This window comes from Aquimarina aquimarini (genome assembly GCF_900299535.1).
GTDB lineage: Bacteria > Bacteroidota > Bacteroidia > Flavobacteriales > Flavobacteriaceae > Aquimarina > Aquimarina aquimarini.
On record NZ_OMKE01000023.1, the window covers coordinates 173,014 to 230,684 of the forward strand.

Here is a 57,671-nt window from a genome sequence, read left to right on the forward strand (position 1 = left end):
TAATTTTTATGAAGCTTGTATACATTGTCAATAGAATAGATGGACCAGGAGGGTTAGAAAGAGTACTCTCTATAAAAGCAAGTATGCTTGCTGATCACTATGATTATGATATACATATCATAACACTCAATCAAGATGAAACAACTCTTTTTTATAATTTTAGCCCAAAACTGACATATCATAATATTACCGTTACAGGTAATTCGTTAAAATATATGTACACCTATGTTTCAGAAATGAAACGTATGATCAAAAAAATAAGTCCAGATATTATCATTGTTTGTGATGATGGACTTAAGGGCTTCTTGGTTCCTCTAGCACTGGGAAAACCTTGCCCGATGGTGTATGAAAGACATGTGTCAAAAAATGTAGAAATAAAACAAGGAAAACCTTCATTGTTTGATAAAATAATTACCAGAATTAAGTTTGGGATAATGAATTTTGGAGGAAAGTTTTATGATCATTTTGTTGTACTTACACAAGGAAACCTGAATGAATGGAATCTTAAAAATCTTAAAGTCATTCCAAACCCTTTGTCATTTTATCCAAATGATACTGATATTAGTACATTGGTAAATAAAAAAGTACTGGCAGTTGGTAAGCAAAGCTTTCAAAAAGGATATGATCGATTATTACATAGCTGGAAAGAAGTTGCAGAAAAATTCCCGGAGTGGTCTCTTGATATTTACGGAACAATAGATAAAAAAGAAGGGCTAGATGATCTGGCTATTAAATTAAATATAAAATCATCTGTAAATCTCTATCCTCCAGAAAAGAACATTGCAGAAAAATATAAAGAAGCGTCAATTTATGTAATGTCTTCTCGCTATGAAGGTTTTGGAATGGTACTCACAGAAGCCATGGCATATGGTGTGCCTTGTGTTTCTTTTGATTGTCATTATGGTCCCTCTGATATTATAGCAGATCACAAAAATGGCCTTTTGGTAGAGAATAATGATATTCAAGGGTTGGCGGATGCAATAGCATTATTAATAGAAAATAATGAAACCAGAAAAGTAATGGGCAAAAATGCCAGAGATGATGTAAAAAGATATCTACCAGAAAAAATAGTTGCAGAATGGGATGAGGTGTTTAAAAAAATGATAGTTAGTTAATAATTAGAAATGAAAATAGTTTTTATTATCGATCAGGTTTACCTTCATGGAGGGATAGAAAGAGTACTTTCTATCAAAGCGAACTACCTTGCAAAACAAGTTGGTAATGAAATCTCTATTATAACTACAGAGCAAAAAAATAATATACCATGTTATGATTTTAATCCCCATATTTCTTTTGAAGATATTGGAGTGAATTATAATAGAACAAAGTCATATTTTCATCCTGTTAATCTGCTGAAATTACCTAGGCATATACAGAAAATAAAATCGATTTTAAAAAGAAAACAACCCGATGTAGTTGTAGTCTGTAGTCATAGTACAGATACTTATTTTATGCCTTTTATTATAAAAAGTATTCCGAAGGTAAAAGAATTTCATTTTTCAAAGTTTATAGAAAAAGCACCTCGCTTGAATTCTAGTAATATTCTAAAACAATATTTTTTTAAATTCACAGACTATGTAGAAAGTAAGTATGATAGATTGGTTGTATTAAATGCTATTGAAGCAGAATATTATAGAACAGATAATGTAGAAGTGATTCCTAACCCATTAACTTTTTATCCAGATAAGGTTTCTGAGTTATCTAACAAGGTTATAATCTCTGCAGGAAGAATTGCAACTGTAAAAGGGTATGATTTACTTATCGATATTTGGGAACTTGTATATCAAAAAAATAAAGATTGGGAACTACACATTTATGGAAAAGGGGATGAGGAGTATACAAAAACTCTACAGGATAAAATTAATGAAAAGGGATTAGAGGATAGTTTAATTTTAAAAGGAGCAACAGATAATATACAAGGTAAAATGTTAGAATCTTCTATGTATGTAATGTCTTCTCATAATGAATGTTTCCCATTGGTATTATTAGAAGCACAAGCATGTGGACTTCCAATAATTTCGTTTGATTGCCCGCATGGTCCTAAAAGTATTATAGATTCAAATAACGGATATCTGGTTGAATTGTATAATAAAGAGGAGTTTGCAAATATTTTAAATAAATACATGCAAAGCCCAAAAGTATTAAAACCTATGGGGGTAGCAGCCAGAACTAATGCTTCTAAGTATAGTATCGAAAAGGTAATGAAAATGTGGCAGGATATGTTTAGTAGTTTAACCTGTAAAGAAGATAAAAAATGAGACAATTATACGCTACATTATATAAATTGTTTTTAGTACCACATATCATAATGTATTTGCGAAGTAGTAATAAGGCAGATATAGACAAAGATATAGTAAGGTGGGCAAAAGCAAAGAAACTTCAAAAAGGTAATATAGCATTGTTACTGGATTTTTTGGTAGACTCTCCAGATTTCAGGACTATTTTTTATTTCAGAAATAGAGGAGTCTTTTCACAATTACTTAATCTCTACTGTAGAAAAGAAAAATATTTTAGAATTGATATGAGTACTAAACTTGGAGGTGGGATTCTTACTGGCCACCCTTATAGTACTATTCTAAATGCAAATACTATTGGAGAGAATTTTTATGTCAATCACTTAGTAACTGTAGGAGAAATAGAAGGAAAAAGACCGACGATAGGAGATAATGTTTCTATCAATACTGGAGCAATTGTAATAGGAGATATAAGCATTGGTAATAACAGTGTAATAGGAGCAGGAACAGTCGTTGTAAAAGATGTACCTGATAATTGTGTGGTAGTTGGAAACCCAGGGAGAATTATAAAAAAAGATGGAAAGAAAATAGACAAAAAATGAATCTAATATTTGATATACAACAAGCTATTGAAGATCATTATGATTACAAGGCATTTTGTATTGATAATTCTTATTATACCTACAAAGATTTAGCACAGCAGATATCAAACATTAGAAATGAGATTAAAACCTGGATACATCAAGAAGATACATTTGTTGGATTAGTTGTTAATGATGATATTGAAACATATGCCTCGATATTTGCATTATGGCTTGAAGGAAAAGCATATGTACCTATACATCCTGATTTTCCAATACACCGTAATATTAAAATAATAGAACAAGCTGGTATTAAGACCATTTTAGATTCTTCAGAGAATACTACTTTTGATATTTGTACTAATATTCAAACAAAGTACTGTAAAACTTTAGAAATAGATCTAGTACCATCTTCCAAGAAAATAGATAATACGTATGCTTATATGTTTTTTACTTCTGGAACAACAGGAGTGCCCAAAGGAGTACCAATAACCTTTGATAACCTATCGGGCTTTATAGATGCATTTTGGGCATTAAAATACAATATTACCAGTACAGATAGATGCTTGCAAATGTTTGAATTAACATTTGATCTATCAGTAGTATCTTATCTTGTTCCAATACTCAAAGGAGCATGTGTATATACTATTCCCAAAGACCAAATAAAGTATAGTTATATTTTTGAATTGATGGAAGATTATGAACTTACTTTTGCACTGATGGTGCCATCAATCCTTCAGTATCTAAGACCTTATTTTGATGAGATACATTGTCCAGCATTAAAATACAGCCTTTTTTGTGGAGAAGCACTACCATTAGATGTAGTAGAAGAATGGAGTAATTGCATTCCAAATGCCACTATAGCCAATGTATATGGGCCTACTGAATGCACCATATTTTGTACAGATTATACCTATAACAGAGTAGGAGGTAATATAGCGCATAATGGGATTTTGAGTATTGGCAAAAGTATGAAGCATACCTTTACAATTATTGTAGATAGAAATAATAACGAAGTAAAAGAAGGTGAAAAAGGAGAACTCTGTTTAAGTGGGGTGCAGCTTACTCCTGGATATTGGAGAAATGAAGAAAAAAATAAAGAAGTTTTCTTTGATAAAGAATATGATGGAGAAAAGATTAGGTTTTATAAAACAGGTGATTTGTGTTTGGTAGGCAATGATAAAAATGTAGTCTATCTGGGCAGAGTAGATTTTCAAGCGAAAATTCAAGGGTTTCGTGTAGAATTATCAGAGATTGAATTTCATGTTAAAACCTATTTAGATAAAAAAAATGTTGTAGTTATAGCATTTATAAATAAAGTCAATAATACAGAGATCGGACTTGCAATAGCATCAGAAGAATTTGATACTACGTTGCTTCTTGGTCAATTAAAAACTGTACTGCCCCACTATATGATCCCTACACAAATAAAATTTGTAGATAGTTTTCCGCTGAATACCAATGGGAAAATAGATAGGAAAAAAATAAAAAAATCTTTTGGTGAATATCATAATTAGTTGAAATTATTATGGAAGTGAATACAATTAAAAATACTATAAAAGATATATTACAATCCACACTAGGTCATGATCGCTTTACTATGGCAGATGAGCTTACAGCAAAAGATGTAGATGGGTGGGATTCATTATCACATATGATGATTATAACTAAAATAGAAGAAGTATTCGAGATTAAGTTTAAACTTAGAGATTTAAATAAACTTAAAAATATGGGATCTCTTGTTTCAGTAATACAAACAAAAATTTAATATATAAAAAGTGGTTTTTAATTCATTAAGTTTTATTGCATTTATTATTCCAGTATTTTTTATATACTGGGGGGTATGCAGTGGGTCTAATAAGTTGCAAAACATTTTTCTGCTAATAATAAGCCTGTTGTTTTATGCCTTTGCCGACTGGAGGTTTTTGGCATTACTAGGGGTAACTACTTTTGTAAACTATTATTTAGGAATAAAAATATATAAAGTACCTCAAGAACGCAAAAAAACAATCTTTTTGTATATAGGGATTCTTTTCAATTTAGGGATGTTAGTATATTTTAAATACTTTAATTTCTTTTATGAAAGCTTTTTTGATTTGTTAAGTCTTTTTGGAGTTGCTTCATCTCACAGTATATTGGTTATACTATTACCCTTAGGGATAAGCTTTTTTACATTTCAGGTTTTAGGGTATTTGGTGGATGTATATAATGAAGAAATAGAACCCAATACAGACTTACTAGAATTCTCTGTATTTGTTGCCTTTTTTCCAAAAATATTATCAGGACCTATAGAAAGAGCAGCCAGTTTTATTCCGCAAATTCAGAAAAAAAGAAAATTCTCTTATAAGGTTTGTGTAGATGGGTTACGACAGATATTATGGGGGCTTTTTGCCAAAGTAGTTATTGCTGAGAATTGTGCAGAATTCACAAACCGTATTTTTGATCAATATACAGATCAATCTGGAAGTTTATTGCTCATAGGAGCCTTCTTTTATGCAATTCAATTATATGCTGATTTTTCTGGATATTCAAATATGGCAATCGGAGTTTCAAAACTATTTGGAATACAACTAATGCGTAATTTTTCTACTCCATTTTTTGCAACTAATATTAGTGATTTTTGGAGAAGATGGCATATATCATTAACAACATGGATGTTGGATTATGTATTTACTCCACTTTCGTTTGTATTACGCAAGTATCAAAAAACAGGTGTGTTGTTGGCTATAGTAATTACTTTTATTTTAGTAGGGTTTTGGCATGGAGCAAATTGGACATTTATTGTATATGGACTTTTGCATGGGCTATATTTTATTCCGTTGGTATATTCTCAAAAAATGAATGTCAAACAAAAAGTAGCACAAGGAAAACGTTTACCCTCTATCAAAGAAACCATACAAATGCTAGCTTTGTTTATTTTGATTATGCTTACAGATATTTTCTTTAGAGCAAAAGATGTTACAACAGCATTAGATCATTTGAAGACTATTTTTTCTGCTAGTATATTTGATTTTCCTGCAGAAATATATGGAAATATTACAATCATTACTTTAACACTTATAGGTGTGTTTATGATAGTGGAATGGATTAATCGTGAACGAAAACACGATTTTGATATTGCAAACTGTAAAGGATATATACGATGGGGTTCTTATATATCAATATTTATATTGATCTTCTTTTTCGGGAGAAGTTCTGAAACTTTTATATACTTTCAATTTTAGGGTGTGATGAAGTTATTACTATTAAAATTAGCTCTTTTTTCTATACTATGCTTGACAATAGTAACTTTTGTATTGGTTAGGTATGGAGGGAATATTGACTTTTTTTATGAAAAATTCACTACCCCAAAAGCTAAATCAATGATTATAGGAGACTCTCGAAGTTTTCAAGGAATACAACCACGTGTACTAAATGAATATTTTGATGGGATAAATGATGATCTACCGATTTTGAATTATAGTTTTACTATTGCTCAAGCATTAATAGGGCCATTATATAACAATAGTATTTTTAAAAAAATTGATACTACCTCGAGGCAAGGAATCTTTATTATATCGATAACCCCAGAAATGTTAACCTCAAAAAAAGGATTTGATAATCAAAAAGGGGAATTTAGAGAGCAAGGGCAACCACCTCATAATATGAATATTGTAGATGTGAGTCCAAATTATGAATATATTGTAAAGAATCTTTCTTTTTTCCATTTTAGAGGAGCATTCTCCAAAAACTTTACATTACATAAAGATGGGTGGTTAGAAGAAACAAATTTGCCTGAAAATGAAGATGTACTGGAACAGTATAAAATAAAGCAAATTAACCTTTTTAAAGAAGGTAGAGAAGATTATCCATTATCTAAAGTTAGAATTAAAAGTTTACATCATCTTATTCGTAAATTGGAGAAATATGGGACAGTGTTTTTAGTAAGAATGCCAATTAGTAAAGAATTTTTGAAATATGAAGAACAATACTACCCGAGCTTTTCACATACGATAGATTCTATTACAAAAATTGATCATATTCCTTATTTTGATTTTAATGAGAGAGAAGCCCAATATAAAACATATGATGGGCATCATATTAATAAGTATGATGGAGTACGATTTACTGAGGATTTATGCGACTCAATTTCAAATTATCTAAAGAACAAATAAGATCAATATTTTAAACAATCAAAAAATAATAAATCAAAAACGATAGTAAGATAAGAAATGATAAAAAACATTAAAAATAATGAATACTAAGTATAGAAAACTATGAATACACTGGTATCTTTAGATTGGTATTATCCACTATATCTTAATACGTGCTTTTTTCTTATACTCTTCACTTTTTTGCATGCTCGTATCTTGGATATTAGTGATCATAAGAACTTAAGTTATGTTAATGTTGTAGGGTACATATTGTTATTCTTATTAATTATACACATAGGTCAAAGACCTGCCAGTGACCGTTTTGGAGATACAATTAATTACTATAGAGCATATACAGCATATAGACATGGAGCCCCGATTTTGAGTGTAAATGATTATGGCTGGCATGTATTTATGAAAACTATGGCTGGCTTTTCGTCTATTCATACATTTTTTACGATTTGTGCTTTTATCTATATTTTCCCGATGTACAAAATCTCAAAAGAATTTTTTGGGCACTATTGGTACTATGCCTTTATCATGTTTGTTATATCTTTTTCTTTTTGGACGTATGGGGTAAATGGTATGAGAAACGGAGCAGCTTGTTCTTTATTTCTTTGGGGGGTAAGTTGTCATAGAAATAAAGTACTCATGGGAGTATTTTTTCTATTGTCGACCTTTTTTCATAAAACCACATTTTTACCAATTATAGCATTTGTACTTACTTATTTTTATAATAATCCCAAGGTATATTTCAAAGTATGGTTACTATGTATTCCTTTATCATTGGCAATGGGGAGTGTTTGGGTTTCCCTTTTTGCAAATTTGGGTTTTGGAGATGACGATAGATTAGCAGGATATTTAACATCTCAAGCAGCAGAAGGAACATTTTCTAAAACAGGTTTTAGATGGGATTTTTTATTCCATAGTGCATTTGCAGTATTTGCAGGATGGTATTTTGTTTTTAAGGAAAAATACCACGATGAAATGTATAACAAATTACTGAATACCTATCTCACTTGTAATGGGTTTTGGATTTTAGTAATTAATGCCAATTACTCAAATAGGTTTGCATATTTATCATGGTTTATGATGGCCATTGTGATTATTTACCCTTTTTTGAAACAGAAATTTTTTAAAAATCATCATTTGGTAGTGGGAAAAGTAATGTTTGTTTATTTCGCATTTACCTATTTTATGTATTACTTTTTTTAAGGAAAACTCTTAAAGCTAAAAAAAATGAAAACGATTACAGTCTTTACACCCACTTATAATAGAGCATATTGTCTCGATCAGTGTTATCAAAGTTTGATAAGGCAAACCAATCAGGATTTTATATGGCTTATTATAGACGATGGTTCTACAGATGAGACCAAAGAGCTTGTGAATTCTTGGATACAGGAAAATAAAATTGCTCTCAAGTATCATTATCAGGAGAATCAAGGAATGCATGGAGGGCATAATGCTGCTTATCGTCTTATTGATACAACATTAAATGTATGTATCGATAGTGATGATTTTATGCCAGATAATGCGATAGAAAAAATTCTTGAACATTGGGAAGTAATCAAAGATAAACCAGAATATGTAGGTATTGTGGGGTTAGATGCAGATATCAAAGGGAATATTATAGGAACGTCTATCCCAGAAAATATTAAAGAAACAACGCTTTATGATATATACAATGTACATAAGATAAAAGGAGATAAAAAATTAGTATATAGAACCGAGATAGTAAAAAAATACCCAGCATACCCTATTTTTGAAGGAGAACGGTTTGTACCCCTTGGTTATTTATATCTGTTAATAGATCAGGATTATAAATTATTCCCTGTAAACGATGTGTTTTGTATTGTAGAATATCTTGAGGATGGATCAAGTATGAATATGTTAAAACAATATAGAAGACACCCTAATGGATTTGCATTTTCTAGAAAAAATAGAATGCGTTTGGCAAAAGACTTTAAAGAAAAATTTAAAAATGCCATTCATTATGTTTCGAGTGCCTTATTTACTAAAAACACCTCCTTTTTAAAAGAATCCCCCAAAAAGTTCACAACATTTATGGCAATCCCTTTTGGGGTACTATTAAACTTGTATATAAGATATAAAACAAGAGGGGAGTTCTAATGGCAGTGTTTAGAGTATTACAGGTTTTTACAATTATGAATCGTGGAGGAGCAGAATCCATGATCCTGAATTATTATAGAAATATAAATAGAGAAAAGATTCAGTTTGATTTTTTAGTATTTAGGAAAGAAAAAGCAATTTTTGATGACGAAATAGAAAGTTTAGGAGGAAAAATATATAAAATCAATGCTATCAACCCATTATTTCCTGGCAAAGGATATACAGAATTGCGTAACTTTTTTAAGCAACACAACTATACTGTAGTACATTCTCACTTAAATACATTTAGTTGTTTTCCGTTGAAAATAGCAAAAGAGTTTAACATTCCATGTAGGATAGCACATGCACACATTGCTATGAGTAAGTTGAGCATAACATCTATTATAACTGGTAAAGAAAGTTTTTCTGAAGGTGTAAAAAAGAGTATAAAATTTCAACTTAAAAAAAGAATAACAAGGTATACAACTCATCATTTTTCATGTGGAGAAAAAGCGGGAGAATGGCTCTTTGGTAAGCAAACCCCTTTTCTTACAATGAATAATGCAATTGATAGCGAATTGTTTGTTTATAATCCAGAACAAGCATCAGAGTATAGAAAAAAACTAGCTATAAAAGATGAATTTGTAATTGGGCATGTAGGGCGTTTTGATAGCCAAAAAAATCATATGTTTTTATTACATATATTTGCATCGTTACTTACCCTAAACCCTAATAGTAAGCTAGTTCTTATTGGCGATGGTCCTTTAAGAAGTATAATAGAAAAAGAAGCTATAAACCTTTCTATTGAGGATAAAGTCAAATTTTTGGGAGTTCAAACAGATATCCCTCAATGGTGCCATATGATGGATGCTTTTGTATTTCCTTCACTCTATGAAGGATTACCAGTTACATTAATCGAAGCACAGGCAGCAGGTTTAAAAGTTTTTGCTGCTGATACCATAACAGATGAGGTATGTTTATCTGATCTTATTGAATTTATTTCTCTAGATAAATCAGCAAAATATTGGGCAGAAAAAATAGTACAAATAGATACAACAACAAGAAAAAATATGCAGAGTTTGATTTGTGATGAGGGGTATGATATTAAATCCAATGCAATTAAAATGCAGGAGTTTTACCTTCAACAAAAACACACATAACGAATCATGGGGGGACTAAAAGAAAAAATATATAATAATTTACCATATCCGTTTAAGTTTATTTTATTAAATGTAAAAGGATATTTAAATACTAAGCAACGATATAACAAAGAGTTTGCATCATTACTCAAAGAACATATTAATCTTTGGAATGCTGATATTGACCGTGTAAAAGCATTTCAGAAAGATAAATTACAACTACTACTCTCAGAAGTATACCAATATTCTGATTGGTATAGTACTATTATGAAAGATGTAGGGGTTACAATGCAGGACATAGAAAATGATCCGTTTGAGGTACTTAAAAAAATGCCTGTTTTGCAAAAAACAGAACGAAAAACTAAGGTAGATGCCATAGTTAATAAAAAAAGAGAAACCGCTATGGTAGGACATACTAGTGGTACTTCTGGATCGCCTACTATAGATTATATTGATGTAGAATCGATTAATGTATCATTTGCTATTTGGAAAAGGTTTCATCATGTGATAGGAGTTCCTGCAAAAAGCAGGCAAGTACGATTTTCGGGTAGATTGATTGTAGATACCAACACAAAAAAACCTCCATTTTGGGTATACAATTATTTTGAGAATCAACTATTGATGTCTACTTATCATCTTACAGATGATAATCTAAAATCATATATAAAAAAACTGAATGCTTTCAAACCCCAATTAATAGACGGATATCCCTCTGCTATTTATATCATTAGCCGTTATATTAATAAGCATAATATAAAAATAAACTTTACACCAAAAGCAATTGCAGTAACAGCAGAAACCTTGTATGATTATCAACGAATCGAAATAGAAAAGGCATTTAACTGCCATGTTTATAATCAATATGCATCTAGTGAGGGGAGTCCTTTTATCACAGAATGTACTAATGGTAATTTACATCTTAATCTAGATTCAGGAGTTTTTGAATTTATAAACACCAAAGGAGAACCAGCAAAAGCAGGAGAAATAGCAAAGCTCATTGTAACGAGCTTTATAAACTACAAAACTCCTCTGATTCGGTATAGTATAGAAGATACTGTTTTATTATCAGAAGAAGGAAAAATATGCGATTGTGGCTGTGCAATGCCAATGATAGAAAAGATTATTGGAAGAGAAGACGATATCTTATGGACAGAAGAAAAAGGGTATGTTGGTAGAATGGATACTGCATATAAAGGAATAGAAGGAATTGTAAAAGGACAGATCATACAGAACAGCCCAGATAAAGTTACAATTAATCTGATTACCGATGAAAAGTTTGATGATAGTATGAGCAATCAATTTCTGTACAATTTAAAAGCTAGATTAGGAAATACTGTTGAATATAGTGTCTATATAGTAAATGAAATTCCGTTAGGAGCTAATGGAAAGTTTGATGCTGTAAAAAGAAATTTTGAACTTCAGTTTTAACAAAAAAGAATGAGGTCATTTTAAAAAAATAATAACCAACTACAATATGAAACCAATTCGTATTCTTCAGGTATTAACTATAATGAACAGGGGAGGAGCTGAGACTATGGTGATGAACTATTATAGGAATATTGATAGAAACAAAGTACAGTTTGATTTTTTACTACATAGGCAAGAAAGAGGAGTGTTTGATGATGAGATAGAATCTTTAGGAGGAAAAATACATCGATTACAGAATATAAGTTTCCGTAATTTATCGGGATATCGTAAAGCGTTGGATCATTTTTTTCAACATCATCCAGAATATCAAATAGTACATTCACATCTTAATGCATTAAGTACTTTTGTTTTAAAATCAGCAAAAAAACAAGGTGTCAAAACTCGAATAGCACATAGCCATACCAGCTTGTATAACCTTAATCTCAACCCTTTTTCAAAAAACAGACATAGTTTAAATTTTGCATTTCGATTTTTTGCTCAAAACATGCTAAAAAAGCAAGTGCCCAAGTATGCAAATTATTATTATTCATGTGGAGATAAGGCAGGACAATGGTTATTTGGGAAAAAGAATACACAAAAAATTAAAATTATAAACAACGCAATAGACTCTTCAAAATTTGTGTATGATAGAGAGCAGTCTGAAAGGATAAAGAAAGAACTACAAATAGAAGATACATTTGTTATAGGTCATGTTGGTAACTTTGTTCCAGAGAAAAATCACTCCTTTCTTTTAGAAATATTTAAAGAAATACAACGAGAAAAGAAGGATAGTGTATTAATTCTGGTTGGCGCAGGTGAAAGAGCACAGTATGAGCAAATGACATCAACATTGGGTATAGAAAAAGAAGTTCATTTTCTTGGAGCAAGAAATGATGTCCCCGATCTATTACAGGCAATAGATGTGTTTTTGTTTCCTTCTACCAATGAAGGACTTCCTGTTACGCTTATAGAAGCGCAAGCAGCGGGGTTAAAAATAATTGCTTCTGATGAAATTTCTAAAGAACTCGACATTACAGGAATGATCGATTTTGTTTCTCTAAGCCAATCTCCAAAATATTGGGCAGAACTACTATTGAAATCAGTAAATTATAATAGAACGAATACAATGAATAAAATTATTGAAGGGAATTATGATATTAAAAATAATGCCACAATGCTTCAGGAATTTTATTGTAATCAAGTAAACAAATAAATCAATGTGCGGAATTAATGGTTTAATATCAATACAGCAAGAAGAACAAAGTAAGCTGGATGATTATATTACTAGAATGAATGATATGATTATTCATCGCGGACCAGATGACGATGGGGCTTTTACATATTCTGATAAAGAAGGAGCAATAGCCATGGGAATGCGAAGATTATCAATAATTGATTTGAATTCGGGGAAACAACCTATCTATTCAGAAGATAAGAATATTGTGATTGTTTTCAACGGAGAAATATATAATTATAGAACGTTACGAAACGAGCTTGAAACCTTAGGAGCAACCTTTACAACCCAAAGTGATACTGAAGTTATTCTGAAATTATATGAAAATCAAGGAACATCATCATTTCATAAGTTGGATGGTATGTTTGGTTTTAGTATCTATGATAAAAAGAAAAACAAGGTTTTTATTGCCAGAGATTTTTTTGGAGAAAAACCGTTGTATTATACAGAAAAGGAAGGGAAGTTTATATGGGCATCAGAACTTAAATCTGTCTTAAAAATAATAGATACAGTTCCATCAATTGACAAAAAAGGATTGAATCTGTTTTTTAAACTTACCTATATCCCTGCACCATTTACTATTTATGAAGGGATACATAAATTAGAATCTAATCACTTTATAACATATGATTTGTCAACTCATACACATAGTATTGAATGTATTGAAGAGATAACTCAAGCAAAAAAAGAAAATGTTTCTTTTGAAGATGCAAAATCTTCGGTAAAAGAGTTAGTGAATGAAAGTGTTGTTAGTCGTTCTGTATCAGATGTGCCTATCGGAACATTTTTATCAGGAGGAGTCGACTCGTCTATTGTATCCTTATGTTTGGCAAAAATGAACCATGCAAAAATCAATACATTTTCGATAGGGTTTGCCAAAAAATCATATGATGAAACTGATAAGGCAAGAACAGTATCTAAGCTTATAAATAGTCATCATCACGAATTTATTCTGGATGAAAAAGACCTTGAAAGTAATATTGATAAAATTCTACTCAATTTTGATGAGCCTTTTGCAGATTCTTCTTCCTTACCTACGTATCTGGTGGCAAATAAAACATCTGAACATGTTAAGGTTGCCCTAACAGGAGATGGAGGAGATGAGGTTTTTGGAGGGTATAATAAGTACCATATGGGTAATATTAATAAAAAATATACCAGTATGGTTCCTAGAGGAATTCATAACCTTATCAAAAAGACGAATGACCTTCTTATAAAACCCAAGCATGATAAAAGAGGAATGCGATATAGGGTTGATAAATTACTTAATGCAATAGATTATTCTGATAATTATTATTGGGATATTATCTCTTTGGGATATGCAGGAGATAGTTTGTCATCTTACCTTTTGCCAGAAATGATAGAAGCAAATCCATTTGCATTTTATCAGGATACTACAGGGATTCGCTCGCCAAAAGATCTTACAGAGTACAGAACAATAGATAAACATATGAGTCTAGAAGGGGATATGCTGGTAAAGGTTGATAGGACTAGTATGTTAAGTTCGATAGAATGTAGAGCACCTTTTTTAAACAAAAAGATTTGGAAATATACAAATACATTACCCGATGATTACTTGATGAAAGGGTGGAATAAAAAGTATATTTTGAAAGAAGCTTTTAGAGAAGAATTCCCAAAAGACTTTTTAGATAAGTCTAAATCAGGGTTTGGAGTTCCAGTAGGAGATTGGTTACGTTCTGCTCTACGCCAAGATTTAGAGAATTGTATAAGTGATACATTATTAGATACTCAAAATATATTTCAAAAAGATACTATTAAAAAACTGGTAACAGATCATTTAAACGGAAAAGACAATACATTCAAGGTTTGGACATTTTATTGCTTTCAAAAATGGTATATACACAGTTATGTAGCAAGTGAAAATGAAATATTGTTGAAAAAATAATATTTAATAATAAGATATAAAACAAACCCATAATCACTTATAATCGATGTTTTTTAATTCTATTGATTTTTTTATTTTTTTATTGATAGTATTGTTTTGTTATTGGTGTCTGGTCAATAAAAGCATTAAACTACAAAACATATTGGTGTTGGTGGCTAGTTATGTGTTTTATGGTTGGTGGGATTATCGTTTTTTATCTTTAATCGCTATTAGTACTACCATAGATTATTTTGTTGGGTTAAGACTTTATGCATCTAGAGATAGAGCTATAAGAAAAAGATGGCTTTGGGTAAGTATAGTATGTAATATCGGACTTCTTGGTTTTTTTAAATACTATAATTTCTTTGTTGAATCCTGGGTAGAAATGTTTTTTGCTTTTGGGTATACAATTAAGAGTACGTGGACTTTAAATGTAATTCTACCAGTAGGGATTTCTTTTTATACATTCCAGACATTATCATACGCTATTGATATTTATAAAGAAAAACTAAAGCCAACCAAAGATTTTATCGCATTTGCAACTTTTGTGTCGTTTTTTCCTCAGTTAGTTGCTGGGCCAATAGAAAGGGCTTCCAATCTATTGCCTCAGTTTTTAGAGCAAAGAAAATATACGTATCATAATGTTTCTTCTGGAGTAAAACTTATGATTTGGGGTTTTTTCTTGAAACTAGTGGTTGCAGATAGAGCAGCGATATATGTAGATGCTGTGTATAATAATATAGATAATCATGAAGGGTTGAGTTTTATTGCAGCAACGATTTTATTTGCATTTCAGATATATGGTGATTTTGCAGGGTATTCTTTGATAGCAATTGGTACGGCCAAATTCTTTGGATTTCATTTGATGACCAATTTCAGGAGACCATATTTCTCTGCCTCAGTTAGTGAATTTTGGACCAGATGGCATATTTCGTTATCTACATGGTTTAGAGATTATTTATATATACCACTGGGAGGAAATCGGGTAGTAAAAATTAGATGGCTTTTTAACCTTTTTATTACCTTTTTGATTAGTGGGTTGTGGCATGGTGCTAATTGGACCTTTGTGATCTGGGGAGCTTTAAATGGTATTTATCTTATTATTGAAGTACTGTGGTTTAAGAAAGATCGAAAAGGGATCGCAACTATCTTTTTGACATTTTGTTTGATAAATTTTGCTTGGATATTTTTTAGGGCAAATAGTATTGATGATGCTTTGCATATGATAAAAGTTATTTTTACCTCACCAGGAAGACTATATATTGGTAGTGGAGATGATATAGCTGCTTCAATCTATGCAACGTTAGCGATTGCAATATTACTTTTTGTAGAATTTAAAAAAGAATATTTTGATACTCTTTTTTCGATTTCTAAAAGTAAGTATGAAATGATTAGAATAATAGGATATGCTATTGTAGTTTTTATGATTTTATATCTGGGAGTTTTTGGAAAAAGTCAATTCATTTATTTTCAATTTTGAAACTATGGTTACCAAAGAATATAAATTGACAATTATCAAAATAATAAAGTTTACAATCGTTTTCTTGATTGTAGATTTTGTTTTAGGAATAATTTCTAACCAACTATTTTATAGTCAGGAGACTGGGAAATATGCAAGATCAACTCATGCTGTAGAAAAAACAAATGCAGAAATAATAGTATTTGGTAGTTCTCACGCACATAGACATTATGTTCCTAAAATCTTTGAAAAAGAACTAGGTAAAACATGTTATAATGCTGGTGCAGAAGGGCAACAATTACTGTATCATACAGCACTTCAGGAAATGATATTGAAAAGGGTAAAACCAAAACTTATTGTCCTGAATATAGATGAAAACTTTTTATATACCTCAAAACAAGCGTATGATAGGCTTAGTGACCTACATCCTTACTATGCAGGTCATAGTAAGGAATTAAGTGCAATACTTGGATTAAAATCCAGATTTATTGATTTCAAGTTGTTTTTTAAATCCTATCAAATGAACTCTACTATTGTTCATGCATTACGATATTATGTATCACCACAGTTGGATTATCATGGGTATCGTCCTCTTTATGGAAAAATAAACCCTAATAAAGTAAATTCTCATACCAAAGAAGAAGTAAAAGAATATGTAGAATTGATAGATGATAATTTTGTTGAGGTGGTAGAAAAATTTATTGATAATGCCAGAAATAATGGTTGTGAACTTGTGTTTGTAACCTCTCCGACGTTTAATAAGGTGAACCATGATAAAAATAAATCATTCATCAGGATTAAAGAAATAATAGCAACCAAAAAAGTTCCTTTTATAGATTTCTTTAATTCATCAGATTTTAATGGTAAATCAGAATTATTTCATGATTTTTCACATTTAAACAATGATGGAGCAGAGTTGTTTACAAAACAGCTTACAAAAAAAATAATGGATATGAATTTGATTAATTATAATAAAAAAATGATAGAGTAGAGTACTATCTGTAAGGTATGAAATATTCATTTTAATAATATAAAAACAATAATTTAATGCTTTTTAACTCATTAGAATTTTTTCTGTTTTTGCCTTTAGTTTTTGTATTGTATTGGTTTGTAGTACATAAAAACTTAAAACTTCAGAATTTTCTGGTCCTTATTGCCAGTTATGTATTTTATGGTTGGTGGGATTATAGGTTTTTATCATTGATAGCACTGAGCACGGTAGTAGATTATTATATTGGTTTAACTATAGATAATACACCCAAAAAATCAATTAAAAAACGATGGCTTTGGGCAAGTATGTTGTTTAATTTGGGATTGTTAGGCTTTTTTAAGTATTATAACTTTTTTGTAGATTCTTGGGTTGATGCGTTGAGTACATTAGGTTATAATGTAGAAAATACTTGGACACTTAAAGTAATTCTTCCTGTAGGAATTAGTTTTTATACTTTCCAGACCATGTCATACTCAATAGATATTTATAGAGAAAAATTAAAACCTACTAAAGATTTTATTGCTTTTGCAGCTTTTGTTTCGTTTTTCCCTCAATTGGTTGCTGGCCCTATCGAGAGAGCTTCTAATTTATTACCTCAAATGCTTGCAAAACGTAGGTTTGATAAAACACGAGCAATACAAGGAGTAGAACTCATTGTATGGGGGATGTTTAAAAAAGTAGTTATCGCAGATTCTTTTGCACCTGTAGTCAATGATATATTTACTCATTATTCAGATTATTCTGGCGGAACTTTGATTATAGGAGCCATATTATTTGCATTTCAGATTTATGGAGACTTTAGTGGATATTCTGATATTGCTATAGGAACAGCCAGATTGTTTGGGTTTGATTTGATGACTAATTTTAATTTTCCGTATTTCTCGCGAAGTATAGGGGAGTTTTGGAGAAAGTGGCATATCTCATTATCTACATGGTTTAGAGATTATTTGTATATCCCGTTAGGAGGATCTAAAGTTGGGAGATTTATGGGAGTTAGAAACGTATTTGCTATATTTCTTGTAAGTGGTTTTTGGCATGGAGCTAATTGGACTTTTATTGCATGGGGAGGAATTCATGCACTTTTGTTTATCCCTTCATTCATATTGGGGACCAATAGAAAACATTTGGATAATGGAGTAGAACAACGAAGCATAATTTCTCATATTAGTGATTTTACACGTGTTTTATATACTTTTTTTGTTGTAACCTTAGCTTGGGTATTTTTTAGAGCAGATTCTATCAAAGATGCAATTCTTTATATCAAAGGAATTAACTCTTTAGATATGGATGCATCTAGTTTTATAATGCTTTCTGATATTTTATTAATTATAGTCTTACTAGTATTAGATTTCATGAGATATAAAAACATTAAAATTCATATTACTATATGGATACTTATTGTTATTGCAATCATAGGAGCATTAAATAGAGAAGTACAGGCAGAATTTATTTATTTTCAATTTTAGATATGAAGTATATTAAGAAAATAATTGTATTTGTAATACTATTAGAAGTTATTAATCTAGTCGTTGGAGTTTTTTATAATGGTAAAGATGCTTTTTTATCTATTACAGGCTTTAATGCACCGCCTTTGTATTATGATATGGATTCTCTATATGGGGTAACAAGGCAAAAAAACACAAAACAAATAAATCAATATCCTTGGGGAGGAGTTGTTAATCAAATTAATTCTTATGGTTTTAGAGATGATGAATTTACAAATGAAGGAACTCTTGTTGTAGGAAACTCTTTTGTAGAAGGATATGGAATGAACAATGAAGATAGATTTTCTGAAAAAATTGAAAAAGAATTAAACACAGTAATACATAATGCAGGATCAGGAGGTGTATGGACCCCCATACAAGGAGTGGTTTTGCTAGAACACTTGGTAAGGGCAGAAAAACTTGATTTTGATAAAATCATTTTTGTAATGACTCCCGCAGAGATTATTAATATAGGGAAAAGAAACCCTAAGAATGATTCAGGAAGAAGTTATCCCTATAAAAAAGGAGAAGAAATCAAATTTCATAAAGCCAAAAATAATAATTTTGGAGACAGTTTGTCATTGCCTAACAAGGTGAAAAGGTTTTGTAAAAGCTTGTTAATGTTTAAAGTATATAATATGTTTAAATATTACGGAGCTGCAAAAGTGAAAGCTAAAACATTAGAGTTTGATAAATACAAATTGGATTGGTTATTTAAAAAAATTGAAGAACAAGAACTTAATCAAGTGATTGATGTTGTTGTTATCAATAATTTAAGGAGAACAAAATTAGCAACAATTGAAGAATATAATATAGATTCTGAGGCTATACGTTTTCACGTACTACAATTTCCTGATGAATTAAGTAATTATTTTGTTTCTAATGGACACTTAAACGAAAAAGGAAATACAGTATTGGCAGAACTTTTGCAATCAGTGTTTAAGTAACATATAAAAAAGATCACCAAGGGGTGATCTTTTCTATAAATAGTTATATTATAGCATTAGTTACAGATATTTCCATTTAATGTAACCTCACTAGAGTTAGTCGAAGCATCGATATTGATACACTCATAACGAGGATTCTCAGGGAAATCTATAGTGTTTTGACTGGCTTTTATGGCTGTATTAACGCCTGTTAAAGATACTCCATGAGAATTAGCTGTAGAAATACTATTTGAAGCCAAATCAACTTTGGAAGCATTTGCTAATAAAATAGGCCCTTTAGACATATTGTTATTATAAGTAACCCCTTTTGTTTTGGAGAACACAACAGAAGCAGAAGAGTCAAAGTCATTATTATTGACATTTATTTTATAATTTTCCTGACCTGCTTCTTGGTTAACAGCAACAAAATATAGATGATTCGCTTTTACATCAATATGGTAGTTAGTAGTATTATGAGAATGAATAGTAACATTATTTGCAAATGTAGATTGAATACTAATCCCTCTACTTGATGATAAATCACTAGTAATAAGATTTTCATATACAACGGTTTCTTTCTCAATTTCTTTGAGTTGGATTCCATTAGTATTGTTTGTCAATTTATTTTTATAAATACTTACTTCTCCAAAATATGCAGATATTGCAACACCATAACCAGATATTTTATTTCCAGATATTTCATTGTCAAAAACCGTATCACCTGTACCACCTGCATCTATTGCAGGGAAATTTTTTGATTTCTCTGAAGCGATAAATGTATTATTACGTATTTTGGTATTACTGGCAAGACTCCAAGATATTTTATTTTCTAATGTATTATTTTCAAGAACAATCCTATTACCGATAAAAACATTAAACGCTCCTCGTCTGCTTCCTGTTTCTTTATTACCAGTTACAACAACATCTTGTACAACTTGATAATTAATTAATTCACCAGTAGTAGTATCTCTACTTCTTACAGGCTCAATATTAATTGCAAACCCAACAACTCCACCATCAGAATTGGCAGTCGGTAAGGCTGTATCTATAAAAGTATTATTTTCAATTCTAATATCACGGCCATCAGTTAGTGCTATACTCATCATTCGTACTTTATCAAAAGTACAATTCTTGATTATTACATTTCTAGTAGGGTTATAATCTGGATTAAAAGAAAATCCTGTAGAATTAATATCTACACCCCCTACAGAACCCATAGTGAATTTTACATTGTCGACAACGACATTATTACCAGATCTTATTTTACATAGATGTGTGCCAGATTCTTCATTTTCTGATGCATACTTTCTTAAATCTCTATCACCATACAAAGTACCACCGCTTATAATTACATTAGAAGCTTCATGAACCGCTAATAATGAAGCAGCTATTCTTCCTTCTGTAGGAAATACTCTTAAAACAGTTTTATCTGACATTTTAAGATGAAAATCTGAAGGAACATTTATAGCTTCCAAGTGTGGGTAAAAGTTTTGATTTGAAGTCGTACTAGTAACTGTAGCAACTTCAAAATAAGCATCAAACTTTCCTATTTCAAATGTTGTAGCTCCCAATTCTTTAGTCCAGAATATTAATTTTTCTAGTTCGGTATTATTTTTAAGTGCTACTGATTTTGAAGGAGGAATTGGGTTTGATGAATTTTTGACTTCTTCAATTTGATCCCATCTAGAAGCATAAAACTTGAATGTAGGCTCTTCAAGTTGAACATTTCCTTCTACCTCAAGTTTTGAACTTAATAATTCTCCAGCAATAAGGCCTCCATTAAAAATTAATTTACCGTTTAGAATATCTCCTCCTTCAAATTCAAAATTAACATTTTCAGGTAGTGTTATAGTTTCTCCATTTAGGTCAAGAATACAATTAAGAATTATTGTAGAATTAGGAGCAACATTAGATAAATCAAAATCACAAGGAGTTGTTATTGTGTTTGGTGTAGGATCAGGAGTAGTGTCTGAATCAGGTTTTTCTGCAGTTTCAGGAGTAGAGTCATTAAAGTTTTCTTTGCTACAGGATATAGCAATGCAACTCATAAGAATAAGTAGGTAATAAGATAATTTTTTCATTTGGGGGGGATTGTTTTTTAGGTTATTTATTCCAACAACGTAATATTAGATGTTAAATTGTGTGAAAATTAATTTGAAATGTTAAATTTTTTTCAAACCACTGAAATAATTGATTTTATTGGTGTTAACCCTATTTATTTTGTTGCTTAACCGTAGTAAAAATATACTTTTTTTAAACTTGTTTTTTTATCGAATATTAAAAAAAATGAAAGAAACATTGTTTTTAAGTTTTCAAACTAAAGCATATAGTTATATTTGTATTCGAAAATTTTTTATCGTTACCCCGTTGTTTATTCTGAATTAGTATTTACAAAGTATTATTTAAGAGCTTTATCTTTTGTATTAGTTACTTAAATAATATTTTTAAAAGCTATTAATTTTGTGGTTTTTTGGATCACAGATATTTGAGTTGTACTTTTTGTATAAAAGTACATGGTATCAGCGGTTTCTGGCTTACATACTATAAGAACAAACAAACAAGGGTTTTTTTGGATTATATGTTTAAGTTTGGGAAAAATGCAAAAATTAATTAGGGTTACTACAGTACCTATTTCATTGGGGAAATTATTGCAAGGGCAATTAAAATTTATGTCTCAATATTATGAGATTATTGGGGTGTCAAGCTCTGGTGATGATCAACTGGATATTGTATCCGAAAATGAGGAAGTACCAGTAATTCCTGTTGAAATGACCCGAAAAATTACTCCACTACAAGATCTTAAAGCAGTATACCAATTATATAAGATATTCAAAAAAGAAAAACCAACAATAGTTCATAGTCATACTCCTAAGGCTGGAACATTATCAATGATTGCCGCAAAAATGGCTGGTGTACCACATCGATTGCATACAATTGCAGGATTACCACTACTAGAAGCAAAAGGGAGTAAAAGAATATTGCTAGACACAGTAGAAAAAATAACGTATGGTTGTGCAACCAAAATTTATCCTAATTCTACAGGGCTTCACACGATTGTTACAGATAATAAATATACATCTTCAAAGAAATTAAAAGTTATTGGTAATGGAAGCTCAAATGGTATAGATACCTCTTTTTTTGACCCATCATTATATTCTGAAGAAGAAAATGTTGTATTGTCCAAAAGTTTGGGGATTGATCCAAATGATATTGTAATTGTATTTGTAGGGCGATTAGTAACCGATAAAGGAATAAATGAACTCATACGAGCTTTCAAAAAAATTAATGAGATTCATACCAATGTGAAATTACTTCTGGTAGGGACTTATGAAAAAGATCTAGATCCATTATTACCTGATATTGAAAAAGAAATTAATACCAATACAAATATTATAATGGTGGGATGGCAAGATGATGTACGCCCTTATTTTGCAATATCAGATTTATTAGCATTCCCTAGTTATAGAGAAGGTTTTCCTAATGTAGTGATGCAAGCGGGAGCTATGGGACTAGCAAGTATTGTTACAGATATTAATGGGTGTAATGAAATCGTAACTGATGGTGAAAATGGTAAGATAATTCCTGTAAAAGATACAGAAGCTTTGTTTAATAGTATAAAAATACTGGTAGAAGATCATGAGCTTAGAAAAAATATAGCCGCCAGAGCCAGAGCATCTATAACAAGTAGATATGAACGGACCTATATTTGGAAAGAACTTTTAAAAGAATATGAATCACTAGATCATTAAGAAACTGTAGTGTATTGTTGTGTAACTAAGTGTAGAACTAGAGTGAAACAAAAAGAAAATTATGAATTCTATTCAATTTTCTAACCCCATAAAAAGAAGCAGATGAAAACAAAACTACTTTTATTACAAAAAAGATTTTTAGTTTTTTTTAATGATAAAAATAGGAAAGGAATTTTTCAGATCATGAGAGAAGCATTTGTTTTTTGGGTCGTAAAACAAGAGCTTCCTTATTTTTACTTTGGTAAATTTTTATATAGAAAAAATGTTACTAATTATAAAGACTATTTAAGTAGTAAAGAGATAGATAAAGTAACATTGTCCAAGAATTTACACCATTTCCAATACGCTTCTTTACTTCGCAATAAGCTAGCTTTCTCATATTATATGGAACATAATAATATGCCAGTACCTGCTTTACTAAGTCATAATTTAAAAAACAGATTCTTTTTTCAATCAAAGGAGAATATGGTTATGAATAAAGAAGATCTGTTTATGTATTTTAAAAACGTATTCGAGAATACAGGAAAAACAAAAGTATTTGTGAAAGCTATTATAGAAATGGGAGGAACAGGAGCCTATCTTATTACTCAACAAAACTTGAAAAAAGAAATAGATGCGTATGGAGCTTATATACTTAATAATGATTGTATTCATCAAGATGTGATAGAACAACATGAAGTAATCAACAGTATATATAAACATAGCGTAAATACTATTCGGTTTGATACGTATCTTGATAAGCATAATACTACACATGTTTTATCTGCTTTTATGAGATTTGGTAGAGGAGGCAGTGTAATTGATAATGGAAGTTTAGGTGGTTTTTATGTTTCTATTGATTTGGATAAAGGAACATTAATAGGAAAAAGCCATCAGTTAATGAAATATGGTGGAGAACAATTAAGTGCACATCCAGATACTGGCGTTGTCTTTGAGAACTTTAAAATCCCATATTTCGAGGAGTCCATTGCATTAATAAAGCAGGCAGTGTCCTTTATTCCCGACCGAATAATAGGTTGGGATATTGCTATAAGTAACAATGGTCCCGTAATTATTGAAGGTAATGATAATAATTCTTTTGTTACCCCAGATATTGCTTATGGTGGATATCTTAAACACCCTATGTTTAAAGAAATTATGGAAGAAGCTTAATAGTTAGTAGAAGAAGAGATAATACTTATGAAAATACCTGAAATAATAAGAAATAAAGCATTTTGGTACCTTGATGCATTAAAAGGAGGTGAAAAACGTAATCACTACAATGATATTAAGTTTATTCTTGAAAACCCAATATCAAAGACTGCAATAGATATTAAGAATAAAAATTTAAAAAATATTCTAGAGCATGCTGTAAACTCTGTTGGTTATTATAAAAAAAATAAGTCTTATAACTCTATTACAGATTTTCCTGTGGTAAACAAAAATGTAATTAGAGATAATTTTGAACATTTTCAATCTGTAGACTATAAATCTAAGCCTAAATTTTTGGTGAAAACAAGTGGTTCTACAGGAACACCATTCGAAGTATATCAAGACAAAAGAAAGAGAATGAGAAGTATTGCGGATACGATCTTTTTTTCTGAAAAGGTGGGTTTTAAAGTGGGGTATCGACTTACTTATTTTAGATTATGGAATGCATTTGAGAACAAAGGGAAGCTAACCCAATGGTTTCAAAATCTAGTACCTGTTGATGTATTTGAACTAAGTAAAAAAGAAACAATAAAGAGAGTGCTTCATACACTTTCAAGAAGTAAATCTTCCAATAGCTGGTTAGGATATGCCTCTGCTTATGAAGAAATATGTAAATATCTTGATAAAAAACAATCGTTGCCAGTCTCAAATACATTGAAATCAGCAATTGCTATATCAGAACGGCTTAATGATTACACAAAGCAAGCGATGTATACGCATTTTAATATTAAGGTAATATCTAGATATTCTAATGTAGAAAATGGAATCATAGCGCAACAACTACTAGAAGAAGATACTGTATTTAGAATAAATGAGGCTAGTTATTATGTAGAAGTCTTAGAACTTGATACTAATAAAATTGCTGCAGATGGTACACCTGGGCGAATTGTAATTACAGATTTATTTAATTACTGTATGCCTATGCTTAGATATGATACAGGAGATATTGGTATAAAGAATGCGGTCAATTCTCAAATAGTATTATCAACAATAGAAGGAAGAAAAATAGATGTTATTTATGATACAAAAGGAGAAATTATAACGATTAATCTGGTGTTGCTGGTAAATAAATACCCAATGCTAAAACAGTGTCAACTTATTCAGAAATCCGTAGGAAAATATGAACTTAAATTAAATGAAAAAGAAGGATTTATGCGCGAAAAAGAGTTTGTTAGCGAATTTAAAGTGTATTTGGGCGAAGATGCTCTTATTACCGTAAAATATGTTGATGAAATTCCGTTACTTGCATCTGGAAAAAGAAGAGTAATGGTTAATGAAATGATAAATTCATAATAAGTAATACTACGAGTTATGTATAGAATATTTATCAAAAGAAGCTTGGATTTTTGTATATCCCTGATTGTACTTATTTCTATCTTACCAGTGTTTATGGTATTAGTTCTTTTTTTGGCAGTAGCCAATCAAGGAAAACCTTTTTTTGTACAGAGAAGACCTGGTAAAAATGAAAAAATCTTTAGTATCATAAAGTTTAAAACCATGAATGATAAAAAAGATACCAATGGAGATTTGTTACCAGATAAAGATAGAATTACCAAAATAGGAATGTTTGTTAGGAAAACTTCTCTAGATGAGATTCCTCAACTTATTAATGTACTATTAGGGCAGATGTCATTAATTGGTCCAAGACCATTAATAATAGAGTATTTACCTATATATAATAAAGAGCAAAAAAGGAGACACAATGTAAGGCCTGGAATTACTGGGTGGGCACAGATTAATGGAAGAAACTCAATCACATGGAAAAAGAAGTTTGAATATGATGTATGGTATGTAAAGCATTATAACTTCTTATTAGATGCCAAAATTGTAGGGTTAACTCTTAAAAAAGTAATTCAAAAAAAAGATGTAAACCTTTCTGAAGAAGTGACATCAGAATATTTTAATGGTAAAAATTAGCTTTTAGTATAGTAAATGAATGAAAATTTAGAAATAGTAGCTTTAACCAAAAAAATGCTAAGAGAAGGTATTGAGAAGAATACCTATTGGATAGGAGCATTGGCACCATTACCCAAAAGTAAAGCATTATGGCTGATCTCTAACTCAAGAATTGAAGAAGAGGAATACTGTGGTGTTATCGGGTATGCAGATAAAAAAATGATTTCTTTTGTTTTTATGTTTCCAGATCTTCTTAATACTCCAGAAAAAAATAAAGTGTACTGGATGATTTCCTGGTGGGTAGATAAAAAATTCAAAGATACCATCCTAGGAACCTATATATATAATGAGGCTGTAAATCTAACTGGTAAACAGGTTTTGATTAAATCATATGCTGAAAATGTAACTACTTTTTATAAAAAACAACCTTTTACAGTAATAGCATCCAGATTACGACATACCATTTTTTTTAGCCTTGATGCTTCTATGCTTATAGGTAGGTTTAAGTTTTTAAAGTCATTTAAATTTATTTTGGATCGAGTTGATGCTACAGTAGCTTCGGTGATAAGACTTATAAATAGATCAAAAGTCAGAAATAAAACAAAATCATTAACCTACAACTATATGTATCAATTAGATGATATAACATGGGAGTTTGTAGCGCCATTGTGTAAAAATGATTTGATTTACAAGACAAAAGAATATGTAAATTGGCAGATTAACCCCAGTCAATATATGCAGACACCAATTTCTGCTAAGCATCCATATACCTCATTGCAAACAGGAGTAAGTAATAATATATATATTCATAATGTAGCAATTATAAAGGAAAATCAAATTATAGGTTTTTTATCATATATAATTAATTATAATGAATTTAATGTTAAATATTTTTTGGTTAAAGAAGAGGTGCATTACGATACTTGTATAGATGCTTTAATAGAGAATTTTATTCAAAAAAAGGCAAAGTTTATTTTTACCGATGATACTAAGTTGTCTGATGCAATTACAAAGCGGTATACTACAATTTTTACGCATAGAGTAATGAAAAAAGGATTGGCTCATAACGAGACAAATTTGAATTTTGAAAATTCGAACATGTTAAACAGAGATGGGCATTTTTATTAAATAAAAGAGATGAAATTTGTAAGAAAACTACAAGAATCAATTGAGAACCATATAGATCATAATGCATTATGTATAAACAATATATTTTATACATATAAGGATTTTGCTAATGAAATTTCTAAAATAAGAAAAGCAATATCCAATACTATTGAAGATACAGAGAAACTGATTGGGTTGGTAACCAATGATGATATTCAGACCTATGCCACTATCATTGCATTATGGCTTGAAGGCAAAGCGTATGTACCTGTTAATCCATCTACTCCTGTAGAACGTAATATCAGAATTTTAGAGCTTACAGAAGCTAAATATATTATTGATTCTTCAAAAGAATCTGACTACAAAGATTATGTTGTTATAAAATCTTTAGTACTACAGCATACAGAAATCAATTTGAAACCTAAACAGGTATCAGAAGATCAAATAGCTTATATTTTGTTTACATCTGGTACAACAGGACAACCCAAAGGAGTTCCGATTACTTTCTCTAATGTAGAAGCATTAGTTGATGCAGTTGATGCAGAACCAGAATTTAATTTACTACCTACTGATCGATGCTTGCAGATGTTTGAACTTACATTTGATTTTTCTGTAGTCACTTATTTGTTTCCTTTTTTATCAGCTTCTTGTATTTATACCATTCCAAAAGGCGCTATCAAATATTTTTATATTTTCAAGCTTATCAAGGAGCAGAAACTTACTGTGCTTACTATGGTACCTTCTATTATTAATTATTTACGTCCATACTTTCCAGAGATTAATGCTCCAGACGTAAGATATTGTAGTTTTGGAGGAGGGGCCTTGCATAATGATATAGCAAAAGAATGGAGTAACTGTATACCAAACTGTAAAATTTTTAATTACTATGGTCCAACAGAATTTACGGTATATAGTGGTTTTTACCCATACCATAAAGAAACACACCAGAAATCCCATAATGGAATAATTTCAATAGGAACACCACAAAAAGATGCTTTATATCTTGTTGTAGATGAGGATAATAATGAAGTTCCTATAGGGGTGACAGGAGAGTTATGTCTAGGTGGCCCACAAGTTACACCTGGATATTGGAAAAATAAAGAACGAAACGCCCAAAGCTTTTTTGTCAGAAAAGAAAATACTATAGAGCAACGTTATTATAAAACTGGTGATTTGTGTTTTAAAGATAAAGAAGGAGATTACCAATATGTAGGCAGAGCAGATTTTCAGGTAAAAATTAGAGGATATCGAGTAGAGTTAGCAGAAATTGAATTTCATGCCAAATTCATTTCTGATAAAAAAGTGAATATGGTAGCACTTGATATTATAAATTCTTTAGGAAATGCAGAATTAGGTCTAGCAATAGAATCAGAAGAGTTTGATATCAAAGAAATATTTGAATATATGAAAACAAAAATGCCAGATTATATGATCCCTATGCACGTGAGATTTATCAAAGAATTCCCGCATAGTATGAATGGTAAAATCGACAGAAAAAAATTAAGAACATATTTTGATATAAAAAATAAATAGACAATAGATGAGCAAAGATGAAATTTTATCAAAAGTAAAGGAAGCTTTTGTATCGGTATTAGAACATGATAATTTTCAACTTACCGATGAAACCACTGCCGATGATGTTGATGGTTGGGAGTCTGTTACCCATATGATGATCATTTCTGAAGTAGAAAAAATATTTAATATTAAATTTAAATTGATGGATCTCATGAATATGAATAATGTAGGGGATTTAATCAAAACCATAGAATCTGAATTGTGATTGATATAAGGGAATTATCATAGATTTAGATATTACAAACTATAGATTAGTGTTTAATATGCTAGTTTTTAGTATTTTAGGGAGAAAAAGGAAAAGTTGGATAAAATCATTAGAAGCTACATTTGATTTGTGAAAAATAGGCTTACTATTGATTTGTAAGAAATAAACATGGAAAAAATCCTCATTATTGGAGCTTCTGGTCATGCCAAAGTAATCATAGAAACTATAGAATTGAATGATAATTATGAGATTCATGGTCTTATTGATACGTTCAAACCAAAAGGAAGTAAATTACTGAGATATGAAGTTCTAGGAAAAGAAGAAGACATTCTTAGCTTAATGAAGCAAGGTGTAAGAAAAGGAGTTATTGCAATTGGTGATAATTGGGTACGATACCAAATGTATTTAAAAATAAAAGCAATAGCTCCCGATTTTGAGTTTATTACTGTAATTCATCCATCAGTGGTTATTAGCCCAAGTGTTATGATGGGAGAAGGAACGGTAGTGCTAGCTTCTGTAACAATTAATGCAGAAGCGCAAGTAGGAGATTTTTGTATTTTGAATACAGGGGTTAATCTTGGTCATGATAGTATTATGAAAGAATTTTCTAGTCTTGCTCCTGGAGCTACTATAGGTGGTAATGTATATATAGGAAAAGGAACAGCGATATCATTAGGCGCTAATATAATACAAGGAATCATGATTGGAGAATATAGTGTAGTAGGAGCAGGTTCAGTTATTGTCAATAATATAAATGATTATAAATTGGCCTATGGAGTTCCTGCAAGAGAAATAAGAACAGTAAAAAAAGGAGAACGTTATTTATCTGGTCTTTGGGGAAGAGATAAAAATAAAAATAATGAATAGTACAGGCTATTCCTTCTTATTGTTAAAATAAAAACACATTTAAGTCAAAATACTTTTATAAACATAAAAATAACCCGAATTAAAGCATATGTACAACCCCTATATAAAAAGGATGTTAGATTTTGTACTTTCATTCTTTGGTATCACATTGTTATTACCAGTCATACTAACACTAATTTTAGTGTTGGTAATTGTAAATAAAGGAGAACCTTTTTTCTTTCAATTAAGACCTGGAAAAAATGGTGAACTTTTTAAAATTATTAAGTTCAAAACAATGTCAGACCTGAAATCTGGAGATAAAAATAATGAGCATAATGTATCCCGTATTACCAAAGCAGGAGCATTTATTAGAAAATATTCATTAGATGAAATATTACAGCTTATTAATGTTTTAAAAGGCGATATGAGTTTAATTGGTCCAAGACCTCTTTTGGTTGAATATTTACCCTTGTATAATGAGGAACAACAAAAAAGACATGATGTAAGGCCAGGAATAACAGGATGGGCTCAGGTAAAAGGTAGAAATACAATATCTTGGAGTCAAAAATTTGAATACGATGTTTGGTATGTAAAGAATCTAAATCTTATCTTAGATGTTAAAATTTTATTATTAACAATCAAGAAAGTAATTAAGAAAGAAGGAGTTAATGTAGATAAAAATATAACCATGACTGCTTGGAAAGGAAATAACTAAATAATATAATAAACCGATATACCCCACCTATATAAGTACCTATTAACACACGAAAACAAATCAACTTAAATATAGTAATGAGAAATTTAAAAAAAGAAGAATCCAAAAAAATAAGGATTTATGGAGCGGGGGGGCATTCTCAAGTCATCAGAGAAGTGTTAGAAAATAATGGATATGAGGTTACACATACTTTTGATGATAAACCTTCAGGAAGACATTATGCTTCAAAAAATGTAGCTTCTGGAGCTAGAGAAAATATAGATGAATTCCCGCATCAAGGGCCACCAGTCATTATTGCAGTAGGAGTAAATTCACAAAGAGCAGAGATAGCAAATTTCCTTAAAAGTGATTTTGAAACAGCAATTCACGAATCAACCACTATAGCACCTACAGCAAGAATAGGAGAAGGTACAGTTGTTTTTGCTGGAGCAATTATCCAACCTAATACAGTTATAGGTAAACACGTTATTATAAATACAGCAGCCAGCATAGATCATGATAATATTATAGGAGATTATGCACATATCTCACCAAAAGCAGCACTGTGTGGGCATGTAGAAGTAGGAGAAGGGTCACATGTTGGTGTAGGAGCAGTAGTGATACCAAAGATAAAAATAGGCAAATGGTGCACCATAGGAGCAGGAACAGTAGTGTTAAAAGATGTTCCAGATTATTCAACCGTTGTTGGTAACCCTGGTAAAGTGATAAAAACAAAGAACAATAATGGTGAAGGAGAAAACCCTAATAGATCATTCAACCTTACTTTTATAGGTTCTGGAATATCCTCTTCATTTACAATATTGCATTTTCTTGATTCAATAGATCAGTATCAGACAACAAGAAAAATTCATATTGGTATCATTGATAAATACAAAGAATTTTATTCAGGAATTCCATACGGATCTAGATCAGGGTTTTCTGTACACTTAATAACTTCATTAAAAAACTTTTTGCCAGAACCAGAACGTAGCAAGTTTATAACATGGTTGAATAACAATAAAAATTGGCTATTAGATGAATTAAAAAAAGATGGAGGAATTTTAGCCGTAGATTGGATTGATAAGCATTCAGAGAAAATAAAGAATAATGAATGGGAACACCTTTTTATTCCTCGTCGTTTTTTTGGTTGGTATATCGGTGAGAAAGTAAAAAATAAGCTAGATGAGTTTAAAATAAAAGGATTGATTGAAGTTGATTATATTAATACAGAAGTAGTTGATATAGAAAAAGTAGAAGATAAATATAAACTTCTGCTAAATAATAAGAATTCAATAGTGTCAGAGAAAGTTATTCTTTCCATAGGTTCCTTACCAGTCAATCCTCTTTGGAAAAAAGAAACTCTAATAAAAGAAGATAATTTATTATTTATAAATAATCCTTATAAACCTGAATTAAAAACAGTTTTAAAAACAATAGATAACTTTATTGTACACAATAAATTAGAAAAAAAGTTAAATGTTTTAATTGTTGGAGCAAATGCAAGTGGCCTTGAATTGTTATATAAATTGAATGATATTGAGGAAATTAAAACAAAAATAAATAAATTTACAATTCTTTCTACCCAAGGATTATTACCTGATGCCGTGATTGATGAAGAAGGTAGAAAAAAGTATACCCCATTTAATTTACAAGCATTAGCTACAGAAAGTAATATAACAGCAAAAGATATTGCAGAAGCTGCGTTCAAAGATTTAGATTATGCAGATGAAATAGAGTTGGGACCAGCATCTACTGTTGATATTATATCCAGTGCTTTTGGTGTTTTGTTAGATACACTTACTCAAGAAGAATTGAAAAAATTTGCATGCATATATGGTAATGAAATCGGTAGGAGGCAACGATGTGCTGGTTTTCATTATTCTAAAACAGTAGACACTCTCAAAGTAGATAATCGTTTTAATCATATTGCTGGAAGGTTTCATACTATTCATAAAACTTCTACAGAAGAATATACGCTGGAATATCTGGATACAGAAACAGGAGAAAATAAAATAAATGAACAGCCAATACACATTGTGATCAATTGTATTGGAAGTACAAATCTAGAAAAGAAAGAAACTCCTGAATTATTGAGAAATTTGATGCAAAAAGGGTATTGCAAACCCAATGATTCAAAGATAGGTTTCGAGGTAAATGATTCTTTAGAAGCAAGTAAAAATTTACATATTATGGGGCCATTACTTGCTGGAAATGTATTTGAAGGCAAAGCAGTATGGCATGTAGAACATTGTGGTAGAATAATATGGTTGTCTCAAGTATTATCTCAAAAAATTAAAGAATACTTTTTTAAAAACAAAGAATTGAAAAAACGTCCCATATAGTATAGAATACACAAAAACTAATATAACCTAACCAAACTTTATTACAATTGAAACAAAACTACAAACTCTCAATAAATAATCTTACTAATAATGAGGATGTCTTAGAATACAAAAAACTTCTTCGGTGTAAATGGGATAATAATGTATATTATTCTGTTGAGCATTTACTGCATTTTAAAAAAGATACAGAAAAAATTATGTGTTTTTTATTTAAAAAAGATGAAACAGCTATTGTATTAATGCCTGTTATCTTTAGAGAAATAAAATTCAAAAATAAAAGTTATCCTTATTATGATGTGATAAGTCCTTATGGGTATAGTGGACCATTATTCTGTGACACTGTATCAGAAGAGGATATTACTTGTTTTTGGAAAAGTGTAGACCGATGGTATAAAGAGAATAATGTAATAGCAGAGTTTATTCGTTTTAGTTTAAACGATAACCATAAACATTATTCTGGGTACCTTACTAAATCGCTTTCTAATGTAAGAGGGACTCTTTTAGAAACTTTTGAGGGCCAATGGGCAGCCTTTTTACCCAAAGTAAGAAACAATTACAGGAAAGCTGTAAATCATAATTTAACTTTCAAAATATTTCATAAAGAAGAAATAACAAAAGATATTATTGAAATTTTTAATGATATCTATGTAGATACAATGAATCGTAATAAAGCAGATCGTATTTATTTCTTCTCAGGCGCATATTTTGAAAATCTTATATTATCTAATCTTGATAATTTTTCCATTGCTATAGCCTATTATAAAAACATTCCTGTTTCTATAGAATTAATTATACGATGTAAAACTACTTTATTTGCGTTTTTAGGAGGTACTAATGCAGAGTATTTTAGTTACAGACCAAATGATTTTTTACGTGTAAAAATTATTGAATGGGCAATTCAAAATAAAATAAAATATTATGTATTAGGTGGTGGAATGAAGGATGGAGATGGCCTTTATAAACATAAAAAATCACTATTTCCCAAAGATGAAGATGCTATTTTTTATACAGGTAGAAAAATAATAAATGAAGAAGCGTATGATGAATTGTGTATGTCTAATAATAAAGACTATTCAGAAGAACATAAAAAAAACCTGAAAGATTATTTTTTTCCTTTTTATAGAGTAAAAATATGAAGAAAGTTCGTGTAGATTACTTTTTTGAATTGTATGAAAAAGGAAAAATACCTAAGGTATTCTCTGAAGTAAATGATTTAGATGAAAAAACAATAGTCAATACAGATTATAATAAAGATCAAATAGAGTATTCTAAAACAGTATACTCAGTGTTTTTTGTTATGGATTATCTAAAACCAACATTTGATACAAACCTATATTCCAAAAAAACAATACGTCAGTTTTTTAAAGGATATACAATATCTCTAGATAACTTTGATTCAGCAGATGCTTATGTAAAATATCGTTTTAGAAGCAATGCCAAAGGAATAAGGAGAAGAATCAAACGATTAGAAACGTGTTTTGATATATCTTATAAGACATATTTTGGGGCTATAAAACAAGAAGAATATGATATCTTGATGAATGAACTGAAAGCAATGCTAATTAGAAGGTTTGAGCAACGTAATGATATTAGTCAGAGTCTTTTGCGTTGGGATTATTATAAAAACCTCTATTTTTCTTTAATCAATCAAAAAAAAGCTTCTTTGTTTGTCATTTATAGTAATGATACTCCTATTATGATATCATTGAATCATCATTTTTACGAACGCCTTTTTAGTGCTATATCTTCTTATGATATCGATTATGGTAAATTTAGTTTAGGAAGTGTAGAGATTTATAAAAAATTAGAATGGTGTATTGCAAATAATCACAGATCATATGAGATGGGAATGGGAGATTTGTCATATAAACGAGAGTGGTGTAATCATATTTATAATTTTGAACATCAAATTATCTATCCAAAAAAATCAATTAGAGCATATATTTATATGTTGATGGAATATATAAAAGTTAACTTCAAAGAATTTGTTTTTAAAATAGCGTATGTAAAATATAAAGAGTTTAAAGCAAAACGAAAAAAGAAGCTTAATTTTTCTGTACCTCAATATGAATCTTTGCCTATTGAAGAAGCAATACGTGGTAATGAAAATTATAAAGAAATAGATTATAACACTGAGGAGTTTATTTACCTTCGAAAAAAAGTATTTGATTTTTTATACTCAGGAATAGAGCATGTATCAGATGTAAAAGTGCTAAAAAAATCTAAAAAAGAACTTAAGGAATCATACTTGATAATAGGAAAAACCAAAATGCAACAAGTGATTGAAGTATAGTGTTTTTTAGTTATTTATTTGTGATATACCTATACTTTTTAAATAATCAATGATTAATTGTGCGATGATTTCTCGCCCATGATTATTCCAGTGTCGGTCATAAATTAAAGTTTTAGGGTGATTTGAACTTGAAAAAGAAGAAGCAAAATCTATAAAAGAAATCTTATTTTTTCTAAGATAGGATATAAAAACTGGAGGAGTAATTCTTGAATCCAAAAGTAAAGTAAATCGATTTTTGTCAAAACCATATTTAGCAATTAAATGTTCAAAATTTTCTAAGTATTTTTTTTCTTTTCCCTCTTTTCTTTTTAAAGCAGAAAGAGAATCAACTACAGCTTTTTTTGAATTAGATTTTAAAAAGCTTTTTATAGTATATAAAAGTTCTTGAGGAGGATCTAATATCCCAATGTTTTTACAATAGACAAGTAGTTTGCTTTTCTTCAAGGTTTTATTTGTAGGAGACTCTAATGCAAGTCTTCCTTTAACCACTTTGTACTCGTCACGAGTCAGGTCGTTTGAAAACTTTATTCCCAAAATCACATGATCAATCGCATCAAATTGATTTGAATATGAATGAATCAAATGTAATTGATCAGCAAAATCATACCCAGCGTACCCATATTCATAGACTTCAATTTTAGGAAGAGATTTCTCTATTTTTTTACCAATAGAATTATAATAATTTTGGTGAAAACCTTCAATAAAAGAATCCCCAACGAGAGCGATTTCAACCTTATCTTTGGTAGGAGTGAATTCTCTATATGAGTTATAACCAGAAGCATTAATGTGATACTCAGAAAAATTTTGACGCCTGTTCCCAGTAACCGAAAATCCATTTTGATTAGGTTGCCATTTTTCTACTTTATATTCGTCGAGAAAACGGGTAGGAGTATCTTTTGCCAAATAAAAAATACGAGTTAACCCTTCAAGAGTAAAGAGAATTAATACCGTGTAAATAATACTTTTAATAATAAGCTTTTTCATTTAGAGTATTTTTAGAATTTAAAACTGAAAATAAATAAATGATCTATCGATTTGATCGTCATAAAACAATAGCATTCCAAAAACTATAATCACATACATTGCAAACCGTACAGCCTTAGACTTGAATTTAAAGGGAGAACGTTCATCCCTTCTGATTCTATATTCATATAAAATAAAAAGACCTAGTAATACAAAGTAATCTATCATTCGATATCCCATAGGATGATGATAACTTTCATAAGAAAAATGAGTATAGATTTGTTTGATAAACCCAAAAGCATCTGTAATAGAGGGTGATCTAAAAAAGATACGAGAAAATGTGACAAGAGAAAATGTAAGTAGTATTTGTGCTATCTCAGTTAAATTTGGGTACCATCTATTTTGAGCAACAACAGTATTCATATAAATACGGTTTCTACCCATAAGAAAAACTGGTATATATAATATAGCATGAAAAGCTCCCCATGCAATGAAAGTCCAATTAGCACCATGCCAAAAGCCACTTATTAAAAAAATGATAACAATATTTCTTACAGATGTCAACTTGCTTACTCTACTTCCTCCCAAAGGGATGTACACATAATGTCTAAACCATGTAGATAAAGATATATGCCACCGTTGCCAGTATTCAGCAACATTTCTAGAAAATGTAGGGAACTTAAAATTAGACATCAGCTCTATTCCAAATAATTTTGCGGTTCCTATAGCAATATCAGAGTATCCACTAAAATCACCATATACCTGAAAACTAAAAAGTGACACTCCAAGAATCAAGGTAGAAGCTGAATAATCATTGTAATTCAAAAAAATATCATCTACAATAGGAGCTATAGAGTCTGCAATCACGACTTTTTTAAATAATCCCCAAAGTATAAGTTTTAATCCTTCTGTACATTGAGTATACTTAAAAACTCTTTTGGATGTGATCTGTGATAAAAGATTAGAAGCACGCTCAATAGGGCCAGCAACTAGCTGGGGGAAAAAGCTAACAAATGTCGCAAATGAGATAAAATCTTTTGTGGGAGTCAGCCGTTTATAGTAAATATCTAATGAATAAGACATGGTCTGAAAAGTATAAAAACTAATTCCTACGGGAAGAATAATTTGTAAAGTCCATGTGCTTTTTGGATCATAACCAAACAAATACATAAAATCTACCCAAGAAGAAATAAAGAAATTGTAGTACTTAAAATATCCAAGGAGCCCAATATTAAATAGAACACTTATCCATAACCAGGTTTTTCTTTTTGTAGTAGAGTCACTGGCATGAATAAACTGCCCCACAAAAAAATCAACAATAGTACTAGCTAGAATAAGAAACAAAAACCGCCAATCCCATAAGCCATAGAAAACATAACTAGCAATAAGAACAAAAAAGTTCTGAAGCTGATTTTTTTTTGAAAAAACAAGCCAATAGAGTATAAAAACTAAAGGTAGAAAAATAAAAAAACTCAAAGAATTAAATAACATTGCGATCAATTTGTAATTACAAATTTGGGGAAAGATAAAACAACACCTTTTTTTAATAAACTGGTATTGCTTTTGATATGTAAGATTGTGGATTAAATTCTATAAAACAAAATTTTATTTAATTATTTTTTTTAGTATATAGATAATTAGAAAGAGGTGTAAAATAATAGTATCAGATCAGAAGGGGAGAATCCCCCTGTTATAAATAGGTGTTCTACCCACATATGTAACCAATTATAGCTGTATTATTGTAGTGTGTAGAATAGTTTACATAAAAGTAATATAAAATGCATTTTTTGATTACATCGTTTACTTAGATTTGAATAGAAAAAAAAGTGTTTTATCTTCATAATGAAGAGTTTAATGGTGTGTTGTTATAATATTTTTCTTACGAGAATACAGTATTGTAAGACAGAATGTAGGTAAACAACCGTCATTTGACGTTTTTTTTGCGTATTCTGTCTAAAAAATGAAATTTTAGAATGATAATTAAAGAAACTAAGCTAATTTAGCAATTGGAAAACAAATAATAAAGTAAATTCTAGGAAAGGAAGTTCTACCCCCCTTCTTCCAAAAGTTTTTTAGATTGTCATTTAAAAAAAACATCGACTGATGATTGTGTTTTATAATCGTTGGTAGATAGTATATTATTGTTCATTATTAATGGGAAGATTATGAATATAATTGATTCAAAAAGAATATGGCTTTCTTCACCGCATATGGGTGGATCAGAGCAAAAATTTGTAAAAGAAGCATTCGACACAAATTGGGTTGCACCACTTGGGCCAAATGTAAATGGATTCGAGGATGATCTCGAAAACTATTTACAAAATGATACTTATGCCGCAGCGTTAAGTTCAGGAACAGCTTCTTTACATTTAGGGCTAAAACTTCTAGGAGTTACATCTGGTGATGAGGTGATATGCCAAAGTATGACGTTTGCAGCCTCTGCAAATCCAATCGTATATCTTGATGCCAAACCTGTATTTGTAGATAGTGAAAGTGCAACATGGAATATCTGTCCAGAACAACTTGAAATAGCTATAAAAGATAGAATTGCTAAGGGAAAAAAGCCTAAAGCAATTATAGCTGTTCATTTATATGGAATGCCATATGATGTAGATAAAGTTCATCAAATCGCTTCAAAATACAAAATCCCTGTTTTAGAAGATAGTGCAGAAGCATTAGGAAGCTCTTATCAAGGAGTTAAATGTGGAACTTTTGGGGATATTGCTATTCTATCATTTAATGGTAATAAGATTATTACTACATCAGGAGGAGGAGCACTTGTTACAAAAAGAAAGGAAGATAAAGATAAAGCAATTTTCTGGGCAACTCAAGCCAGAGATAATGCACCACACTATGAACATTCTGAAATAGGATATAATTACAGAATGAGCAATATTACTGCTGGAATAGGAAGAGGCCAGATGGAGATTCTGGATGCTCATGTAAATAACAGACGTAGTAATTTTGAGTATTATAAAAACAACCTAACGGATTCTTCTGAATTAAAATTTCTGGAAGAACCTGCGGGGTATTATTCTAATAGATGGTTAACCTGTATAGAAACCAGCTCTTATGAGTTGAGAGAAGAGATACGGTTGGCTCTAGCAGAAGAGAATATAGAATCAAGACCGTTATGGAAGCCCATGCATCAACAAACTGTATTTGCAGATTGTAATGCTTACCTCAATGGAATTTCTGATGATCTATTTGATCGTGGCCTTTGCTTACCTAGCGGGTCTAATCTTGAAGAAGATGATTTATATAGAATTGTATCAGTAATTAAAAATATATTGAGATGATAAAAAACTACTTAATAAATAATTCACACATATATGCATCCAAGTGGCTAGTATTGTCAATAGATGTGTTAATAACGATTTTTAATTTCTTTTTGGCATATGCAATTAGATTTGGGATTACACTAGATGTTAATACAGCAAATCTAACCTATCAAATAGCTATGATGGCATGTTTAGCTACGATGAGTTTTTTATTTGTTGGTTCGCATAAAGGAGTAGTCAGGCATACAGGAATGAGAGATGCATATAATTTATTTCTGGCAGTAACAGTATTGATTGCGTTTACAGGTTTAGGCAAATTATTTCTTATGCCAGAATTATTTGATATGCCTGTTTCTGTAGTATGTATACATTATTTACTTAATATCGTAACATTAATCACAAGTCGTTTAGTGTTTAAGTATTGTTATTACTATATAAAATCAAAAATAGGAGAAACCTCAAGAGCTCTTATTTATGGAGCAGGAGACTCAGGATTGATTACTCAAGCAGCGATAGCCAATGATTCAAATAGATCTATAAATGTAGTGGGTTTTATAGAAGATAATCAACAAAAGATTGGAAAAACAATCAATGGTGTAAAAGTTTATTCATCGAGTGTGATTGATCAAGATTTTATTGCAAAAAATAATATCAAAGAGATTATAGTATCTATACCGCATATAAGCAAAAAGAGACTATCAGAGATATCCGATAATCTTTTAGGCTTACAGGTGACAGTAAAAATAATACCAGCAGTAAATGATTGGATAGACGGAAAATTAAATGTCTCTCAAATTAAAGAAATCCAGATAGAAGATCTATTAGAAAGAGCTCCTATCTCTATGAAAAATGAAAATATTAAGCAAGAATTACATGGTAAAGTAATTCTTATTACAGGAGCAGCTGGATCTATAGGAAGTGAAATTGTTAGGCAGGCTTCATATTATAATTACAAACGCCTTATTTTGGTAGATCAGGCAGAATCCCCTTTGTATGATTTACAACAAGAACTTCTAAGCAAAGGGATAACTAATTTTACTCCAATTGTAGCTGATATACGAGATCATCATAGAATAGAAAGTATATTTGAAAAGCATCGACCTAATATGGTGTTTCATGCAGCTGCTTACAAGCATGTACCACTCATGGAAAAAAATCCATGCGAGGCTATAAAAATTAATGTTTTAGGAACAAGAAAATTAGCAGATTTGTCATCAGATTTTGGAGTAGATAAGTTTGTATTTGTATCAACAGATAAAGCTGTCAACCCAACAAATGTAATGGGCGCTACCAAAAGAGCAGCAGAGATGTACATAAAATGTATTAATGCAACAAGTAAAACTAAATTCATTACTACCAGGTTTGGAAATGTATTAGGGTCTAATGGGTCTGTTATTCCATTATTCAAAAAGCAAATTCAAAAAGGAGGACCCCTAACAGTTACACATAGAGATGTAACTCGTTTCTTTATGACAATACCAGAAGCCTCTCAATTGGTTATAGAAGCTGGAACCATGGGTAATGGAGGAGAGATATTTATTTTTGATATGGGAGAATCGGTTAAGATTTTTGATCTGGCTAAGAAAATGATACGACTTTCTGGACTTAGATATCCTGAAGATATCGATATACAGATTTCAGGTCTTAGACCAGGTGAAAAATTGTATGAAGAACTTCTTGCTGATACAGAAAATACATTACCAACATATCATAAAAAAATAATGATAAGTAGGTTTGATGATACTGATTGTATGATAATAAAAGATAAGATAGATGATTTATCTATAATGAATCTTCTTAATCAGGATCATCAAGTTGTAGGAAAATTAAAAGAAATAGTACCAGAGTTTATTTCTAAAAACTCTACTTTTGAAAGTATTGATAAAATAAACAAAGAAAATATTAAAAAGAGCTCAGAGGTTCTTGTAAGTATCAAGTAATAAAAAATATAGAATTTGTAAATACACACTCATTCTAAAAAAAATATTTTTTTAGAAAATAAATCAAATCTATCTATAATCTTTATAGGTAGATTTGATTTGTTAAAATCGATACATTTATTTTAAATTATTAAAGAAATCAGTTATAACAGAGATAGAGGGAAATGTTATTGCTGAATTAAATAAAGTTATATTTTTGTAATTAGTTATTAGGGGTTATCAAAAAAATTAAATATGCATTGTAGATTATTGTTTTTAGTACTTATATTAATTTCAACTTTTTCTTGTAAAGCACCCAAAAATGTGATCTATTTTCAAGATTCTACAAATCTAGAAAAGGTCATTTCAGCAAGTTCATTCACTTCTGTTTTTAAAATAGATGATATAGTAGGTATTCAAGTTTCTGCAGAGGAAATGGATGCAGCAAGGCCATTTAATATGCAAGGTTCTGGATCATCTATAAGTAGCTCTTTAGGAGAATCTGGTGGTGGAAATACTAGTACTTCAGGAGGAGGAGAACCTACCTATTTAATTGATGAAAATGGTATTATAGATTTTCCTGTTCTGGGACAATTAAAAATAGCAGGCCTAACCAGAGTTCAGGTAAAAGACATGATTAAAGAGAAATTAAAAATATATATAAATAACCCTATAGTAAGTGTACGATTGAAAAATTTCAAGATTACAGTAATGGGAGAGGTAGCAAAACCTGGCTCTTATACTATACCAAATGAAAGAATTACAATTGTTGAAGCCATTGGTATGGCAGGTGATATGACGATCAAAGGAAGGAGAGAGAATGTAATGGTTATTAGAGAGAATAATGGAACGAATACCTATCATCGCGTAGACCTTACTTCGAAGTCAATTTTTGACTCTCCTGTATATTATTTGGCACAAAATGATGTGCTATATGTTGAGCCAAATGAATCCAGAATAAAAGAATCCAAAACGAATAGTAATGCTCTAAGTATTGTTATAAGTGTTATAGGTGTTGTTTTATCTGTAATTACACTTATTGTAAGATAAAAGAATATGATTTCTAATAACAGTAACAACAACGTGGTAAATAATACAACATTAGATTCTTCAGGGTTTAGTTTTAATCTTAGAGATCAGATAATTAGATATCTAAAGAAGTGGTATTGGTTTGCGCTAAGTGTATTTGTATTTGTTACTTTGGCGTATGTAAAAATAAGATACACAATACCGCAATACAATGTATCTTCTACTATTGTGATTTCTCAAGACCAGAACTTGAGTGAATCAGAATTATCTGCATTCAAAGATCTTGGCTTATTAGACGATAACCAAAGTAGTATTGAAAATGAAATTCAAATAGTGAAATCAAGAACATTGTTGACAAATGTAGTTAACAATCTAAAACTTAATGTTCGATATTTTAGTGAAGGAAGAATTCTCGAAGTAGAAAACTATCCTAAATCTTTGATTGAAATTAGCTTTTTGTCACCAGACTCTATAGTGCATACAAAATCCAAAGTTTTTAATGCTAGGATAAATTCGGGAACTTCGTTTTCTTTTGTAAATGCAGATGGAGAAAAATTGAGTGATCATTTATTTGGTAATACGATTAATACTAGTATTGGTGATATAATCATTACTCCTAGTGTAGATAAAATGGAAGCCAATGTTGGTAAGATTATCAAAATTGTAATAAGTCCAGTAAAATTGATAGCAGAATCCTATAGAACAAGATTATCAATTGTACCAGTCAAAAATTCTTCTATTATAAGGATTTCTTTAAATGACCCAGTAAAAGCTAAGGCAAAAGATATTATAAATAATCTGGTAGAAGAGTATAACAAAGCAACTATAGAAAATAAAAAACAAACCTCTGCAAGAACGGCAGATTTTATAAACAATCGCTTAGATCTTATTTCAGGAGATTTAACCCAAGTAGACGATCAGGCAGCAAGTTATTTGTCTCAAAGAGGATTAACAAGTGGCGATGTAGGAGGACAAGCTCAGCAAATCTCACAGTTAGATTCACAAAATTCTCAAGAAATAGCAAAATTAAATACACAGCTTCATTTTATTGAATCTATGAGGAATTTTGTGTTAAGTCAAGAAGGTAAATTTGATCTTGTACCCCAATCAAATTCAGGATTTAGCGACCCTACTGTTTCAGCAACAGTCTCAAAATATAATCGATTAATTTTACAACGACAGCGCTTATTAAAGGTCTCTAGTGTACAAAATCCAGTAGTTGTTAATATAGATCAACAAATAGGAGGATTAAGACAGGTGTTGATTAATAGTTTAAATAGTGTGAAAAGCTCAATGAAAGTACAGTTGAGAAGTCTAAATACACAGAATCAGTATTTTGGAGGTCAAATATATAGTGCTCCAATACGACAAAAAGATATTAGAGCAATAGAGCGAGAGCAAACAATAAAAGAACAATTATATCTATATTTATTACAAAAAAGAGAAGAAGCAGAGATAAAAAGTCATATTACACCAGCCAATGCAAGAGTTCTTGATAGAGCATCTACTATTGGAGCATACCCTGTATCTCCTAATAAAAGGACAATATATGCGAGTGCTCTTTTTCTTGGATTGATGTTACCATTCATTATCCTTTATACTTCTGATTTGCTAAATGTAAAGGTAAGATCCAGAGATGATCTTGAAAAAGTGCTTTCTATGCCAATCATAGGTGAAATACCAAAAGTGAAGTCTAAAAATAAGTTATTGATTTCAAAGAACGATAGATCAGGAATTGCAGAAGCATTTAGAATATTAAGAACCAATCTTGATTTCCTGATGGCAGGAATTAGTAAAAATAGAGGAAAGGTTATTTTTGTTACTTCAACTATTTCTGGGGAAGGTAAAACATTGATATCTTCTAATCTGTCTAAGACACTTGCTATCTCAGGTAAAAAAGTAGCATATTTAGGAACAGACTTACGAAATCCTAAACTTCATAACTTTTTTGATTTGCCTAATGGAAAAAATGCTAAAGGGCTTACCAATTATATTATGAATAAAGAATTAAAACCTGATGATATTATATATAAAATAGAAGATTCATTAGATATCATTCCTTCAGGTGCGATACCCCCTAATCCAGCAGAGTTACTTATGCAAGAAAGAGTTGGAAAAATGTTTGATTATCTAGAAGAACATTATGATTATATTGTTGTAGATACAGCGCCAGTTACTTTGGTTACAGATACTTTGTTGTTAGCAAAATACGGTGATTTAAGTATTTATATTGTTAGAGAAAACTATTCAGATAAGAGAGTGTTACAAGTTCCTGAGAATTTTTATAGAGAAAAACGTTTACCTAATATAGCTGTTTTACTTAATGCAGTAGATAATCAAGGGTCTTATAATTATGGGTATGGCTACGGTAAAAAATCTAAGAAAAAATAGCATTTTTCTTCATTAAATCTGTAATCTTTTTACCAATTTTAGGTTTAAAACCTTTTTCTAAGATGTATAATTGATGGTAATTGTGAATATCTGTACCAGTAAAATCTATATAGCCAAGAGTAACTAGTTTTTTAGCAAAAGATTTGATTTGATCACTATAGTATCCAGATAGGGATAATAAATTAAGTTGAAATAAGAAACCTAGCTCTTTTAATTCATCATACTTTTTAAGATCATTTTTATAAAAAGAATATCTCTCAGGATGCGCTAGTATAGGGGTATATCCAGCTAGTTTAATCTCAAATACAATTTCGTTTAAATTAATAGGAGGAGCAAAAGTGGACATTTCTACCAGAATATAATCCTTGTATAAAGGGAGAATATCATTGTTTTTTAAGCGCTCATAGAATAAATCATCCATCATATATTCAGCCCCTGTTTGTAATTCTATCTTTGTTATGCCAAGAGGTATAATCACTTGTTTAAGTTTTTTTATTGTATCGAGTATCCCTTGAGATGTATTGGGCCACATATCTTGCATGATATGAGGCGTTGTAATCACTTTTTTGAATCCGAATTTTTCAAATTGCTCAAGAATATAAGCAGATTGATATATTGTTTTTACTCCATCATCAATATCAGGTAAGAGGTGAGAGTGAATATCAATATAACCAGTAGGAACAATGTCTTTAAATGGAATTTCTTTTTTTGATAAGAACCGCAATTTGATTTTGTTTTGGGGTGAATGTAAAATCTAAACACATCAATTGCAATACTACCAAAGGCACTTTGCAATAAAGTATATAGTGTAAAAATAGAGATTTATTATTCATAAACAAGCTGCTTAGAGAATCTATATGCTCTAAACAGCTTATTCAGTAGTGGTTATATAAAGGTTATCTTTTTGTAATATCACCAGATCCAGACACTTTTTTATCTTCTTTTTTTGGATTTCCTTTATAAGTTATATCTCCCGATCCCGATACACGAGCTTTTATAGATAAAGAAGCAGTGGCTTCTATATCTCCTGATCCAGATACCATGGCTGTAACACTTTCTGCATTTAGATCATAGGCAGATAAGTCACCTGATCCAGTAACACATCCTTCAAAATTTTGAGTATCCCCTTTTAAAACCAAATCTCCACTTCCTGTAATTTGAGCTGTTACGTTTTTTGCATTTACAGCAAGTAAGATATCACCAGAACCAGATATTTTTGTTGTAAAATCAGAAGTTTTAATTAGATCGGTACCCGATATGTCACCAGACCCGTACATATAAACTCCATTGATATCTTTAAAAGGTACAGTAATCAATAGTTTACTGCCTAGTGAAGGACTTATATTATATCCTTTTTTTATATAAATTTTTAAAACACTATCTTCAATTTCTGTTAGAATATAGGGGATAAGATTACTTTCTCCTTCTATTTTTATCTTACCTTCTGTGCCATAAATCAATGAGATGTCCAGATTTCCTTTTACTTTGATTTTATCATAGTCATTTGTCGTTCTGTTTTTGGTAACATAATCTCTATTACCTTTAATTCTTTTCCCACTTCCAAACCATTGTGCTTGCAATGACGTTGTAACACTCAATACAAAGCCTAAAACAAATAATATTGATTTTATTTTCATAATAATTGATATTAGTTTTTCTTAATCTTTACCCCACCATAACTAGAAGTTATATTGATAGTTTTACCAGTATTGGATTGCCCACTATAGCCTTGATAATTCTTTTTATTATCCTTTACATACTTCTTTTGTAAATTAATGGTTTCATCTAATTTGATACCACCATAAGAGTTTTCTATCATAAAATCAAAATTACAATCATTTTCATATCCAATAGTAATACTTGTGTAATCAGTATTGATCGTTACATTTTCAAAAGAAGGTTGTAGGGCATTAACTCGAATAGAACCATAGTCAGAGTCAATACTTAATCGTTTGTTAATACTTCCAAATTTAGAACTTAGATAATCAGAGTTTCCTGTGATTTCATCACCATTTTCAACTCTAATCCCACCATAATCACAATTGTAATTTAATTTTTTTACAGACTTGAATTTGGACTGAGTATAATCAGCATTAAGATCAATATAGTTACTATTCCCTATTTCAAAATTAGAATAATCAGCATTAATTTTACCATTTCTTATGTATGAGATTGAGCTATTATTAGTATAATCAATATCGATTTTATTAGTATTACCTAATAATTCTCCTATAATAATTTGACCATAATCGCAATTGATAGTAGCATCTCCTTTGATTTTATCCAGGGTAATACTGCCGTAGTTGTTTTCAAGATTCACCTTATTGGTTACAGGAACTTTGATAATATAATTAATTTTCATACTGAGATTGTTATTAGAACCATTAGTCCATTTATCCCACCAAGAACCCTCATTTTTATTGAAAACTGTTTCGGCAGTCACCTTTTGTGAGGAGTGACTAAACTCAACATTTATTGATTTTAATTTTTTAATTACTTTTTCCTCATCATTACCACTTACTTTGATTATGACCTGTATGTTAATCTGGTTTTTCTCCCAAGAAGTAATATCAAGATTCCCATAGTTATTATCTATTTCTAATAAAGCATTAGCATTGACAGAAAATTCTTTTTTCAATGTCTTTTCTTTAGAATATTTTCCTTTTGGTCCTCCGTTATTAGCAAATACCAGTGTGGGAAATACTATCAAAAAGAAGATATTATAGTATAGAGTTTTCATTTTTTGATAATTTAAATTCGTTAATATCGTTGATTTTTTGCAGTACTTCATCTAATAAATTAGCACGTTTCCTAAAATTATTAATCATGGCACTGATCACTCGTTTATCATTTCCGCTATGAAAAAGGTCTTTTTTAAGAGTTTCATAATCGGTTTCCATTTTTTCTAGTTGTTTCATTGCATCTAGAACCAATTCTTTAGTTTCTTGTGATGAAATCTTATCTATTTCTTCTAGCTGCAATTGAATAGCAGAAGTAAAAAAGCTCTGGGTCTCCTGCATTTTAGGAGAAACATTCGCTAAATCTATTTCTTCTTTTTGGTCAGGTATAAATGATATGGTAGCCAAACCAAATAATACGATGATCGAAGCTGCTATCATAAGTGGTTTGTACCAGTTTATTTTTTTGGGTTGAAGCTGTACAACTTTATTTTGTTGTTGTAGTTTTTCCAAAAAATGTACTTTATGATTACCTGACGGTTCATGTATATCTAATTGACCTTCTAGGCGTTCAAATAATTTTTCTATTTCATCTGTTTTCATACAATTTGTAATTTTTTTCGTAAGCTTTCTTTCGCGCGAGAAATAAGCGTACGACAATTAGAATATGATATATTCATAATTTGACAGATCTCTTCATAATCATACCCTTCTATAAGGTGTAATGATAATACGTTGCTATAACTGTCTTTTAGTTGAGTTAGTGTATGAATTATTGTTTTTGCTTTTATAGAGGTCAAATCCTCTTCAACAACTCCGCTATCATCTGTTAGAGTATATTCAACACTTTCAAAAGCAACATCATTATACGTGTCTTTTTTACGAGATACATTTAAGCTGGCATTGATAACGATTCTTTTTAACCAGCCACCAAACATAGTATCATCATCAAGCATTGCTATTTTGGTAAATGCTGCCAAAAAAGCTTCTTGCATAACATCCTCAGCTTCCATAGGATCTTTTACAATTCTCAATGCAGTATTAAACATAGCTTTATAATAACGATTATATATTTCGAGCTGCGCATTTTGATCTTGCTCTCGACATTTAGCTATTAATTGCTCCGTATTTAGTTCAGTTAGTGACAAAAAAATAATTTACTTTTACATTAAAGATATGTATTGCCATACTTTGTTACAGTTTTTTTAATTTTTTTTTAAAAGTTTATGGCATAACAATTGAAATATGTATACTAAAACTGTAAGTAAACTCTTTTTTTTTCAATACTTTATAGAGGGATTGCTTAGTTTTATTAAAAATTAAAAAAGAATGTAGTTTTGTCTCAATGACAAAATGACTTTGATATATACCTATGACTAAAACCAAATTTACAACGCTTGACAGTTTGTCATTACAAGGAATTGATGAGGATGCAGAATTAATTCCGTTAATGACACCAGAGGATGAAGAAGAAATAAATAAAGAAGAACTCCCTGAAGTATTGCCTATATTACCTTTAAGAAATACGGTGCTATTTCCTGGGGTTGTGATACCGATTACAGCAGGAAGAGATAAATCGATTAAACTTCTTGATGATGCAAATAATGGAAACAAAACAATAGGTGTTGTTTCTCAAAAAGAAGAAAGTATAGAAAATCCTTCTTTACAAGATATTAATCAAATAGGTGTAGTTGCTCGTATTTTGAGGGTTTTAAAAATGCCTGATGGTAATACTACTGTAATTTTACAAGGAAAAAAACGATTTCATCTAGATGAAGTTATAGAAGAAGAACCTTATATAAAAGCAAAAGTAACAGAAGTTCCAGAGGCAAGACCTGCCAAAAAGAATAAGGAGTTTAGTGCTATAATTGATTCTATAAAAGATTTAGCATTAGAAATTATAAAAGAAAGCCCAACAATTCCTTCAGAAGCTTCATTTGCTATAAAGAATATTGAGAGTGATTCCTTTCTTATTAATTTTGTGTCTTCCAATTTGAATCTTCCTGTAGAAGAAAAACAAAAATTGTTAGAAATCAGTGATTTAAAGAAAAGAGCACTAGCTACCTTAAAATACATGAATGTAGAGTTTCAGAAACTGGAACTCAAAAATGTTATTCAGAGTAAGGTTCAGCATGATATGAGCCAACAGCAACGTGAGTATTTCTTGCATCAACAGATGAAGACAATTCAAGAAGAACTAGGAGGCGTTTCTCATGAAGATGAAATAGAAGAAATGCGTTTGCGTAGTAAGGATAAAAAATGGGACGAAAAAGTAAGTCAACATTTTGATAAAGAACTTGCCAAAATGCAACGTATGAACCCCCAAGTTGCAGAATATTCTATACAACGCAATTATTTAGATTTATTTTTAGACTTACCATGGAATGAGTTTAGTACAGATAAATTTGATTTAAAAAGAGCTAAAAAAGTTTTGGATAAAGACCATTATGGTTTGGATGAAGTAAAAAAACGTATTATTGAATACCTTGCTGTATTGAAGTTACGAAATGATATGAAGTCTCCAATACTTTGTTTATATGGCCCTCCTGGAGTTGGTAAAACTTCATTAGGAAAATCTATTGCAGAATCATTGGGTAGAGAATATGTTAGAATATCCTTAGGAGGTCTTAGAGATGAAGCCGAAATACGAGGGCATAGAAAAACATATATAGGTGCAATGCCCGGAAGGATCATTCAAAGCCTTAAAAAGGCAGGAACCAGTAACCCTGTTTTTGTACTAGATGAGATAGATAAATTATCAGTAGGTAATCAAGGAGACCCATCATCTGCATTATTGGAAGTTTTAGACCCAGAGCAAAATTCTGAGTTTCATGATAATTTCTTAGAAATGGGATTTGACTTGTCTAAGGTTATGTTTATTGCTACTTCCAATAGTTTAGGAACGATTCAGCCAGCACTTCGTGATAGAATGGAAATTATTAATGTTACAGGATATACTATCGAAGAAAAGGTAGAAATAGCAAAGCAACATTTATTACCAAAACAATTAGAAGAGCATGGTCTTGATAAGACGCATATCAAGATAGGAAAAGCACAGTTAGAAAAAATTATAGAAGGATATACTAGAGAATCTGGAGTAAGAGGCTTAGAAAAACAAATAGCCAAAATGGTTAGGTATGCTGCCAAGAATATTGCGATGGAAGAAGAGTATAATGTCAAAATTAGCAATGAAGATGTGGTTGAAATTCTGGGAGTACCAAAATTGGAAAGAGATAAGTATGAGAATAATGATGTAGCAGGGGTAGTGACTGGTTTGGCGTGGACTAGTGTAGGAGGTGATATCTTATTTATAGAATCTATTTTATCTAAAGGAAAAGGAAACCTTACCATTACAGGAAACTTAGGGAAAGTGATGAAGGAGTCCGCAACAATTGCTATGGAGTATATCAAGGCAAATGCTGTTGAGTTAGGGATTAATCCTGATATTTTTACTAACTATAATGTGCACATACATGTTCCTGAAGGTGCTACACCAAAAGATGGGCCTAGCGCAGGAGTAACCATGCTTACCTCATTAGTCTCTCTGTTTACACAACGCAAAGTAAAGAAAAGCTTAGCAATGACAGGAGAAATAACTTTGAGAGGTAAAGTATTACCTGTAGGAGGGATTAAAGAAAAGATACTGGCAGCCAAAAGAGCGCATATCAAAGAAATATTACTTTGTGAAGATAATAAGCGTGATATAGAGGAAATAAAATCAGAATATCTAAAAGGGCTTACATTTCATTATGTAAAGGACATGCAAGATGTATTAAAAATTGCAGTAACAAACACCAAAGTCAAAAACGCTAAAAAACTGTAAAGTTAAATACAGATTTAAATAAATTTTTGACAATCAATAAAAAAAGCCTTCATGATTAATTTATGAAGGCTTTAATTATGTAGTAAAATGGTTAGTGGATACTACTTATTATTAAGCGTTTTTGCTTGTTTTGTCCATTGATCCCTTTCAATTCTACCAGGAAAAAATTGAATAAGTGTGGTTACGGTTTCAATATCTTCGCTGTTGAATTTACTAATTTGATCAAAAGTATAGATACCAATACTGTTTAATTTCTCCTCAATAAAAGGACCAATGCCGCTGATAAGTTTTAAATCATCTTTTTGAGAAGCATCTGCTTTTCCAAAACTATCAAAATTCAATGTAGGAGTCTCGGTTGTATCAACTGCCACACCACCATGATCTCTGGTTTTAATAGCTTTGATGTCAGAATTACTACTCTTCTGACTAGAAAAGGTAGAATTAGCCTTTTCGTAATTTACATTTCTAAGAGCTGCATTTTCTTGCTCGCACTCATCCAATGCTTTTTTGTATTTATTTTTAAGAGCCCATTTTGACAATAACCATCCTAGTAAAAAAGCTAGGAATAATAACAATAATAAGCACCACCAGTTTGCTTCATTAAAAAAATCTAACATAGTTGTAATGTTTTTTAGTTTACGATTATTTCTATTCTTCTGTTTTTTGTTCTATTCTCCTCACTGTCATTAGGAGCAATAGGATTGGATTCTCCTTTTGATAAAGCTTTGATTTTATCTTTAGAAATTCCTTGAGAGATAAGATAATCCCTTACATTATTGGCTCTTTGTTGTCCATACCAAAGATTAGACTCTTCATTACCAATATCATCAGTATGTCCAGTAATCAAAACAGACTTTTCAGAATATTTATTTAGGTAATTTTTAAGCTCAAGAGCATAATTAGATAAGGTAGCATCTGGTTTAAAAGTTTTTTCTCCAAAATTAGAATACAATGTTCTGGTTGCAATGCTTTTTTCTACTTCTATAAGTCTAGATTTATCTAGTGTATTAAATTGTAGATCAATCCCACCATTATAATTACCATCATCAGAATACATATAATCTTTTGGTGTAGCCTGTGTGATGATACGATCTCCATTTACTCCTGCATTGATTAGGATATCTTTGATAAAATTAGCTCTAGAGATACCTAAACCTGTACTATCTTTATTTTCAGTAGTGTTCTCATATCCAGAAATGATTAATTCTTGGTCTTGATGCTGTCCTAAGTAATCAGCAATGTTTTTACTGAACCCTTGAAGAATAGTAGGAATAAATACATCACCATTTGCACTATTAATTTTTAGATTTTCTGGATATGTAAAGACCTTTTGATTTGTAGCATCATTTATATACAACCCTATAGCAGATTTGAGTATTGCAGCAATGCTATCGTCATATGCTTTTTTTGCAAGAGCCTCAGCATCTGGATCAGGTGTTTTTTCGACCAAAGTCGTATTTTCATTTCTATCTATTGCACACCAGCTACATGAATAATACCACCATATTGCAAGCCAGGCAAATAATAGAAAAATAAAGAATGAGAGTAAACTTTTCATATGTTGTTGATTAGTATTGGTTTATTAAAGTTATAAAAATGTTTAGAATCAACCTATTGCAGACTTTAAATTCTATGAAATTATTTAAGGAAAAAAGGTGAATAGCAAAAAATTAAGTTGAAATGCGTGCTGGAAACTATTTTTTTTATAAATTAGCCAAGTATTTAAGAAAAAAATGAAAAATATTTTTGTACATCATCATCATTCTTACATTTTCGCTCAGGCGTGGTAAGTATGATATGTGCATAACACAATACTATAAAAACCCGTTTGAGTAATTCAAACGGGTTTTTCATTTCCTATAAAACTTGTTTTGAATTGGTCAGGCATAATAACAAAAATAGATGTCAAAAATCAGAATTGCCATTCAAAAAAGTGGACGCCTCAATGAAGACTCAGTAAGAATACTAAAAGACTGTGGTATTTCTATCGATAATGGTAAAGATCAACTAAAAGCTCAAACTCGTAATTTTCCTATGGAAGTCATGTTTTTGAGAAATGGGGATATTCCTCAATATCTTAGAGATGGGATTGTTGATATTGCAATTATCGGAGAAAATGTGTTAATCGAAAAAGGAAAAGATATTGCTATAGTAGAGCGTCTTAATTTTTCTAAGTGTAAAGTATCTCTAGCAGTCCCTAAAGATGTTAGTTATAATTCTATCAAAGATTTACAAGGAAAACGAATTGCGACTTCTTACCCCAACACAGTAAACGAGTATTTGGATAAGCAAGGTATTACAGCAGATTTACATCAGATATCAGGATCGGTAGAAATTGCTCCTAATATAGGTTTGGCAGATGCAATCTGTGATATCGTATCTAGTGGAAGTACTTTATTTAAGAACAATCTAAAAGAAGTAGAAGTTATGCTTACCTCAGAAGCAGTACTTGCAGTATCCCCAAAAATAACACAAGAAAATACAAAACTTCTAGAAAAATTACAGTTTAGAATCAAAGCGGTATTAAAAGCCAGAAATTCTAAATATGTATTACTTAATGCCCCCAATGATAAAATAGAAGATATAGTAAAAGTATTACCTGGAATGAGAAGCCCTACGGTATTGCCTTTGGCAGAAAAAGGATGGAGTTCTATTCATACAGTTGTAGAGAAGAATAAATTTTGGGACATTCTAGATGAGTTAAAAGAAGAAGGAGCAGAAGGAATTTTGGTGTGTCCAATAGAGAAAATGGTATTATAAAGATAACTAGTATGTGTTTGATAAATATGAGCAAATGAATAAGATATACAATCCTGATAAAAATTCCTGGTCCAAAATATTAAAAAGGCCTACTCAAACAGTAGCAGATATAGAAGAAATAGTTTTGAATGTTTTTAATGAAGTGAAAAAAGAAGGGGATCAAGCTATAAATAGAAGTACTTTGAAATATGATAAAGTAAATCTGGATACTGTTTTGGTCACATCAAAAGAAATAGAAGAAGCCAAAAAGCAAATCAACAATGATTTAAAAGAAGCCATACAATTAGCAAAATCTAATATAGAGGCTTTTCATATAGCTCAAAAAACACCTATTGTGTCTACAGAGACAATAGATGGTGTCAAATGTTGGCAAGAAAAAAGACCCATTCAAAAAGTAGGTTTGTATATCCCAGGAGGAACAGCTCCATTGTTTTCTACAATTTTAATGCTTAGCGTTCCTGCTAATTTAGCAGGGTGTAAAGAAGTGGTGTTATGTTCTCCTCCTAATAAAGAAGGGAAAATACATCCAGCAGTTTTGTATACTGCAGACCTATGTGGGGTAACCAATATTTATAAAGTAGGAGGAATTCAGGCAATTGCAGGAATGACCTTTGGTACAGAAACCATCCCACAGGTATATAAAATATTTGGCCCTGGAAATCAATATGTAACCGTAGCAAAACAATTAGCAACAAAATTTGGAGTTGCTATAGATATGCCAGCAGGACCAAGTGAATTATTGGTAGTAGCAGATGATAGTGCTAATCCAGCCTTTGTAGCATCAGATTTATTAAGTCAGGCAGAACATGGTAAAGACAGTCAGGTGATGTTAGTGTCTACTTCACAAGATATAATAGATATGGTAGAAAAAGAAGTAAGTATACAATTAGAAGCTTTACCTAGAAAAGAAATAGCCAAGGAGGCAATAACCAATTCAAAACTGATTTATATAGAAGATGATCAGCAAGCTATAGAGTTGATAAATGAATATGGGCCTGAACATTTTATTATATGTACAAAGAATGAAGATTTTTATATAAATAGAATAGAAAATGCAGGATCTGTTTTTATTGGTAATTATACGCCAGAGAGTGCAGGTGATTATGCCTCAGGAACAAATCACACATTGCCAACCAACGGATATGCAAAACAATATAGTGGAGTTAATTTAGATAGTTTTATGAAAGCAATAACATTTCAGAAAATATCAAAAAAAGGAATTCAAAAAATAGGCAAAGCTATTGAGGTTATGGCAGAAGCAGAAGGGTTACAGGCACATAAAAATGCTGTTACATTGAGATTAGAAAGTATTGTATCTGATGTTTTAAGTAATATATAATTATCTAAAAAATGAATAAGCTAGATATAAAACAATTAGTTCGTAAAAATATAATGGGATTACAGGCCTATAGTTCGGCTAGAGATGAGTTTACAGGTGTTGGTCAAGACATGATTTTTTTAGATGCCAATGAGAATCCGTACCAAAATGGAGTAAACAGATATCCCGATCCAAATCAGACAAGTTTGAAAACAATAGTCGCCAAACAAAAACAACTATCAGAGAAAAATATACTCATGGGTAATGGTAGTGATGAAGTGTTAGACTTGATATTTAGAGCATTTTGCGAACCTGGGATTGATAGTATTATTACACTACCTCCTACATATGGTATGTATACAGTATTGGCAAATATCAATAATATAGAAGAGCAACGAATAAATTTAAATAGTGATTTTCAGCCAGAGGTAGAAACTATTTTGACCCAAGCAAATCATACTGCCAAACTATTGTTTATATGTTCTCCTAATAATCCATCAGGAAATTTGATCGAGGTAGAACGTATAGAGAAACTTCTTCAGTCTTTTAATGGAATGATTGTTATTGATGAAGCATATATTGATTTTGCAGATAAAAAAAGCTGGATAGATAGTTTAGATAAATACCCTAATCTTATTGTAACACAAACCTTGTCTAAAGCCTATGGATTAGCAGGTATCCGATTAGGGATTTGCTATGCTTCAGAAGAAATAATAGCGGTATTAAGTAAAATTAAGCCTCCTTATAATGTGAATTCATTAACACAGGAAAAAGCAATAGAAAGAATTGTGAAAAAAGACCAGATTCAAAGAGAAATAACCCTAATACAGCAAGAAAGAGAGAAACTTCAGGAAGCATTGTCAACAATAAATTTTGTGGAAAAAATATTTCAAAGCGAAGCTAATTTTCTACTAGTACGAGTAGATGATGCCAACAAAAGATATGATCAGTTGATGAAACAAGGTATTGTGGTTCGCAATAGAAGCACACAGCCATTATGTGAGAGTACACTTCGATTTACAATAGGAACTCCAGATGAAAACAACAAACTAATAGAAGTGATCAAACAGTTATAAAAATTGATTGAAAGTAAAGAATATAACATGATACATAAACAGATGAAAAAACGAGTGTTATTTATTGACCGAGATGGAACCATTATAAAAGAAACAGCAGATGAGCAAATAGATGCATTCGAAAAAATGATATTCTACCCCAAAGCATTTACTTTTTTGGGGAAAATAGCCCAAGAGCTAGAGTATGAATTAGTAATGATAACCAATCAGGATGGTTTAGGAACAGATATATTTCCTGAAGAAACTTTTTGGCCAGTACATAATTTTATTATCACATCTTTTGAAAACGAAGGAGTACATTTTGATAAAGTTTTTTTAGACAGGACTTTTCCGCATGAAAATGCAAATACTAGAAAACCAGGGACAGGTTTATTAACCGATTATTTTTCAGATGAATATGATCTAGAGAATTCTTTTGTGATAGGCGATCGCTTGACAGACATGGAGCTAGCTAAAAACTTGGGTAGCAAAGGGATTTTTATTAATGACAATACAAATCTAGGTACAGGAGAAATTACTATTGAGCAAGAAGAACTCAATAATTCTATAGCATTAGAAAGTAACGATTGGCAACAGATATATGAATTTTTGAAACTAAAAAATCGAATTGCTGAAATTGCTAGAAAAACCAATGAAACCGATATTTATATCAAGTTGAATCTAGATGGAAGTGGAAAAAGTAATATTGATACAGGGATACAGTTTTTTGACCATATGTTGGATCAAATTGCTCGTCATGGTCAAATGGATCTAGATATCAAGGTAAAAGGAGATCTAGAGGTTGATGAGCATCATACTATAGAAGATACCGCAATTGCCCTAGGAGAAGTGTTTAGTAATGCCTTGAGTAATAAATTGGGAATAGAACGCTATGGTTTTTGTTTGCCTATGGATGATTGCTTGGCACAAGTAGCTATTGATTTTGGAGGACGTAACTGGCTAGTATGGGAAGC

48 protein-coding genes (1 of these 48 running past the window's edge) are annotated in these 57,671 nt (G+C 30.6%); 38 read left to right on the forward strand and 10 right to left on the reverse strand.

The features are described from left to right. Positions 1-8 precede the first annotated feature (8 nt). The 17 genes from DG508_RS11955 to DG508_RS12035 all read left to right on the forward strand — a co-directional run bounded on the left by DG508_RS11955 (position 9) and on the right by DG508_RS12035 (position 19,603). On the forward strand, positions 9-1,115 hold the full coding sequence (locus tag DG508_RS11955; protein ID WP_108868359.1) for a glycosyltransferase family 4 protein: 1,107 nt from the start codon (positions 9-11) through the stop codon (positions 1,113-1,115). Between the two features lie 9 nt (positions 1,116-1,124). Continuing rightward, positions 1,125-2,258: a glycosyltransferase family 4 protein gene (locus DG508_RS11960; protein WP_108868360.1), complete on the forward strand. Its 1,134-nt coding sequence runs from the start codon at positions 1,125-1,127 to the stop codon at positions 2,256-2,258. Further along, on the forward strand, positions 2,255-2,836 hold the full coding sequence (locus tag DG508_RS11965) for a serine acetyltransferase (protein WP_108868361.1): 582 nt from the start codon (positions 2,255-2,257) through the stop codon (positions 2,834-2,836). The genes DG508_RS11960 and DG508_RS11965 overlap by 4 nt, the downstream gene beginning before the upstream one ends. After that, positions 2,833-4,332 (forward strand): AMP-binding protein, encoded by a 1,500-nt coding sequence (locus DG508_RS11970; protein WP_108868362.1) that lies wholly within the window; start codon positions 2,833-2,835, stop codon positions 4,330-4,332. Before DG508_RS11965 ends, DG508_RS11970 begins: the two co-directional genes overlap by 4 nt. A gap of 17 nt (positions 4,333-4,349) precedes the next feature. Next, on the forward strand, positions 4,350-4,583 hold the full coding sequence (locus DG508_RS11975; RefSeq protein WP_234418225.1) for an acyl carrier protein: 234 nt from the start codon (positions 4,350-4,352) through the stop codon (positions 4,581-4,583). A gap of 94 nt (positions 4,584-4,677) precedes the next feature. Beyond that, positions 4,678-6,039 carry an MBOAT family O-acyltransferase gene (locus tag DG508_RS11980; RefSeq protein ID WP_159090804.1) on the forward strand — a complete coding sequence of 454 codons (1,362 nt, stop codon included), beginning with the start codon at positions 4,678-4,680 and terminating at the stop codon, positions 6,037-6,039. A gap of 6 nt (positions 6,040-6,045) precedes the next feature. Beyond that, positions 6,046-6,969, forward strand: coding sequence for a hypothetical protein (locus DG508_RS11985; RefSeq protein ID WP_108868365.1), 924 nt, complete (start codon positions 6,046-6,048; stop codon positions 6,967-6,969). Positions 6,970-7,071: 102 nt separating this feature from the next. Further along, on the forward strand, positions 7,072-8,163 hold the full coding sequence (locus tag DG508_RS11990) for an EpsG family protein (RefSeq protein ID WP_108868366.1): 1,092 nt from the start codon (positions 7,072-7,074) through the stop codon (positions 8,161-8,163). 24 nt (positions 8,164-8,187) lie between these two features. Then, complete coding sequence (locus tag DG508_RS11995) at positions 8,188-9,078, forward strand: glycosyltransferase family 2 protein (protein WP_108868367.1); 891 nt, start codon at positions 8,188-8,190, stop codon at positions 9,076-9,078. Further along, on the forward strand, positions 9,078-10,217 hold the full coding sequence (locus tag DG508_RS12000; protein WP_108868368.1) for a glycosyltransferase family 1 protein: 1,140 nt from the start codon (positions 9,078-9,080) through the stop codon (positions 10,215-10,217). The genes DG508_RS11995 and DG508_RS12000 overlap by 1 nt, the downstream gene beginning before the upstream one ends. Positions 10,218-10,223: 6 nt before the next feature. Next, the gene (locus DG508_RS12005) at positions 10,224-11,624 is read left to right on the forward strand and encodes a phenylacetate--CoA ligase family protein (protein WP_108868369.1); all 1,401 of its coding nucleotides are present in this window, start codon (positions 10,224-10,226) and stop codon (positions 11,622-11,624) included. A 46-nt stretch (positions 11,625-11,670) separates the two neighbouring features. Then, the gene (locus DG508_RS12010; RefSeq protein WP_108868370.1) at positions 11,671-12,816 is read left to right on the forward strand and encodes a glycosyltransferase family 1 protein; all 1,146 of its coding nucleotides are present in this window, start codon (positions 11,671-11,673) and stop codon (positions 12,814-12,816) included. 4 nt (positions 12,817-12,820) lie between these two features. Then, on the forward strand, positions 12,821-14,743 hold the full coding sequence (gene asnB, locus DG508_RS12015) for an asparagine synthase (glutamine-hydrolyzing) (RefSeq protein ID WP_108868371.1): 1,923 nt from the start codon (positions 12,821-12,823) through the stop codon (positions 14,741-14,743). Positions 14,744-14,789: 46 nt separating this feature from the next. After that, positions 14,790-16,202 carry an MBOAT family O-acyltransferase gene (locus tag DG508_RS12020; protein WP_108868372.1) on the forward strand — a complete coding sequence of 471 codons (1,413 nt, stop codon included), beginning with the start codon at positions 14,790-14,792 and terminating at the stop codon, positions 16,200-16,202. After that, positions 16,168-17,172: an SGNH/GDSL hydrolase family protein gene (locus tag DG508_RS12025; RefSeq protein WP_108868373.1), complete on the forward strand. Its 1,005-nt coding sequence runs from the start codon at positions 16,168-16,170 to the stop codon at positions 17,170-17,172. The genes DG508_RS12020 and DG508_RS12025 overlap by 35 nt, the downstream gene beginning before the upstream one ends. Before the next feature lie 56 nt (positions 17,173-17,228). Beyond that, entirely contained in the window at positions 17,229-18,638 is a 1,410-nt protein-coding gene (locus tag DG508_RS12030; RefSeq protein WP_108868374.1) for an MBOAT family O-acyltransferase, read from the forward strand. A gap of 2 nt (positions 18,639-18,640) precedes the next feature. Further along, entirely contained in the window at positions 18,641-19,603 is a 963-nt protein-coding gene (locus DG508_RS12035) for a hypothetical protein (RefSeq protein WP_108868375.1), read from the forward strand. Between the two features lie 56 nt (positions 19,604-19,659). On the opposite strand, the gene DG508_RS12040 is transcribed toward DG508_RS12035, so the two are convergent. Beyond that, complete coding sequence (locus DG508_RS12040) at positions 19,660-21,663, reverse strand: right-handed parallel beta-helix repeat-containing protein (protein ID WP_108868376.1); 2,004 nt, start codon at positions 21,661-21,663, stop codon at positions 19,660-19,662. Positions 21,664-22,179: 516 nt separating this feature from the next. Here DG508_RS12040 and DG508_RS12045 point away from each other — a divergent pair. From DG508_RS12045 to DG508_RS12100, 12 genes are all read left to right on the forward strand, one after another. Continuing rightward, entirely contained in the window at positions 22,180-23,331 is a 1,152-nt protein-coding gene (locus DG508_RS12045; RefSeq protein ID WP_108868587.1) for a glycosyltransferase family 4 protein, read from the forward strand. Positions 23,332-23,433: 102 nt separating this feature from the next. After that, entirely contained in the window at positions 23,434-24,483 is a 1,050-nt protein-coding gene (locus DG508_RS12050) for a sugar-transfer associated ATP-grasp domain-containing protein (RefSeq protein ID WP_108868377.1), read from the forward strand. A gap of 27 nt (positions 24,484-24,510) precedes the next feature. Next, on the forward strand, positions 24,511-25,815 hold the full coding sequence (locus DG508_RS12055) for a phenylacetate--CoA ligase family protein (protein ID WP_108868378.1): 1,305 nt from the start codon (positions 24,511-24,513) through the stop codon (positions 25,813-25,815). Positions 25,816-25,833: 18 nt separating this feature from the next. Next, complete coding sequence (locus DG508_RS12060; RefSeq protein ID WP_108868379.1) at positions 25,834-26,439, forward strand: sugar transferase; 606 nt, start codon at positions 25,834-25,836, stop codon at positions 26,437-26,439. Positions 26,440-26,454: 15 nt separating this feature from the next. Continuing rightward, on the forward strand, positions 26,455-27,546 hold the full coding sequence (locus tag DG508_RS12065) for a hypothetical protein (RefSeq protein WP_108868380.1): 1,092 nt from the start codon (positions 26,455-26,457) through the stop codon (positions 27,544-27,546). A gap of 9 nt (positions 27,547-27,555) precedes the next feature. Beyond that, positions 27,556-29,058, forward strand: coding sequence for an AMP-binding protein (locus tag DG508_RS12070; RefSeq protein ID WP_108868381.1), 1,503 nt, complete (start codon positions 27,556-27,558; stop codon positions 29,056-29,058). Between the two features lie 7 nt (positions 29,059-29,065). Then, positions 29,066-29,305: an acyl carrier protein gene (locus tag DG508_RS12075; protein WP_108868382.1), complete on the forward strand. Its 240-nt coding sequence runs from the start codon at positions 29,066-29,068 to the stop codon at positions 29,303-29,305. 168 nt (positions 29,306-29,473) lie between these two features. Next, entirely contained in the window at positions 29,474-30,172 is a 699-nt protein-coding gene (locus DG508_RS12080) for an acetyltransferase (RefSeq protein ID WP_108868383.1), read from the forward strand. 88 nt (positions 30,173-30,260) lie between these two features. After that, positions 30,261-30,866 (forward strand): sugar transferase, encoded by a 606-nt coding sequence (locus tag DG508_RS12085; RefSeq protein ID WP_108868384.1) that lies wholly within the window; start codon positions 30,261-30,263, stop codon positions 30,864-30,866. Positions 30,867-30,943: 77 nt separating this feature from the next. Further along, positions 30,944-33,187 carry a NeuD/PglB/VioB family sugar acetyltransferase gene (locus DG508_RS21025; RefSeq protein WP_159090806.1) on the forward strand — a complete coding sequence of 748 codons (2,244 nt, stop codon included), beginning with the start codon at positions 30,944-30,946 and terminating at the stop codon, positions 33,185-33,187. 47 nt (positions 33,188-33,234) lie between these two features. Beyond that, the gene (locus tag DG508_RS12095) at positions 33,235-34,323 is read left to right on the forward strand and encodes a GNAT family N-acetyltransferase (RefSeq protein WP_108868385.1); all 1,089 of its coding nucleotides are present in this window, start codon (positions 33,235-33,237) and stop codon (positions 34,321-34,323) included. Then, complete coding sequence (locus DG508_RS12100) at positions 34,320-35,480, forward strand: GNAT family N-acetyltransferase (protein WP_108868386.1); 1,161 nt, start codon at positions 34,320-34,322, stop codon at positions 35,478-35,480. The genes DG508_RS12095 and DG508_RS12100 overlap by 4 nt, the downstream gene beginning before the upstream one ends. Positions 35,481-35,486: 6 nt before the next feature. Here the strand turns inward: DG508_RS12100 and DG508_RS12105 are convergent, their stop codons facing one another. Beyond that, entirely contained in the window at positions 35,487-36,464 is a 978-nt protein-coding gene (locus tag DG508_RS12105; RefSeq protein WP_108868387.1) for a hypothetical protein, read from the reverse strand. A gap of 18 nt (positions 36,465-36,482) precedes the next feature. Beyond that, positions 36,483-37,934, reverse strand: a complete 1,452-nt coding sequence (locus DG508_RS12110) for an MBOAT family O-acyltransferase (RefSeq protein ID WP_108868388.1) — start codon at positions 37,932-37,934, stop codon at positions 36,483-36,485. Positions 37,935-38,608: 674 nt separating this feature from the next. On the opposite strand from DG508_RS12110, the gene DG508_RS12115 reads away from it, so the two are divergent. From DG508_RS12115 to DG508_RS12130, 4 genes are all read left to right on the forward strand, one after another. Continuing rightward, positions 38,609-39,742 carry a DegT/DnrJ/EryC1/StrS family aminotransferase gene (locus DG508_RS12115; RefSeq protein WP_108868389.1) on the forward strand — a complete coding sequence of 378 codons (1,134 nt, stop codon included), beginning with the start codon at positions 38,609-38,611 and terminating at the stop codon, positions 39,740-39,742. Further along, the gene (locus DG508_RS12120) at positions 39,739-41,664 is read left to right on the forward strand and encodes a polysaccharide biosynthesis protein (protein ID WP_108868390.1); all 1,926 of its coding nucleotides are present in this window, start codon (positions 39,739-39,741) and stop codon (positions 41,662-41,664) included. Before DG508_RS12115 ends, DG508_RS12120 begins: the two co-directional genes overlap by 4 nt. A 234-nt stretch (positions 41,665-41,898) precedes the next feature. Then, entirely contained in the window at positions 41,899-42,693 is a 795-nt protein-coding gene (locus DG508_RS12125; protein ID WP_108868391.1) for a polysaccharide biosynthesis/export family protein, read from the forward strand. Positions 42,694-42,699: 6 nt separating this feature from the next. Next, positions 42,700-45,063: a GumC family protein gene (locus DG508_RS12130; RefSeq protein ID WP_108868392.1), complete on the forward strand. Its 2,364-nt coding sequence runs from the start codon at positions 42,700-42,702 to the stop codon at positions 45,061-45,063. Here the strand turns inward: DG508_RS12130 and DG508_RS12135 are convergent. The 5 genes from DG508_RS12135 to DG508_RS12155 form a co-directional block, all read right to left on the reverse strand. Beyond that, positions 45,050-45,787, reverse strand: coding sequence for a tyrosine-protein phosphatase (locus DG508_RS12135; protein ID WP_108868393.1), 738 nt, complete (start codon positions 45,785-45,787; stop codon positions 45,050-45,052). The genes DG508_RS12130 and DG508_RS12135 overlap by 14 nt on opposite strands. A 172-nt stretch (positions 45,788-45,959) precedes the next feature. Further along, entirely contained in the window at positions 45,960-46,700 is a 741-nt protein-coding gene (locus tag DG508_RS12140) for a head GIN domain-containing protein (RefSeq protein ID WP_108868394.1), read from the reverse strand. An 11-nt stretch (positions 46,701-46,711) separates the two neighbouring features. Next, positions 46,712-47,803: a DUF4097 family beta strand repeat-containing protein gene (locus DG508_RS12145; protein WP_108868395.1), complete on the reverse strand. Its 1,092-nt coding sequence runs from the start codon at positions 47,801-47,803 to the stop codon at positions 46,712-46,714. After that, entirely contained in the window at positions 47,784-48,344 is a 561-nt protein-coding gene (locus DG508_RS12150) for a hypothetical protein (RefSeq protein ID WP_108868396.1), read from the reverse strand. Before DG508_RS12150 ends, DG508_RS12145 begins: the two co-directional genes overlap by 20 nt. After that, the gene (locus tag DG508_RS12155) at positions 48,341-48,889 is read right to left on the reverse strand and encodes an RNA polymerase sigma factor (protein ID WP_108868397.1); all 549 of its coding nucleotides are present in this window, start codon (positions 48,887-48,889) and stop codon (positions 48,341-48,343) included. Before DG508_RS12155 ends, DG508_RS12150 begins: the two co-directional genes overlap by 4 nt. A gap of 224 nt (positions 48,890-49,113) precedes the next feature. Between DG508_RS12155 and lon the strand changes: the two genes are divergently transcribed. Then, positions 49,114-51,564, forward strand: coding sequence for an endopeptidase La (gene lon, locus DG508_RS12160; protein WP_108868398.1), 2,451 nt, complete (start codon positions 49,114-49,116; stop codon positions 51,562-51,564). A gap of 101 nt (positions 51,565-51,665) precedes the next feature. Here lon and DG508_RS12165 read toward each other — a convergent pair whose 3' ends face one another. Together DG508_RS12165 and DG508_RS12170 are read right to left on the reverse strand one after the other, a co-directional pair. Continuing rightward, complete coding sequence (locus DG508_RS12165) at positions 51,666-52,181, reverse strand: hypothetical protein (RefSeq protein WP_108868399.1); 516 nt, start codon at positions 52,179-52,181, stop codon at positions 51,666-51,668. A 14-nt stretch (positions 52,182-52,195) separates the two neighbouring features. Continuing rightward, positions 52,196-53,122: an OmpA family protein gene (locus tag DG508_RS12170; RefSeq protein ID WP_108868400.1), complete on the reverse strand. Its 927-nt coding sequence runs from the start codon at positions 53,120-53,122 to the stop codon at positions 52,196-52,198. Between the two features lie 344 nt (positions 53,123-53,466). On the opposite strand from DG508_RS12170, the gene hisG reads away from it, so the two are divergent. The 4 genes in view from hisG to hisB are tightly spaced (at most 42 nt apart) and all read left to right on the forward strand, a layout consistent with a single transcriptional unit that may run on beyond the window. Continuing rightward, positions 53,467-54,324, forward strand: a complete 858-nt coding sequence (hisG, locus tag DG508_RS12175) for an ATP phosphoribosyltransferase (RefSeq protein ID WP_108868401.1) — start codon at positions 53,467-53,469, stop codon at positions 54,322-54,324. Between the two features lie 34 nt (positions 54,325-54,358). Next, on the forward strand, positions 54,359-55,663 hold the full coding sequence (gene hisD / locus DG508_RS12180; protein WP_108868402.1) for a histidinol dehydrogenase: 1,305 nt from the start codon (positions 54,359-54,361) through the stop codon (positions 55,661-55,663). Positions 55,664-55,674: 11 nt separating this feature from the next. Next, a complete protein-coding gene (gene hisC / locus DG508_RS12185; protein WP_108868403.1) occupies positions 55,675-56,718 on the forward strand; it encodes a histidinol-phosphate transaminase in 1,044 nt (347 codons plus the stop codon). Positions 56,719-56,760: 42 nt separating this feature from the next. Then, positions 56,761-57,671, forward strand: partial view of a bifunctional histidinol-phosphatase/imidazoleglycerol-phosphate dehydratase HisB gene (hisB, locus tag DG508_RS12190; RefSeq protein WP_108868588.1) — the 5' portion only. The gene runs 226 nt beyond the window's last position; 911 of the gene's 1,137 nt are visible here — the first part of the coding sequence; it begins with the start codon at positions 56,761-56,763; its stop codon lies beyond the right edge, outside the window.

Coding starts and splice junctions, on each gene's coding strand:
- DG508_RS11955 (WP_108868359.1), top strand. CDS start 9: ATGAAGCTTGTATACATTGTCAATAGAATAGATGGACCAGGAGGGTTA.
- DG508_RS11960 (WP_108868360.1), top strand. CDS start 1,125: ATGAAAATAGTTTTTATTATCGATCAGGTTTACCTTCATGGAGGGATA.
- DG508_RS11965 (WP_108868361.1), top strand. CDS start 2,255: ATGAGACAATTATACGCTACATTATATAAATTGTTTTTAGTACCACAT.
- DG508_RS11970 (WP_108868362.1), top strand. CDS start 2,833: ATGAATCTAATATTTGATATACAACAAGCTATTGAAGATCATTATGAT.
- DG508_RS11985 (WP_108868365.1), top strand. CDS start 6,046: ATGAAGTTATTACTATTAAAATTAGCTCTTTTTTCTATACTATGCTTG.
- DG508_RS11990 (WP_108868366.1), top strand. CDS start 7,072: ATGAATACACTGGTATCTTTAGATTGGTATTATCCACTATATCTTAAT.
- DG508_RS11995 (WP_108868367.1), top strand. CDS start 8,188: ATGAAAACGATTACAGTCTTTACACCCACTTATAATAGAGCATATTGT.
- DG508_RS12000 (WP_108868368.1), top strand. CDS start 9,078: ATGGCAGTGTTTAGAGTATTACAGGTTTTTACAATTATGAATCGTGGA.
- DG508_RS12005 (WP_108868369.1), top strand. CDS start 10,224: ATGGGGGGACTAAAAGAAAAAATATATAATAATTTACCATATCCGTTT.
- DG508_RS12010 (WP_108868370.1), top strand. CDS start 11,671: ATGAAACCAATTCGTATTCTTCAGGTATTAACTATAATGAACAGGGGA.
- asnB (WP_108868371.1), top strand. CDS start 12,821: ATGTGCGGAATTAATGGTTTAATATCAATACAGCAAGAAGAACAAAGT.
- DG508_RS12020 (WP_108868372.1), top strand. CDS start 14,790: ATGTTTTTTAATTCTATTGATTTTTTTATTTTTTTATTGATAGTATTG.
- DG508_RS12030 (WP_108868374.1), top strand. CDS start 17,229: ATGCTTTTTAACTCATTAGAATTTTTTCTGTTTTTGCCTTTAGTTTTT.
- DG508_RS12035 (WP_108868375.1), top strand. CDS start 18,641: ATGAAGTATATTAAGAAAATAATTGTATTTGTAATACTATTAGAAGTT.
- DG508_RS12040 (WP_108868376.1), bottom strand. CDS start 21,663: ATGAAAAAATTATCTTATTACCTACTTATTCTTATGAGTTGCATTGCT.
- DG508_RS12045 (WP_108868587.1), top strand. CDS start 22,180: ATGCAAAAATTAATTAGGGTTACTACAGTACCTATTTCATTGGGGAAA.
- DG508_RS12050 (WP_108868377.1), top strand. CDS start 23,434: ATGAAAACAAAACTACTTTTATTACAAAAAAGATTTTTAGTTTTTTTT.
- DG508_RS12055 (WP_108868378.1), top strand. CDS start 24,511: ATGAAAATACCTGAAATAATAAGAAATAAAGCATTTTGGTACCTTGAT.
- DG508_RS12060 (WP_108868379.1), top strand. CDS start 25,834: ATGTATAGAATATTTATCAAAAGAAGCTTGGATTTTTGTATATCCCTG.
- DG508_RS12065 (WP_108868380.1), top strand. CDS start 26,455: ATGAATGAAAATTTAGAAATAGTAGCTTTAACCAAAAAAATGCTAAGA.
- DG508_RS12070 (WP_108868381.1), top strand. CDS start 27,556: ATGAAATTTGTAAGAAAACTACAAGAATCAATTGAGAACCATATAGAT.
- DG508_RS12075 (WP_108868382.1), top strand. CDS start 29,066: ATGAGCAAAGATGAAATTTTATCAAAAGTAAAGGAAGCTTTTGTATCG.
- DG508_RS12080 (WP_108868383.1), top strand. CDS start 29,474: ATGGAAAAAATCCTCATTATTGGAGCTTCTGGTCATGCCAAAGTAATC.
- DG508_RS12085 (WP_108868384.1), top strand. CDS start 30,261: ATGTACAACCCCTATATAAAAAGGATGTTAGATTTTGTACTTTCATTC.
- DG508_RS21025 (WP_159090806.1), top strand. CDS start 30,944: ATGAGAAATTTAAAAAAAGAAGAATCCAAAAAAATAAGGATTTATGGA.
- DG508_RS12100 (WP_108868386.1), top strand. CDS start 34,320: ATGAAGAAAGTTCGTGTAGATTACTTTTTTGAATTGTATGAAAAAGGA.
- DG508_RS12105 (WP_108868387.1), bottom strand. CDS start 36,464: ATGAAAAAGCTTATTATTAAAAGTATTATTTACACGGTATTAATTCTC.
- DG508_RS12110 (WP_108868388.1), bottom strand. CDS start 37,934: ATGTTATTTAATTCTTTGAGTTTTTTTATTTTTCTACCTTTAGTTTTT.
- DG508_RS12115 (WP_108868389.1), top strand. CDS start 38,609: ATGAATATAATTGATTCAAAAAGAATATGGCTTTCTTCACCGCATATG.
- DG508_RS12120 (WP_108868390.1), top strand. CDS start 39,739: ATGATAAAAAACTACTTAATAAATAATTCACACATATATGCATCCAAG.
- DG508_RS12125 (WP_108868391.1), top strand. CDS start 41,899: ATGCATTGTAGATTATTGTTTTTAGTACTTATATTAATTTCAACTTTT.
- DG508_RS12130 (WP_108868392.1), top strand. CDS start 42,700: ATGATTTCTAATAACAGTAACAACAACGTGGTAAATAATACAACATTA.
- DG508_RS12140 (WP_108868394.1), bottom strand. CDS start 46,700: ATGAAAATAAAATCAATATTATTTGTTTTAGGCTTTGTATTGAGTGTT.
- DG508_RS12145 (WP_108868395.1), bottom strand. CDS start 47,803: ATGAAAACTCTATACTATAATATCTTCTTTTTGATAGTATTTCCCACA.
- DG508_RS12150 (WP_108868396.1), bottom strand. CDS start 48,344: ATGAAAACAGATGAAATAGAAAAATTATTTGAACGCCTAGAAGGTCAA.
- lon (WP_108868398.1), top strand. CDS start 49,114: ATGACTAAAACCAAATTTACAACGCTTGACAGTTTGTCATTACAAGGA.
- DG508_RS12165 (WP_108868399.1), bottom strand. CDS start 52,181: ATGTTAGATTTTTTTAATGAAGCAAACTGGTGGTGCTTATTATTGTTA.
- DG508_RS12170 (WP_108868400.1), bottom strand. CDS start 53,122: ATGAAAAGTTTACTCTCATTCTTTATTTTTCTATTATTTGCCTGGCTT.
- hisG (WP_108868401.1), top strand. CDS start 53,467: ATGTCAAAAATCAGAATTGCCATTCAAAAAAGTGGACGCCTCAATGAA.
- hisD (WP_108868402.1), top strand. CDS start 54,359: ATGAATAAGATATACAATCCTGATAAAAATTCCTGGTCCAAAATATTA.
- hisC (WP_108868403.1), top strand. CDS start 55,675: ATGAATAAGCTAGATATAAAACAATTAGTTCGTAAAAATATAATGGGA.